Origin of the sequence: Bacillus nitratireducens (assembly GCF_001884135.1) — a bacterium.
Taxonomy (GTDB): domain Bacteria; phylum Bacillota; class Bacilli; order Bacillales; family Bacillaceae_G; genus Bacillus_A; species Bacillus_A nitratireducens.
Window position 1 is genome coordinate 287,953 of sequence record NZ_MAOC01000020.1, and the last position, 57,671, is coordinate 345,623.

Annotated in this window: 57 protein-coding genes, 2 pseudogenes and 2 other annotated features (2 of these 61 only partly in view); of the genes and pseudogenes, 48 read left to right on the top strand and 11 right to left on the bottom strand. The window is 34.2% G+C overall.

The window, feature by feature from the left end; genetic code table 11:
- Window positions 1–179, bottom strand: partial view of a S66 family peptidase gene (locus tag BAU23_RS06960; protein WP_071733887.1) — the beginning only. The gene continues 823 nt to the left of window position 1, outside the view; the window shows 179 of its 1,002 coding nt (coding positions 1–179); its start codon is at window positions 177–179; its stop codon lies off the left edge, out of view.
- A gap of 218 nt (window positions 180–397) precedes the next feature.
- On the opposite strand from BAU23_RS06960, the gene BAU23_RS06965 reads away from it, so the two are divergent.
- Together BAU23_RS06965 and BAU23_RS06970 are read left to right on the top strand one after the other, a co-directional pair.
- Entirely contained in the window at window positions 398–1,351 is a 954-nt protein-coding gene (locus tag BAU23_RS06965; protein ID WP_071733889.1) for a D-alanyl-D-alanine carboxypeptidase family protein, read from the top strand.
- 248 nt (window positions 1,352–1,599) lie between these two features.
- Window positions 1,600–2,199, top strand: coding sequence for a nitroreductase family protein (locus BAU23_RS06970; RefSeq protein ID WP_071733891.1), 600 nt, complete (start codon window positions 1,600–1,602; stop codon window positions 2,197–2,199).
- 38 nt (window positions 2,200–2,237) lie between these two features.
- Here the strand turns inward: BAU23_RS06970 and BAU23_RS30120 are convergent, their stop codons facing one another.
- Window positions 2,238–2,408 carry a hypothetical protein gene (locus BAU23_RS30120; protein WP_000411102.1) on the bottom strand — a complete coding sequence of 57 codons (171 nt, stop codon included), beginning with the start codon at window positions 2,406–2,408 and terminating at the stop codon, window positions 2,238–2,240.
- Window positions 2,409–3,015: 607 nt separating this feature from the next.
- Between BAU23_RS30120 and entFM the strand changes: the two genes are divergently transcribed.
- Complete coding sequence (entFM, locus tag BAU23_RS06975) at window positions 3,016–4,317, top strand: enterotoxin EntFM (protein ID WP_016129176.1); 1,302 nt, start codon at window positions 3,016–3,018, stop codon at window positions 4,315–4,317.
- 167 nt (window positions 4,318–4,484) lie between these two features.
- Here the strand turns inward: entFM and BAU23_RS06980 are convergent, their stop codons facing one another.
- On the bottom strand, window positions 4,485–5,249 hold the full coding sequence (locus BAU23_RS06980) for an alpha/beta fold hydrolase (RefSeq protein ID WP_071733893.1): 765 nt from the start codon (window positions 5,247–5,249) through the stop codon (window positions 4,485–4,487).
- Window positions 5,250–5,524: 275 nt separating this feature from the next.
- Between BAU23_RS06980 and BAU23_RS06985 the strand changes: the two genes are divergently transcribed.
- The 8 genes from BAU23_RS06985 to BAU23_RS07020 all read left to right on the top strand — a co-directional run bounded on the left by BAU23_RS06985 (window position 5,525) and on the right by BAU23_RS07020 (window position 13,193).
- Entirely contained in the window at window positions 5,525–7,285 is a 1,761-nt protein-coding gene (locus BAU23_RS06985) for an ABC transporter ATP-binding protein (protein ID WP_000451781.1), read from the top strand.
- Window positions 7,286–7,371: 86 nt separating this feature from the next.
- Window positions 7,372–8,049 (top strand): envelope stress response regulator transcription factor HitR, encoded by a 678-nt coding sequence (gene hitR / locus BAU23_RS06990; RefSeq protein WP_000612403.1) that lies wholly within the window; start codon window positions 7,372–7,374, stop codon window positions 8,047–8,049.
- Entirely contained in the window at window positions 8,046–9,119 is a 1,074-nt protein-coding gene (gene hitS / locus BAU23_RS06995) for an envelope stress sensor histidine kinase HitS (RefSeq protein WP_071733895.1), read from the top strand. Before hitR ends, hitS begins: the two co-directional genes overlap by 4 nt.
- 168 nt (window positions 9,120–9,287) lie before the next feature.
- Window positions 9,288–10,007, top strand: a complete 720-nt coding sequence (locus tag BAU23_RS07000) for a 3-ketoacyl-ACP reductase (protein WP_000818981.1) — start codon at window positions 9,288–9,290, stop codon at window positions 10,005–10,007.
- A gap of 149 nt (window positions 10,008–10,156) precedes the next feature.
- Window positions 10,157–10,828, top strand: coding sequence for an O-methyltransferase (locus tag BAU23_RS07005; RefSeq protein WP_000103831.1), 672 nt, complete (start codon window positions 10,157–10,159; stop codon window positions 10,826–10,828).
- Between the two features lie 134 nt (window positions 10,829–10,962).
- A complete protein-coding gene (locus BAU23_RS07010; protein ID WP_001258530.1) occupies window positions 10,963–11,835 on the top strand; it encodes an aminoglycoside 6-adenylyltransferase in 873 nt (290 codons plus the stop codon).
- A 117-nt stretch (window positions 11,836–11,952) separates the two neighbouring features.
- The gene (locus tag BAU23_RS07015) at window positions 11,953–12,783 is read left to right on the top strand and encodes a peptidoglycan-N-acetylglucosamine deacetylase (RefSeq protein ID WP_000291213.1); all 831 of its coding nucleotides are present in this window, start codon (window positions 11,953–11,955) and stop codon (window positions 12,781–12,783) included.
- Window positions 12,784–12,854: 71 nt separating this feature from the next.
- The gene (locus tag BAU23_RS07020) at window positions 12,855–13,193 is read left to right on the top strand and encodes an SdpI family protein (protein WP_000271201.1); all 339 of its coding nucleotides are present in this window, start codon (window positions 12,855–12,857) and stop codon (window positions 13,191–13,193) included.
- 52 nt (window positions 13,194–13,245) lie between these two features.
- Here the strand turns inward: BAU23_RS07020 and BAU23_RS07025 are convergent, their stop codons facing one another.
- On the bottom strand, window positions 13,246–13,854 hold the full coding sequence (locus tag BAU23_RS07025; RefSeq protein WP_071733897.1) for an NUDIX hydrolase: 609 nt from the start codon (window positions 13,852–13,854) through the stop codon (window positions 13,246–13,248).
- Between the two features lie 81 nt (window positions 13,855–13,935).
- On the opposite strand from BAU23_RS07025, the gene BAU23_RS07030 reads away from it, so the two are divergent.
- The 22 genes from BAU23_RS07030 (at window position 13,936) to BAU23_RS07135 (ending at window position 38,710) form a co-directional block, all read left to right on the top strand.
- On the top strand, window positions 13,936–14,574 hold the full coding sequence (locus BAU23_RS07030) for a pyridoxamine 5'-phosphate oxidase family protein (RefSeq protein WP_000687791.1): 639 nt from the start codon (window positions 13,936–13,938) through the stop codon (window positions 14,572–14,574).
- 236 nt (window positions 14,575–14,810) lie between these two features.
- Window positions 14,811–15,042: a binding site (T-box leader), on the top strand.
- Window positions 15,043–15,157: 115 nt separating this feature from the next.
- Window positions 15,158–15,389, top strand: a binding site (T-box leader).
- A gap of 156 nt (window positions 15,390–15,545) precedes the next feature.
- Window positions 15,546–16,841 carry a homoserine dehydrogenase gene (locus BAU23_RS07035; RefSeq protein ID WP_001066916.1) on the top strand — a complete coding sequence of 432 codons (1,296 nt, stop codon included), beginning with the start codon at window positions 15,546–15,548 and terminating at the stop codon, window positions 16,839–16,841.
- Window positions 16,834–17,892: a threonine synthase gene (gene thrC, locus BAU23_RS07040; RefSeq protein WP_071733899.1), complete on the top strand. Its 1,059-nt coding sequence runs from the start codon at window positions 16,834–16,836 to the stop codon at window positions 17,890–17,892. Before BAU23_RS07035 ends, thrC begins: the two co-directional genes overlap by 8 nt.
- Window positions 17,889–18,782 carry a homoserine kinase gene (gene thrB, locus BAU23_RS07045; RefSeq protein WP_000612652.1) on the top strand — a complete coding sequence of 298 codons (894 nt, stop codon included), beginning with the start codon at window positions 17,889–17,891 and terminating at the stop codon, window positions 18,780–18,782. The genes thrC and thrB overlap by 4 nt, the downstream gene beginning before the upstream one ends.
- Window positions 18,783–18,898: 116 nt before the next feature.
- Window positions 18,899–19,111, top strand: a complete 213-nt coding sequence (locus tag BAU23_RS07050; RefSeq protein WP_000095426.1) for a DUF6366 family protein — start codon at window positions 18,899–18,901, stop codon at window positions 19,109–19,111.
- Window positions 19,112–19,316: 205 nt separating this feature from the next.
- Window positions 19,317–21,620 (top strand): glycoside hydrolase, encoded by a 2,304-nt coding sequence (locus BAU23_RS07055; RefSeq protein WP_000738140.1) that lies wholly within the window; start codon window positions 19,317–19,319, stop codon window positions 21,618–21,620.
- 357 nt (window positions 21,621–21,977) lie between these two features.
- Window positions 21,978–22,979 carry an LCP family protein gene (locus tag BAU23_RS07060; protein ID WP_000093637.1) on the top strand — a complete coding sequence of 334 codons (1,002 nt, stop codon included), beginning with the start codon at window positions 21,978–21,980 and terminating at the stop codon, window positions 22,977–22,979.
- A gap of 163 nt (window positions 22,980–23,142) precedes the next feature.
- A complete protein-coding gene (locus BAU23_RS07065) occupies window positions 23,143–24,390 on the top strand; it encodes a hypothetical protein (protein ID WP_071733901.1) in 1,248 nt (415 codons plus the stop codon).
- A gap of 13 nt (window positions 24,391–24,403) precedes the next feature.
- Window positions 24,404–25,093, top strand: coding sequence for a response regulator transcription factor (locus tag BAU23_RS07070; RefSeq protein WP_001274205.1), 690 nt, complete (start codon window positions 24,404–24,406; stop codon window positions 25,091–25,093).
- On the top strand, window positions 25,090–26,451 hold the full coding sequence (locus tag BAU23_RS07075; protein WP_001253240.1) for a sensor histidine kinase: 1,362 nt from the start codon (window positions 25,090–25,092) through the stop codon (window positions 26,449–26,451). The genes BAU23_RS07070 and BAU23_RS07075 overlap by 4 nt, the downstream gene beginning before the upstream one ends.
- Before the next feature lie 102 nt (window positions 26,452–26,553).
- Window positions 26,554–27,375 carry a peptidoglycan-N-acetylglucosamine deacetylase gene (locus tag BAU23_RS07080; RefSeq protein WP_000409396.1) on the top strand — a complete coding sequence of 274 codons (822 nt, stop codon included), beginning with the start codon at window positions 26,554–26,556 and terminating at the stop codon, window positions 27,373–27,375.
- Between the two features lie 14 nt (window positions 27,376–27,389).
- The gene (locus BAU23_RS07085; RefSeq protein WP_071733903.1) at window positions 27,390–28,046 is read left to right on the top strand and encodes a YkyA family protein; all 657 of its coding nucleotides are present in this window, start codon (window positions 27,390–27,392) and stop codon (window positions 28,044–28,046) included.
- A gap of 174 nt (window positions 28,047–28,220) precedes the next feature.
- The gene (locus BAU23_RS07090) at window positions 28,221–28,901 is read left to right on the top strand and encodes an MgtC/SapB family protein (RefSeq protein WP_000119498.1); all 681 of its coding nucleotides are present in this window, start codon (window positions 28,221–28,223) and stop codon (window positions 28,899–28,901) included.
- Between the two features lie 97 nt (window positions 28,902–28,998).
- Entirely contained in the window at window positions 28,999–29,520 is a 522-nt protein-coding gene (locus BAU23_RS07095; protein WP_116733280.1) for a GNAT family N-acetyltransferase, read from the top strand.
- Window positions 29,521–29,817: 297 nt separating this feature from the next.
- A complete protein-coding gene (gene asbA, locus BAU23_RS07100) occupies window positions 29,818–31,626 on the top strand; it encodes a petrobactin biosynthesis protein AsbA (RefSeq protein ID WP_071733907.1) in 1,809 nt (602 codons plus the stop codon).
- 60 nt (window positions 31,627–31,686) lie between these two features.
- Complete coding sequence (locus BAU23_RS07105; RefSeq protein WP_071733909.1) at window positions 31,687–33,525, top strand: IucA/IucC family protein; 1,839 nt, start codon at window positions 31,687–31,689, stop codon at window positions 33,523–33,525.
- A complete protein-coding gene (gene asbC, locus BAU23_RS07110) occupies window positions 33,512–34,750 on the top strand; it encodes a 3,4-dihydroxybenzoic acid-AMP ligase AsbC (RefSeq protein ID WP_000909558.1) in 1,239 nt (412 codons plus the stop codon). The genes BAU23_RS07105 and asbC overlap by 14 nt, the downstream gene beginning before the upstream one ends.
- Window positions 34,747–35,001: a petrobactin biosynthesis protein AsbD gene (gene asbD, locus BAU23_RS07115; RefSeq protein WP_001250758.1), complete on the top strand. Its 255-nt coding sequence runs from the start codon at window positions 34,747–34,749 to the stop codon at window positions 34,999–35,001. Before asbC ends, asbD begins: the two co-directional genes overlap by 4 nt.
- A gap of 44 nt (window positions 35,002–35,045) precedes the next feature.
- The gene (gene asbE, locus BAU23_RS07120; protein ID WP_000200732.1) at window positions 35,046–36,029 is read left to right on the top strand and encodes a petrobactin biosynthesis protein AsbE; all 984 of its coding nucleotides are present in this window, start codon (window positions 35,046–35,048) and stop codon (window positions 36,027–36,029) included.
- A gap of 39 nt (window positions 36,030–36,068) precedes the next feature.
- The gene (gene asbF, locus BAU23_RS07125) at window positions 36,069–36,911 is read left to right on the top strand and encodes a petrobactin biosynthesis 3-dehydroshikimate dehydratase AsbF (protein WP_000877701.1); all 843 of its coding nucleotides are present in this window, start codon (window positions 36,069–36,071) and stop codon (window positions 36,909–36,911) included.
- Window positions 36,912–37,037: 126 nt separating this feature from the next.
- Window positions 37,038–37,244 (top strand): alpha/beta-type small acid-soluble spore protein, encoded by a 207-nt coding sequence (locus tag BAU23_RS07130; RefSeq protein WP_000113539.1) that lies wholly within the window; start codon window positions 37,038–37,040, stop codon window positions 37,242–37,244.
- Between the two features lie 236 nt (window positions 37,245–37,480).
- On the top strand, window positions 37,481–38,710 hold the full coding sequence (locus BAU23_RS07135) for a bacillibactin exporter BcbE (protein WP_071734033.1): 1,230 nt from the start codon (window positions 37,481–37,483) through the stop codon (window positions 38,708–38,710).
- Between the two features lie 53 nt (window positions 38,711–38,763).
- Here BAU23_RS07135 and BAU23_RS07140 read toward each other — a convergent pair whose 3' ends face one another.
- Window positions 38,764–39,378 carry a LysE/ArgO family amino acid transporter gene (locus BAU23_RS07140; RefSeq protein WP_001287321.1) on the bottom strand — a complete coding sequence of 205 codons (615 nt, stop codon included), beginning with the start codon at window positions 39,376–39,378 and terminating at the stop codon, window positions 38,764–38,766.
- Between the two features lie 118 nt (window positions 39,379–39,496).
- Here BAU23_RS07140 and BAU23_RS07145 point away from each other — a divergent pair, with 118 nt between their 5' ends.
- Together BAU23_RS07145 and BAU23_RS07150 are read left to right on the top strand one after the other, a co-directional pair.
- Window positions 39,497–40,942, top strand: a complete 1,446-nt coding sequence (locus tag BAU23_RS07145) for an aminotransferase-like domain-containing protein (RefSeq protein ID WP_002075546.1) — start codon at window positions 39,497–39,499, stop codon at window positions 40,940–40,942.
- Window positions 40,943–40,954: 12 nt separating this feature from the next.
- Complete coding sequence (locus BAU23_RS07150) at window positions 40,955–41,122, top strand: DUF3933 family protein (RefSeq protein ID WP_000816373.1); 168 nt, start codon at window positions 40,955–40,957, stop codon at window positions 41,120–41,122.
- A 108-nt stretch (window positions 41,123–41,230) separates the two neighbouring features.
- On the opposite strand, the gene BAU23_RS07155 is transcribed toward BAU23_RS07150, so the two are convergent.
- Together BAU23_RS07155 and BAU23_RS07160 are read right to left on the bottom strand one after the other, a co-directional pair.
- The gene (locus BAU23_RS07155; protein ID WP_000686813.1) at window positions 41,231–42,196 is read right to left on the bottom strand and encodes a patatin-like phospholipase family protein; all 966 of its coding nucleotides are present in this window, start codon (window positions 42,194–42,196) and stop codon (window positions 41,231–41,233) included.
- A gap of 87 nt (window positions 42,197–42,283) precedes the next feature.
- Window positions 42,284–42,442 carry a YjcZ family sporulation protein gene (locus BAU23_RS07160; RefSeq protein ID WP_000540422.1) on the bottom strand — a complete coding sequence of 53 codons (159 nt, stop codon included), beginning with the start codon at window positions 42,440–42,442 and terminating at the stop codon, window positions 42,284–42,286.
- A 224-nt stretch (window positions 42,443–42,666) separates the two neighbouring features.
- Here BAU23_RS07160 and BAU23_RS07165 point away from each other — a divergent pair, with 224 nt between their 5' ends.
- The 4 genes from BAU23_RS07165 to BAU23_RS07180 all read left to right on the top strand — a co-directional run bounded on the left by BAU23_RS07165 (window position 42,667) and on the right by BAU23_RS07180 (window position 45,518).
- Complete coding sequence (locus BAU23_RS07165; RefSeq protein ID WP_071733911.1) at window positions 42,667–43,419, top strand: YwqG family protein; 753 nt, start codon at window positions 42,667–42,669, stop codon at window positions 43,417–43,419.
- 145 nt (window positions 43,420–43,564) lie between these two features.
- On the top strand, window positions 43,565–44,725 hold the full coding sequence (locus BAU23_RS07170; RefSeq protein ID WP_071733913.1) for a transglutaminase domain-containing protein: 1,161 nt from the start codon (window positions 43,565–43,567) through the stop codon (window positions 44,723–44,725).
- Between the two features lie 103 nt (window positions 44,726–44,828).
- Window positions 44,829–45,026, top strand: coding sequence for a DUF4083 domain-containing protein (locus tag BAU23_RS07175; RefSeq protein ID WP_001048107.1), 198 nt, complete (start codon window positions 44,829–44,831; stop codon window positions 45,024–45,026).
- A 30-nt stretch (window positions 45,027–45,056) separates the two neighbouring features.
- Window positions 45,057–45,518 carry an NUDIX hydrolase gene (locus tag BAU23_RS07180; protein WP_000035007.1) on the top strand — a complete coding sequence of 154 codons (462 nt, stop codon included), beginning with the start codon at window positions 45,057–45,059 and terminating at the stop codon, window positions 45,516–45,518.
- 41 nt (window positions 45,519–45,559) lie between these two features.
- On the opposite strand, the gene nadE is transcribed toward BAU23_RS07180, so the two are convergent.
- A complete protein-coding gene (gene nadE / locus BAU23_RS07185) occupies window positions 45,560–46,378 on the bottom strand; it encodes an ammonia-dependent NAD(+) synthetase (RefSeq protein WP_000174884.1) in 819 nt (272 codons plus the stop codon).
- A 271-nt stretch (window positions 46,379–46,649) separates the two neighbouring features.
- On the opposite strand from nadE, the gene BAU23_RS07190 reads away from it, so the two are divergent.
- The 3 genes from BAU23_RS07190 to BAU23_RS07205 all read left to right on the top strand — a co-directional run bounded on the left by BAU23_RS07190 (window position 46,650) and on the right by BAU23_RS07205 (window position 50,174).
- On the top strand, window positions 46,650–48,530 hold the full coding sequence (locus BAU23_RS07190) for an ABC transporter permease (RefSeq protein ID WP_071733915.1): 1,881 nt from the start codon (window positions 46,650–46,652) through the stop codon (window positions 48,528–48,530).
- A 119-nt stretch (window positions 48,531–48,649) separates the two neighbouring features.
- On the top strand, window positions 48,650–48,937 hold the full coding sequence (locus tag BAU23_RS07195) for an AbrB/MazE/SpoVT family DNA-binding domain-containing protein (RefSeq protein WP_000648281.1): 288 nt from the start codon (window positions 48,650–48,652) through the stop codon (window positions 48,935–48,937).
- 286 nt (window positions 48,938–49,223) lie between these two features.
- Window positions 49,224–50,174, top strand: a complete 951-nt coding sequence (locus tag BAU23_RS07205; protein WP_071733917.1) for a serine protease — start codon at window positions 49,224–49,226, stop codon at window positions 50,172–50,174.
- A 40-nt stretch (window positions 50,175–50,214) separates the two neighbouring features.
- Here BAU23_RS07205 and BAU23_RS07210 read toward each other — a convergent pair whose 3' ends face one another.
- Window positions 50,215–50,523: an ArsR/SmtB family transcription factor gene (locus BAU23_RS07210; protein ID WP_001259917.1), complete on the bottom strand. Its 309-nt coding sequence runs from the start codon at window positions 50,521–50,523 to the stop codon at window positions 50,215–50,217.
- 108 nt (window positions 50,524–50,631) lie between these two features.
- Here BAU23_RS07210 and BAU23_RS07215 point away from each other — a divergent pair, with 108 nt between their 5' ends.
- A complete protein-coding gene (locus tag BAU23_RS07215; protein ID WP_071733919.1) occupies window positions 50,632–51,567 on the top strand; it encodes an aldo/keto reductase in 936 nt (311 codons plus the stop codon).
- A 50-nt stretch (window positions 51,568–51,617) separates the two neighbouring features.
- Window positions 51,618–52,794 (top strand): annotated as a pseudogene (locus BAU23_RS07220) (MFS transporter).
- A gap of 184 nt (window positions 52,795–52,978) precedes the next feature.
- On the opposite strand, the gene BAU23_RS07230 reads toward BAU23_RS07220, so the two are convergent.
- Both BAU23_RS07230 and BAU23_RS07235 read right to left on the bottom strand, forming a co-directional pair.
- Window positions 52,979–53,203 carry a hypothetical protein gene (locus BAU23_RS07230; RefSeq protein WP_071733921.1) on the bottom strand — a complete coding sequence of 75 codons (225 nt, stop codon included), beginning with the start codon at window positions 53,201–53,203 and terminating at the stop codon, window positions 52,979–52,981.
- An 84-nt stretch (window positions 53,204–53,287) separates the two neighbouring features.
- The gene (locus tag BAU23_RS07235) at window positions 53,288–53,635 is read right to left on the bottom strand and encodes a DUF4257 domain-containing protein (RefSeq protein WP_000426320.1); all 348 of its coding nucleotides are present in this window, start codon (window positions 53,633–53,635) and stop codon (window positions 53,288–53,290) included.
- Window positions 53,636–53,830: 195 nt separating this feature from the next.
- On the opposite strand from BAU23_RS07235, the gene BAU23_RS07240 reads away from it, so the two are divergent.
- The 4 genes and pseudogenes from BAU23_RS07240 to BAU23_RS31090 form a co-directional block, all read left to right on the top strand.
- Window positions 53,831–54,358, top strand: coding sequence for a DinB family protein (locus tag BAU23_RS07240; protein ID WP_001018106.1), 528 nt, complete (start codon window positions 53,831–53,833; stop codon window positions 54,356–54,358).
- Window positions 54,359–54,540: 182 nt separating this feature from the next.
- Window positions 54,541–55,590, top strand: a complete 1,050-nt coding sequence (gene rsgA, locus BAU23_RS07245; protein ID WP_071733922.1) for a ribosome small subunit-dependent GTPase A — start codon at window positions 54,541–54,543, stop codon at window positions 55,588–55,590.
- A gap of 355 nt (window positions 55,591–55,945) precedes the next feature.
- Window positions 55,946–56,842 (top strand): annotated as a pseudogene (locus BAU23_RS31085) (HAMP domain-containing protein); the annotation flags it as partial.
- Between the two features lie 123 nt (window positions 56,843–56,965).
- Window positions 56,966–57,671, top strand: the 5' portion of a protein-coding gene (locus BAU23_RS31090) for a methyl-accepting chemotaxis protein (RefSeq protein ID WP_479370984.1). The gene runs 113 nt beyond the window's last position; the window shows 706 of its 819 coding nt (coding positions 1–706); the start codon lies at window positions 56,966–56,968; its stop codon lies beyond the right edge, outside the window.

Consider the following 57,671-nt stretch of genomic DNA (forward strand, 5'->3'; position numbering starts at 1 on the left):
CTTCCTGAACGATAATAATCATATTGACCTGTTAGTGAACCTTCTAATATATGAAAACCTTTCTGTTCTAAGTATAATTTTGCTCGCTCAAATCTCTTTGGAGAAGTATAGGTTACTGGTGAAGAGGGAGAGTAGATGCCAATTGTATCGCCATATTTTAATGCTTTTGGAAGTATCATTTGTATAAATCCTTTCTATTATATGGTGTTTTTGAACTTTTTATTATTGAATATTCTTATATTTCGTTATTTTTAGTGTAACACATATAAAAAAGAGAAAGGGATTGAAATAATAATTGTTGTAGATGAATAAATATGCTTTTTACCTTGACGATATAAAGTAATTGTTGTTATGGTTAAACATGAGTGTATAAAAGGTTTGTTAAAGGAGTTTTAGAATGAAGCGGTTAAAATGGGGAAGATTAACAATCCTATTAGTAGTAATTCTGGGTATATGTTGGTTCTTTTTCCAAGGGGTTCAAAAGAGTGAAACAAATGTAGATACTCAGCCTATACAAGTGGCAGAGCTACTTAAAACAGGGCTATCTGAAAAAGTAGTTCCACCAAAATATATACCACCAGAAATTGATGCAAAAGCAGCTATTATTATCGATGCGAGTAATGGAGAAGTTATTTATCAAAATAATGAAAATGAAGCTGTTGCCCCTGCTAGTATGTCAAAAATGATGACAGCATATCTCGTTTTAGAGAATATACATAATGGGAAAGTCCACTGGGAAGATCCAGTGAAAATAAGTGCAAAGTCGGCACAAACAGAGGGTGCAAAAATCCCGATGCAAGCAAATGATACATTAACTGTTAAGGACTTATATCATGCGTTAATGATTGAATCGGCTAATAATTCGGCTGTCGCTTTAGCGGTACATGTAGCTAAGACAGAAAAAAGCTTTGTTCAACTTATGAATGAAAAAGCAAAGCAGTTAGAAATGTCAGATAAAGCTAAATTCGCGAATGCTTCCGGATTGCAGGAGCCCGACGGAAGTGAAACAAAAATGACAGCAGCTGACGTAGCGAAATTAGCGTATCATCTTATAAAAGACTACCCAGAGATATTAGAAGTGACTCACTTACGTCAAAGTCAGTTAGCATTTAATAATATTAATGTTACAAACACAAATGAGATGTTAAACAAAAATAATAAAGCTTTATATATAGAAGGAATAGACGGTTTAAAAACAGGGTTTACAGATAGCGCAGGGTATTGTTTTACAGGTACTGCAAAACAAGGCGATAATCGCATTATTACAGTTGTTATGGGGACAAAAAGTAAAACAAAACGTTTTACAGAAACAAATAAATTAATGTCCTATGCATTTCAATTGCTTAATTAGGTGAAGAAAGAAGTAAATTAGATTTTTATAAAATAAAGCAGACAGTTTATTGAACCTTGATGTTGGTGACAATAGACTGTCTGCTTTATTCTTTGACGTATTGGGAGTAAAAACTTAAGTGATATCATTTGAGTTTGTTTTTGTTTGTTGATATTATTAAGTTAAGAACTTATTAATAATAAGTTTAAGGGGCATTATATGCTTCGTACATATGATACTGCCTCAAATGAAAATTGGAGGGAATTGTGATGGCAAAAGATTTTTACTCAGCAATTGAAGACAGAAGATCTATTTACGCGATTAGTAAAGAACAAGTAGTTTCTGATGAAAGAATTCAAGAAGTGATTTATCATGCTGTGAAACATACACCTTCGGCTTTTAATTCTCAAGGTGCAAGAGTTGTTGTATTACTAGGTGAACAACACGACAAATTATGGGATGTTATGAAAGAAACGTTACGAAAAATTGTACCTGAAAATAATTTTGCACCTACGGAAGAGAAAATGAATGCATTTAGAAGTGGCTATGGGACAGTTTTGTATTTTGAAGATAGTAAAGTAGTAGAAAGTTTGCAAGAGAACTTTGCACTATACAAAGATAATTTTCCTACATGGTCTCAGCAATCTTCTGGAATGTTACAATTTGCGATTTGGACAGCGTTAGAGATTGAAGGTTTTGGTGCTACATTGCAGCATTATAATCCGTTGATTGATGAAAAAGTAAGAAAAGAATGGGATGTACCTGAAAACTGGAAGCTAACTGCGCAAATGCCATTTGGTAAACCGGTAGTTTCGGCAGGAGATAAAGAATATCAGCCATTAGAAACTCGTGTGAAAATTTACAAATAAAATAAAAAGGTGAACAGAGGTATAATCTGTTCACCTTTTTATACATGGTAGGAGTTTGTATGCTGAATTGTTTTCATCTGTTCTTTTAATTCATTTTTCTTTGTTTCAATAGTGTGTACCTTTTTAAATGTTGCAAATGATAATAAGTGAGTAAGTGTATAGTAAATTTCGATATTTTTAGTTATGTGATCGTCTATTATTTTTTCCACAAATGCAACTCCTCTTTGTATTTGATTATACATATTCTATCAATAAAACCCTAATAATTCCATATTTAGAAAAGAAAAAATAATCAATTGTATTTTTAGAATGGGAGTGCTCTCAAGTCAGATGAAATTTTCGTGTGTGAAATCTTACAAATCATCACTTTGTTTAAAATCATACATAGTATTGAGAATTCATTTTCTTAAAATATTATACTATTGATAAATAAGGGGTTTTTTGTCATGATAAGAGTGTGCCTCATGAAAAAGAACTTTCTAGAAAAATATATTGTGTTTATGTATTAGATTAATGGAATTTCCATATTAGATAGAAAGTGTAAAATCTATATTGAAATAACATAAAAAATTTTAAAACTTGATGTAATACATAAGAAATTTGAAAAAATCGTTGCAAAAACACACTGTTTAATGATAAAGTTCACATGAAGTTCACACTAAATTCACTTCAATCGTTTAAAATAAATGATGTGTGAAAAATAAAACTCTTGCTAAAAAATGGAACTGGATGAATATTTTACTTTGATAATATTGTAAAGTACTAAGTTTATAGTTTTCTCAAGAGGATAGTAGGGAAAGGAAGTAAAGACAACTTATGAAAAAAGTAATCGCAGGTTTAGCAGCAGCATCTGTAGTAGGTGTAGCAGTTCCTGGAATGGATTCTGCTCATGCACAAGTTTCAAATGATGCGCTAAAAGAAATTAATGGACAAACTCAAACTCAAACGACTGTAACTGAAACAAAAACGGTAGAAACAACTTCTGAATTAAAATACACAGTAACAGCTGATGTATTAAATGTACGTTCAGGTGCTGGTACAGGACATAACGTTATTTCTAAAGTGAAATCAGGTCAAGTACTTCAAGTAATTGGACAAGAAAACGGTTGGTTCAAAGTTAGTGTAAATGGTCAAACAGGTTATGTAAGTGGGGACTTCGTAACAACTGGTGGCAATAAAGGAACTACTACTACTGTTCAGCAAGGAACAGGTACTTACACAGTAAACGTTTCTTCACTAAACGTACGTACAGGCCCAAGTGCATCTCATACTGTATTAGGTTCTGTAAATAAAGGAAAAACAGTTCAAGTTGTAGGTGAAGTTCAAGATTGGTTTAAAATTAACTTCAATGGTGGAACTGGATACGTAAGTAAAGACTTCGTAACAAAAGGTGGTTCAGCTGTATCTAACCAAACTCAGCAACCAACTACAAATAACAACAATACTACTACAGTTCAAACTGGTGGATCATATGTTGTTAACACAGGTGCTTTAAAAGTACGTACAGGTCCAGCTACATATAACCCTGTAATTGGTGGGGTAACAAATGGTACAGTATTAAACGTTACTGGCGCTGAAAATGGTTGGTATAAAATTAACCATAATGGCCGCACTGGTTACGTAAGTGCAGACTTTGTTAAGTTTGTAAAAGGCGGAGTGAACAATGTAGTTACTGGTGGTAACCAAGGTACGAATCAAGGTACGAACCAAGGTACGAACCAAGTACAAAAACCAACAGCACCAACAGGTGGAGATACATCTTCAATCGCTGGATTCGCTAGATCTTTAAATGGTTCACCATACAGAACTGCTGGTACAACACCTGCTGGTTTTGACTGCAGTGGATTCATTCACTACGTATTAAATCAAACTGGTCATAAAGGCGCTCGTCAAACAGTTGCTGGATACTGGAGCTCTAAAACAAAGACTAACAGTCCACAACCAGGTGATTTAGTATACTTCCAAAATACTTATAAATCAGGTCCTTCTCACATGGGCGTTTACTTAGGTAATGGACAGTTCATCAGTGCAGAAACTGACGCAACTGGCGTACGCATTAGCTCTGTAAGTAACTCTTACTGGAGTAAGCACCTATTAGGTTACACAAAAGCATACTAAGAAGAAGTATTTTATATACTATTCGTATAGAGAAAAGGCTTTCCAGGGAAACTTGGGAAGCCTTTTTCATAGTTGGATAAACTAACAGTATAGTAGTATTTATCCTGCTATTTGCGGGATAATAATCAGCGGGGGATGGACAAATCCTCGCTGATTAAAGTTTCACTTTATGTCAATTTTCCATGCAAAAACTTAGCATATAAATCATGAAAATAGTTTGGGCGGAATAAGTTTGCTGCATGACCTGCTAATGGAATTTCTTTATATAAAACGTTCGGAAGAATGGACTTTAAATCAAAGAGACAAGATTTATAGAGATGATCATGTTCTCCCATCACCCATAATATAGGATGGGGAAGTGCTTTTAATTTAGATTTCAAGTCGAATTCTAAGCGATGTCGTAATGACTCAGCGATAATGGAAGAGTGTAATTGTAATCCGAAACGGTAATAAATATTTCTTGAAATTACAGCGAATGGGTTAGCCTTTAATATCCCACTTGGGAAAATAGTATTTGCATACTGAGAAAGCCAAGCTGAATATTCATCCCCGCGCTTTTCCCAAAATTTCTGAAAAACATTATATAAACGGGAAGGATTATTATAATGTCCACCAATATGACAAATGCTTAATACTTTTTCAGGATGCATTTGCGCAAATGTCGTAGAGATATAACAGCCGTAGCTTAGAGCGCAAATATGAGCTTTTTTAATACCCTCTTTTTCATACAAGTTCAACAATTGATCTACGAGGCGCTGTATTGAAAAGTCGATAGCCTCTCCTTTATCATCTCCGTGGCCTAATAAGTCATAAGTTATAATGTTGTAGGATGCAGAAAATCGTTTATGCTCTTTTTTGAAGGCACGGCGATTTCCAACTAATCCATGAATAAAAATGATTGTTTCCTTTTCAGAGTGTTTATTTGTTTGCAAAAAGGATACTCCTTTCAGTAACTGGAGATTTATTTAGTATTTTAAATTGGCTAATTAAGAAAATCGGTTATAAATATTCTATGCGTAGTCTAGCATTTGCATAGAATAATATTAAGTACCAGGTAATAATATCAGATATTTATATCTGTTGTAAAGATGAGTTTATATGTATATTTTGTAAAAATAGAAAAAGTGTGTTTACATTCAGTTTACATTTATATCGTATTCTATTTTTAGAAATCATAGTTTTGTTGAAAACGAGGAGATGAACAACAATGGAAGTTGGGAATACAGAAAAGAAAAAAGGAAATTGGAGGCAGTTTTTACGTCTTATTCAAGATACAAATCCACCGAAAGGCATTCTTATTTTTGCATTATTAATGAGTTTACTTTCTACTGGAGCGAGTTTGTTTATTCCGATGTTAACAAAAGGATTAGTTGATAATTTCTCGATTTCTTCAATTAGTACAGGACAAATTGTTGCGTTAGTCGCATTCTTTATAATGCAAACAATTGCTGCAGGATTGTCAATTTATTTACTGAATTATATTGGACAAAAAATTGTAGCTGGACTTAGAGAACGATTGTGGAAAAAGGTACTTATTTTACCAGTGTCTTATTATGATCAAAATAGAACTGGAGATACAATTAGTCGTATGACAAATGATACAGGTGTTGTTAAAACATTAATTTCTGAGCATTTGTCAAACTTATTAACAGGCGGTATCTCAATTATTGGATCGTTAATTGTATTATTTGTTTTAGATTGGAAAATGACAGCATTACTTTTAACGGTTATTCCATTATCTGTACTAATTTTAGTGCCACTTGGACGAAAAATGTATAAGATTTCAAAAGCACTTCAGGATGAAACAGCTTCTTTTACAAGTGTGTTAACACAGGTGTTATCAGAAATTCGTTTAGTGAAATCTTCAAATACGGAAAAAAGAGAATATGAAACAGGTAATACAGGTATCCAAAAGTTATTGCAATTTGGTTTGAAAGAAGGAAAAGTGCAAGCGTTAATTTCACCAGTTATGTCGTTTGTTTTAATGGCGTTGCTTGTTATTATCGTAGGGTATGGTGGAATGCGAGTTTCTAGTGGCGCATTAACAACAGGGGAACTTGTAGCGTTTATTTTATATTTAGTTCAAATTATAATGCCAATGAGTCAATTATCTATGTTTTTTACACAATTCCAAAAGGCAATTGGTGCAACTGAAAGAATTAATACGATTCTAGAATATGAAGTAGAAGACCATGAAACTGGTGTGAAAGTTACAAATGCAAAGCAGTCGATCGTTATTGAAAATGTGAATTTTGAGTATAACGAAGATGAGAAAGTATTGAAAAATGTCGATTTCACGATTGAATCTGGAAAAGTAACAGCGATTGTAGGACCAAGTGGTAGTGGGAAAACAACTTTATTCTCGCTATTAGAACGTTTTTATGAGCCGACTAATGGTGTAATAAAATTAGGAGAAGAACCAATTACGGCCTATTCATTACAGTCATGGCGACGTCAAATTGGTTATGTTTCACAAGATAGTCCGTTAATTGATGGAACGATTCGTGATAATATTTGCTACGGTGTTGAGAATGATGTGACGGATGAAGAAATTGAAAAAGTGGCAGCGATGGCGTATGTTGATGCGTTTATTCATGATTTACCAAGCGGATACGCAACAGAAGTTGGAGAGCGGGGTGTGAAGCTTTCTGGAGGGCAAAGACAACGAATTGCGATTGCTCGAGCGTTACTACGAAATCCGCAAATCCTTATGTTAGATGAAGCGACTTCAAGTCTTGATAGTAAATCGGAATCAGTTGTTCAGAAGGCGTTAAATAACTTAATGAAAGGTAGAACGACTTTAGTTATCGCACATAGACTTTCTACTGTTGTAGATGCAGATAAAATTATCTTTATTGAAAAAGGGAATCTTACAGGAAGTGGCTCACATGATGAGTTATTACGGACACATGACATGTACCGTGAATTTGCAATGCAACAATTGAAAATTAAAGAAGGAGCATTATAGAATGAAAACAATCAGTGAGGGGGCACTTCACTGATTGTTAATTTTAGAGTGCTAAAAAGTATGCTAAGCAGAAAGGAGATGATTCCTTGATACCCAAAATTTTAATTGTAGATGATGATCCGCATATTAGAGAACTTGTTTCTGTATTTTTGGAAAAAGAAGGTTTTCAAACATATGAAGCCGTTGATGGATTAGATGCTCTTCGAAGAATAGAAGAAGTGAAAGTTGATATGGCGATTCTTGATATTATGATGCCAAATATGGATGGATTTGATTTATGTTATGAATTAAGAAAATACTATGATATGCCGATTCTTATGTTAACTGCTAAAGGTGAAACATCTCAAAAGATAAAAGGGTTTCACCTCGGAACAGATGATTATCTTGTAAAACCATTTGATCCTTTAGAATTAGTTGTAAGAGTGAAGGCATTGTTGAAACGTTATCAAATTACAGTATCGCAATCTATTCAAGTTGGGAATGTACTGTTAAATCGTAATACATTTGAAGTTAACGCCGGAGAACAAACGGTGACGTTGCCATTAAAAGAATTTGAATTGCTCTTTACATTAGGATCTAAGGCGGGAAGAACTTGTTCAAGAGAGCAATTAATAGAAGACGTATGGGGATATGATTTTGAAGGGAATGAACGCACGCTAGACGTTCATATTAATCGGTTGCGTGAAAAGTTTCAAGAAGAGTTATCGAAGTTTAGTATAAGGACGATAAGGGGCTTAGGGTATCGCTTAGAGGTAAGTAAATGAGAAAAAGAGAAAGAATGAGTAAGATGAAGATGTTAAAAGTAATGGGGGCGATAGTAGCGCTCTTTACTTTTCTTACTATAATTTGGTCTATAGCCTTTTTTGTATCGTCAAGTGTCATGAAAGCTCTGGAAATAAACGTATCGCCTTTTATTACTTTTCTAATTAGTGATATGGTTGGCTTTGTTTTTATTGTTCTTATTTGGACAATAATTGGAATTTTAATGAGACCGAAGCGAGAGGCGATGATTTGGACTATTATTGAACCGATACAAAAAATTGCAAAAGGGGATTTCTCTGTAAAAATACGAAATGAAGAAAAGTATGATGGAGAAATTGGTGTACTCGTAAAGAGTATAAATGATATGACAGATGAACTGAACGCGATGGAGAAACTGCGCCAGGAATTTGTATCGAATGTTTCTCATGAAATACAGTCACCATTAACTTCTATAAAAGGGTTTGCTAGAGCGCTGCAAGATAGTAATCTTTCTGAGGAAAAAAGAAAGCATTATCTTACCATTATTGAAACGGAAACAACGAGATTATCTAAACTAAGTCAAAATCTATTAAAGCTAACACTTTTAGAATCAGAAGAGTATGTACCAGAAAGAGTGACTTATCGATTAGATCAACAGTTAAAGCAAGTTGTATTAAATAGTGAACCGCTGTGGGCTGAAAAAGAAATTGAGTTAGACCTTGATTTAGAGAAAGTGCAAATTACTGCGGACCAAGAAAGTATGAGTCAAGTGTGGATTAATTTAATTCATAACAGTATTAAATTTACTCCAAGTGGTGGTATGATTACAATTCAGTTAAAAGAACATAAGGAATTCCTAGAAATAAGTATTCGGGACACGGGAATTGGTATATCAGAAGAACAGAAGCAACATGTTTTTGAGCGTTTTTATAAAGTGGATTCTTCACGAAACCGTGCTTATGGAGGAAGTGGCTTAGGTTTAGCGATTGTAAAAAAAGTACTCGACCTTCATCAAGGAGAAATAAAAGTCGAGAGTGAGGAAGGGAATGGTACAAAATTTATTGTGCGTATTCCAAATCATGAAGAAAAATAGTGTTAGGAGGAGACCTTCTAACACTATTTTTCTTTAAAAATGCATTTACCATTACTATAGTTACCTATAAGTAACCTACGCACATGAAAGTGCATCATTGCCTTTTTTCATAAACATAGATACACTTTTAATATAATAAACAACTGAGATGATTAAGGAGTGTTACACTTGGCAGAATTATTACAAGGAAAAAATGCTTTAATTACAGGAGCAGGTAGAGGAATTGGTCGCGCTGTAGCGATCGCATTAGCGAAAGAAGGCGTAAATGTAGGTCTTTTAGCTCGTTCAGAAGAAAACTTAAAAGCAGTTGCGAAAGAAGTGGAAGCAGAAGGTGTAAAAGCTGTTATTGCGACTGCGGATGTATCTTCATATGAAGAAGTAACGAATGCAATTGAAACGTTAAAAGCTGGATTAGGATCTATCGATATTTTAATTAATAACGCTGGTATTTCTAAGTTCGGTAAGTTTTTAGAACTAGATGTTGCTGATTGGGAAAAAATCATTCAAGTAAACTTAATGGGTGTATACTATGCAACTCGTGCAGCTTTACCAAGCATGATTGAACAACAATCTGGTGATATTATTAACATTTCATCTACAGCAGGACAAAAAGGTGCACCAGTAACGAGTGCATACAGTGCTTCTAAATTTGGTGTTCTTGGCTTAACAGAATCGTTAGCGATGGAAGTTCGCAAACATAACATTCGTGTAACAGCTTTAACTCCAAGTACAGTAGCAACTGACATGGCTGTAGACTTAGGATTAACTGATGGAAACCCTGATAAAGTAATGCAAGCGGAAGATATTGCAGAGTTTATCGTAGCGCAGCTGAAATTAAATAAACGTACATTTATTAAATCAGCAGGACTTTGGTCTACTAATCCGTAAGGGATAAATATAAAATACAAAGAAGGGACATCTATTCTGTAATGGAGTGGGTATCCCTTCTTTATTTTTTGTGTATGAAACGGAATTTTCTGTATAATCAAACGTGAATGGTAGAAAAGCATGAAAAAATTGAAGGGGATGGTATTTCCATGAGTACGATTGAGAAATGGACGGCTGTTGATCAATTTATGAGTGATGTATTAATACCGAAAGATTCTACATTAGAAGAAGTTCTTCAAGCAAATGCTTCAGCTAATTTGCCGGCGCATGATGTATCGCCAATTCAAGGGAAGTTTTTACAACTATTAGTACAAATCCAAGGAGCTCGTAACATTTTAGAAATTGGCACTCTAGGCGGATATAGCACTATATGGCTTGCAAGAGGATTGCCATCTGGAGGGCAAATTGTTACATTAGAAGCAAGTGAAAAGCATGCTGAAATTGCACGTAGCAATATTGAGCGTGCCAATTTGAATGATAGAGTTGAAATACGATTAGGATTAGCGTTAGATTCTTTAAAACAAATAGAAAATGAGAAGTATGAACCATTTGATTTTATTTTCATAGATGCTGATAAACAAAATAATCCTGCTTATTTTGAATGGGCACTGAAACTATCACGCCCTGGTACTGTAATTATTGGGGATAACGTAGTACGTGAAGGAGAAGTTATTGACAATACGAGTAACGACCCTCGTGTACAAGGGATACGCCGTTTCTATGAGCTCATAGCTGCTGAGCCGCGTGTAAGTGCTACAGCGCTTCAAACTGTCGGAAGTAAAGGGTATGATGGATTTGTAATGGCAGTTGTAAAAGAGTGATGTAAGGAGGCAAAAAGGATGAAAAGGAAGTTTCAAAAATTATAACGTGTATTGTGTGCAATACAGTTAGCTCGTGGACCTCCAACATACTTAACAATATAAGTTTATATAAAAAAATTGGGGGTTAGAAATAGATGAGAACTGAAAAAGAAATGCTAGACTTAATTATAAATACAGCAAAAGAGGATAAAAGAATTCGAGCAGTCATCATGAATGGATCACGTGTAAATCCAAATGTGAAAAAAGACTGTTTCCAAGATTATGATATTATGTATGTTGTAAAAGATATCCAATCTTTTACGTCTAATCATAATTGGATACGTAGATTTGGAGAAATAATGATTGTCCAGATGCCAGAAGAAATGACGTTACTTCCAGCAGATGAAGACGGGAAATTTCCGTACTTAATGCAGTTCATGGATGGGAACCGGATTGATTTAACGTTAGTTCCAGTTGATTTGATAGATATATTCGTTGGGCAAGATAGTTTAAGTAAACTGCTTCTTGATAAAGATGATTGTATGGATGAATTTCCACCAGCAAGCGATAGGGATTATTTAATAAAAAAGCCCACAGAAAAAGAGTTTTTAGATTGCTGTAATGAATTTTGGTGGTGCAGTACAAATGTAGGAAAAGGATTGTGGCGCGAGGAACTTTCTTATGCGAAAGGAATGCTTGAAGGCCCAATGCGAGATATGTTCATCGTAATGCTAGAATGGCATATTGGTATGAAAACAGACTTTACAGTTAATGTAGGGAAGTTTGGAAAGCATTTCGAGCAATATATTGAAAAAGATATGTGGGAGCAATTTAAAAGGACCTTTTCAAATGCAGAATATGAAAATTTATGGCAGTCATTCTTTGTAATGGGTGATTTATTTAGGGAAGTTGCGAACGAAATTGCTAACACATATGGATATCAATATCCGCAAGATGATGATGACAAAGTGACGAGTTATTTAAAACATGTGAAAGCTTTGCCGAAAGATATTACATCGATTTATTAATAATATAAAGCAGCAGGACTGTCCTAATTACGGACAGTCTTATTTTTGTTCATGAATAACAATTTCTCTAACAAAGTACAGATGAATCACATATGAAACTTTAGGGAGGTTTTTATCATGTATTATTTTTATTCGCCAGAAATGTTCGTTCCATATCAATGGGGGTTAGAGCGAAATGTTTCGTATGCTTATATGCCATATAACTCATTTTATTATGGAGACTATATAAGCTCATTGCCATACGCATTACATGTTCCTCAAAATTATGAAATACAAATGAAAGAAGAGGAGAGGGGATCATGGACACCATTTTCATGGGTCGAAAAATATGCATATGCATTTTCAGGTCCTTACAATAAAGCGGAAGTTGCTCTTACATTTGATGATGGACCAGATTTATTATTTACACCAAAAATATTAGATAAGTTAAAAAAACATAATGTAAAAGCTACTTTTTTCCTACTTGGTGAAAATGCAGAAAAGTTTCCGAATGTAGTAAAGCGTATCGCGAATGAAGGGCATGTAATTGGTAATCATACGTACAATCATCCGAATTTAGCGAAAGTAAATGAGGCTGAGTACCGTAATCAAATTATAAAAACGGAAGAAATATTAAATCGTTTAGCTGGTTATGCACCGAAATTTATACGTCCACCATATGGTGAAATACTTGAAAATCAATTGAAGTGGGCGACAGAGCAAAATTTTATGATTGTACAGTGGAGTGTTGATACGGTTGATTGGAAAGGTGTAAGTGCTGACACGATTACAAATAATGTGTTAGGGAATTCATTTCCAGGTAGTGTCATACTTCAGCATTCAACTCCAGGTGGACACTTGCAAGGATCTGTAGATGCGCTAGACAAAATCATTCCACAGTTAAAAACGAAAGGGGCACGTTTTGTAACACTTCCAAGTATGTTCCAGACATCTAAAGAGAGAAAATGAAATGTTAATAATTGGAATTATGAGGGTTGTATAGTATAATGAAGGTGTAAGTTAGGGGGTGGATATAATTGATGTATGCACTAGTAAACATAGGAATAAGCATGTTAATCGGTATTATATTTATACTTGCCGCACGTATTCTTCAAAAGAATCCACCGACGGATATTAACGCAGCATATGGTTACCGGACGAAACGATCTATGAAAAATAAAGAATTATGGGATGCGGGTAACAAGTATAGTGCAGAAGTGATGAAAAAGAATGGATACATTATGATGTTAATTGGAAGTGCTATTAGTATATTGTTTAGATATCCTCATACAACAGCGGTGATTATGGCTGTCATGCTATTGTTAATCATTCACTTATTTATGGGAGTAGAGAAAAGATTGAAGACACTTGAACAATAATGATAAATAAAATAGGACTCCCAGGCAATATAAGTTGGGAGTCCTATTTTATTTACAAACTGTTATTTTTTAGCGATTCTTTTCCTTGTTCGACAACAAATTCATAGTATTCAAGGTCATATGGATAAATATCTTCAAATGTTATCGTTATCGGTTTACTGTTTAAAAGAGAAATAGTCGTTATAGATGAAATATCTCTTTTTAATAGTTGTAGAAAAGAAGTTGCATGTACTTTCATCACATCGTCTACTTCTTCACCTGGTGCAAACGGAAGTGGCTTTATTACATTGTGAAAATACATATGACAAAACTCACGATCAGTAAGATTTGAAAGTTCATAATCTATTTTAAAGATACCTTTGTATGCTAAATCAGTAGTTTGAAAGGAAAGCCCTAATTCTTCTTCAATTTCACGAAGACCGCCAATTTCTACTTCTTCATCATGCATAATATGTCCAGCTGAAGTAATATCCCATATACTCGGAGCGTCTTTTTTATTTTTAGAGCGTAATTGGAAATATAAGAACATATCCTCAGCATCTTTTTCTACAAACCAGCAATGAAATGTTTCGTGCCAATCACCGTCACGATGCACGTCATCACGTAATTTCTTTCCAAGTGTATTTCTTTCAGGATCAAATATTGTTAACCACTCTGTCATTTTAATTCCCCTTTCTGCAAATTTTATTATACAATATTTGTATTGAATTTTGGGAAAATAAAGAAAAAGGAGTGATTATTAGTGAAGATAGAGAATAAGGAAATAAAATCAATAATTTCAACTGAGGAAGAATTACGACAAATATTGGGGCAACCAAGTGAACGGGCTTTGAAAAAAGTTATTTCATCACTTGATCATCATTGTGTAGATTTTCTGTCTAAATCGCCTTTTCTAGTATTATCTACTGCAAATAAATTCGGAGAGTGTGATGCTTCGCCGAGGGGAGACGCACCTGGATTTGTATATGTATTAAATGAAAATAAAATTATCATCCCAGAAAGACCAGGTAATCGTCGTATAGACTCTATTTTAAATATTATTTCGAATCCGCACGTAGGATTAATCTTTTTCATTCCTGGTCTCGGGGAGTCCTTGAGAATAAACGGCCGAGCACAAATTACAAACGATGAAGAAATTTTGAAAGAAATGCAGGCAAATGGAAAAAAACCTTTACTTGGAATTGTTGTTGAAATAGAAGAATGCTATATTCACTGTGCAAAAGCTTTTCTTCGTTCAAAAATGTGGGATCCAGAGTCATGGTTAAATAAAATAGAGCTACCCTCAGCGGCGAAAATGTTAATGGAGCATGCGAAAGTTAATGCTTCAGAAGAGGAAGTTGCACGTTCTTTAGAAGAAAGTTATAAGGAAAGATTGTATTAAAAATTATTTTTTAAATATAGTGTTGAAGTATGAAACTCTAAACGTTTTAGAGTGAGACTTTAACTATGAATATTGTTAATTTGTATGTGATGAATATATGTGCAAGAGAATAAATCTGTATTAGATGATTTGTTATTTTAAAATATAATTATTCATATTCTTAAAAATTGTGAAGAAAAATAGGCTTGCTTTTTAAAAAGTTGATAACTATAATAAGTTAACAAATAGACATGAACGAAAAAGTAACGATAAGGACATGAAATCATTTTTACGGTTTACAGAGAGGGAAGCCAAGGGTGTGAGCTTCCTAACACGAGAAATGATTTTACCACCTTTGAACTTCAATAGTGAACGAGTAATCTAGTAATTATTGACGGTATCAGCCGTTATCTGAACTTGAGCAATCTAGAAGGAAATAAGTCTAGATTGGAACAAGGGTGGAACCACGAAAACACATTCGTCCCTTTCCTAGGGATGAGTGTGTTTTTTTATAGTTTTTAAGATTGAAAATTTAAAATAATTAAAAAATAGTATTGATTTTGTATTTTATGCGAGTATAATGAGTTAACAAATAAACATGAGCGAAAAAGTAACGATAAGGACATGAGAACATTTTTACGGTTTACAGAGAGGGAAGCCAAGGGTGTGAGCTTCCTAACACGAAAAATGATCTTACCACCTTTGAACTTCAATAGTGAACGAGTAATCTAGTAATTATTGACGGTATCAGCCGTTATCTGAACTTGAGCAATCTAGAAGAAAGTAAGTCTAGGTTGGAACAAGGGTGGAACCACGAAAACACATTCGTCCCTTTCCTAGGGATGAGTGTGTTTTTTTTATCACTTTGAAAGGAGGTGCGGTAACATGAAGCGTTTAGTACGTACGGAAATAACCACCACCTGCATGATTAAAAAGCAGGGTAAGGTGATTCATAGGTGTAACAATTAAACTATTTAGGAGGAGATTAGAAGATGAATAACGTTATTAATGTTGGGGTATTAGGATTAGGTACTGTCGGAAGTGGTGTTGTCCATATTTTGAAAGAACATTATAAAAAAATCACTCTTGATACAGGATATGAAGTAAAGGTAAAGACAGTCGTTGTACGTGATTTGGAAAAAGAACGTGATGTTTGTATCGATGGAATCGTAGTAACAAGTAATGTCGATGAAGTTCTAAATGATTCAAATATTGATATTGTAGTAGAGGTAATGGGCGGAATTGAAGAAGCGAAAGAGCATATTGTGAAGGCTTTGCAAAGTAAGAAACATGTCGTAACAGCAAATAAAGATTTAATGGCTGTATATGGTGCGGAGCTTCTGCAACTGGCAAATAAAAATGAATGTGACCTATGTTACGAAGCGAGTGTAGCCGGTGGGATTCCAATATTAAGAGGATTATCAGACGGGCTAGCTTCAGATCAAATTGAAAAAATAATGGGAATCGTAAATGGAACAACAAATTATATGTTAACAAAGATGAGTCAAAATGGATGGTCGTATGAAGAGGCTTTACAGGAAGCGCAAAAATTAGGGTTTGCAGAATCAGATCCGACAGCGGATGTAGATGGACTAGACGCTGCGAGAAAGGTAGCAATTCTTGCAAACTTAGGTTTTTCGATGAATGTTTCTTTAGATGATGTTCAAGTTAGAGGTATTCGAAAGGTTGAAAAAGAAGATTTAGAGATGGCCGAAAAATTAGGATTTACAATGAAATTAATTGGTAAAGCTGAAAAACAAGGATCATCCATTCACTTAAGTGTAGAACCGACTTTATTACCACGTCATCATCCGCTATCGAATGTGAATAATGAATTTAATGCGGTGTATGTTCACGGTCAAGCGGTAGGAGAAGTGATGTTTTACGGACCTGGAGCTGGGAAGTTACCAACTGGTTCTGCTGTAGTAAGTGACATCATTTCAATCGTTAAAAATATGAATCAAGTTCCGAAAAATAAAAGTGCGTTAAAAGAACCAGAACCGTATGAATTACAAGGAGATGAAGAAGTGGTTTCGAAATATTTCTTACGTATTTCATTACGAGATGAACCTGGAATGTTGCGTGAAATAACGGAATGTTTCGTTAATTACTCTGTTAGTTTAAAAGAGGTAATCCAATTACCATTAAATCGTGAGCATGCAGAAGTAGTAGTTGTGACGCATCAAACTTCAAAATATCAATTCGAACAAGTTTTAGGAGCGATAGAAGATGTCGCAAGTGAAATAAACAGTTACTACATTATTGAGGAGGAAAAACAATATGTATAAAGGACTATTAAAACAGTACGCTTCTTATTTACCGGTGAATGAAAACACACCTGATGTCAGCTTAATGGAAGGGAATACACCCCTAATTCCATTATTAAATATATCAAAACAATTAGGGATTCAGTTATACGGAAAATATGAAGGAGCGAATCCAACAGGTTCTTTTAAAGACCGTGGTATGGTAATGGCAGTTGCAAAGGCGAAAGAAGAAGGTTCAGAGGCTATCATTTGTGCATCTACAGGCAATACATCAGCATCAGCTGCCGCATACGCGGCACGCCTCGGAATGAAATGTATTATCGTAATACCAGAAGGAAAGATTGCGCATGGGAAATTAGCGCAAGCAGTTGCTTATGGAGCGGAGATCATTTCAATAGAAGGGAATTTCGATGATGCACTTAAGGCTGTAAGAAATATTGCTGCAGCAGAGCCGATTACATTAGTAAACTCAGTAAATCCTTACCGAATTGAAGGGCAAAAAACAGCAGCATTTGAAATTTGTGACCAGTTGGAAAATGCACCAGATGTTCTAGCTATTCCTGTTGGGAACGCAGGGAACATAACAGCATACTGGAAAGGATTCTGTGAATATGAAAAAGAAAAGGGTTATAAAAAACCAAGAATTCACGGCTTTGAAGCCGAAGGAGCAGCTGCAATTGTAAAAGGGCATGTAATTGAAGAACCTGAAACGATTGCAACAGCGATTCGTATTGGTAACCCAGCGAGTTGGTCGTATGCAGTAGAGGCTGCCGAGCGGTCTCATGGTGAAATAGATATGGTGTCAGATGAAGAAATATTACATGCGTATAGATTGTTAGCAAAAACTGAAGGAGTTTTTGCAGAGCCAGGATCAAATGCTTCATTAGCGGGCGTCATTAAACATGTGCAATCTGGAAAAATCAAAAAGGGAGAAACAGTTGTTGCAGTTTTAACTGGAAACGGTTTGAAAGATCCTGATATCGCAATTTCTTCTAATAAATTTGATATTGCAAGTGTGTCAAATGATATAGAGCAAATTAAAGATCATATTAAAGGGGTGATTATGTCGTGATACCATTGAGAGTACGTGTCCCTGCTAGTACAGCGAATGTCGGACCTGGATTTGATTCAGTAGGAATAGCATTGTCATTATATTTAGATGTGGTGGTAAAGGCGGAAGCAGATAAATGGCAAGTAATCCATTCCTTTGAAGATTCAATTCCAACAGACGATAAAAATTTAATTGTTAGCACGGCATGTAAAGTATGTCCCTCTTTATCACCCTATATAATAGAAGTTACTAGTAATATTCCGCTGACAAGAGGTCTAGGAAGTAGTGCATCAGCAATTGTAGCGGGAATAGAGCTTGCGAATCAGCTTGGAAATTTGAACTTAACAACTGATCAGAAAGTTCAAATTGCAACAAATTTTGAAGGACATCCAGATAATGTTGCTGCTTCTATATTAGGTGGAACTGTGATCGGAGCACTGGATGGAAAGAATGTTTCTGTCGTAAGGATTGAAAGTAAGGAATTAGGCGTAATTTCTCTTATTCCGAATGAAGAGCTAAATACGGACGAGAGTCGATCTGTATTACCAGAGATGTTTCCATTTCATGAAGCAGTTAAGGCTAGTGCGATAAGTAACGTATTAGTAGCTGCGTTTTGTCAAAAGAAGTGGGAAGTTGTAGGTGAAATGATGGAGAGAGATCATTTTCACGAGCCGTATCGTTTAGAACTTGTACCGTTATTACCATCAATTCGTAAATGTGCAAAAGAATTTGGAGCATATGGCACAGCGCTTAGCGGTGCGGGACCATCCATTTTTATATTAACTCCATATGAGAAGCGACAAGAAATTGCGGAGCAATTAGCGAGAGTATTTACCGCTATGAAAGTATGTGAGCTTGAAATCGATCATAAAGGGATTACTGTAAATAAGGAAGAACATATTGGATTATAAAGAAAGCTAGCATCGCTAGCTTTTGTATGTTGTAAATATATTTTACATCAGCATATAAAATGAAAATGAGTATTGTATAATTCAGTAAAGCGCGCATTAATTTTGGAGGTGATTATATGAGTTCAAAAGAGTCACCAGAAGAAAAAAGAGAACACATAAGACAAAGTGAGTTGAAAAATAACCCTACCGGTTCTTTGAATGATGGGCTCAATAGAGCGGAATCAGGTAGCCCTGTTGATATGACAGGGGGCATGAATTGGAAAGGTACAGGGATATTAATTTTAGTGCTAGTTTTAGGATATATAATATACACTTACTTTTTCAGTTAAGGGAAGCTTGGTGAAATTCTAATTATTAGTGCGAATAAAAAACTAGGATTAAAGTCCCATTGTATTACATATTTTCTTTAAATCAGATAATAGTTATTCGTGAATTTTTTTATACTCATAATAGAGCTAGCGCCGCTAGCTCTATTATTTTTTGCCACATTCCTGTAACAAAGCCCCTGTATATTCAGTGGTGGAGGTGCAGAAGATGAAAAAAATGATAGCAATATGTCTTCTTACAACTATGTCATTTTCGACTTTAGTTGGGTGTGATGTAAAAGGTAATAATGCTGTACAAGAGTCTAAAATAAAGAAAGCGACGTATAAAGATTTTACTTACGATGTAAATCCAGAGACTTTCGCGTTAACTGTAGAACATGATGGCGTAAAGGAACAGGCATCACAACCGTTACCGAAAATGAAAGTATCAAATGTAAAAAAAGATAAGGATCGCACATCGTGGGAATATCCAGATCAAAAAGTAAAAATAAACTTAGAAAAGAAAAAAGACCACTTAAATATTGAAGTGGAATCGACTGGTGCAGAAAGCTTTACATGGCCGAAAGTACAAGCTGAAAATTATATACTTCCGTTATGGGAAGGTAAGCAAATCCCAAGTAATGATGAGAATTGGAAGAAGTTTTTAAAGGATGATTCATATTCATTTGCTGAATCATTTTCTATGAAGTTTTTCGCATTAAATGGTTCGAAATATTCGATCGTATATATTGCGAACAATATGTTTAATAATGAATTGAAATTTCATTCGGATCCGAAAATAGGATTTGATTTTACACATGAATTCCCGAGTATAAATAAAAATAAAACGTACGGATTTCAGTTATATGTGACAAATAATGATGCAGTAAGTATTGCTAAACTGTATAAGGAAAATATTGCTCGAAAAGGTGAATTTAAAACATTACAAGAAAAGGCAAGAAAAAATAAAGAAATCGAAAAACTTTACGGGGCAGCTCATTTTTACTTTTGGAATCAAAATGGATTATCAGAAAGTAACGTAAATTGGCCGAAGCTAAGAGAGCAAATAAATAGCCCTGTGTTTAGCCATATAAAAGAGCTTATTCAAAAGAATAGTTCAGAGCCTGGAGAATTGAATGTATTTGAGCAAGTAAGTAAACAAGATTTTATCGATAAGTATCAAAAAAATGTTATTTTGCGTTATGTAAACGAAGTATTATCAATGAAGGGATTTTATAAAGAGGATATTTTTCCTAAAGTTGATCAGGAAGCTAGTGCACTATTAAAGAAAGGCATAGATCACTTATCGAATATGGAGTTATATAACTTAAATAAGCACTTATTAAAGTCGATACTTGGTGATGCGGTTGAAGAAGTAAGTAAATGGGGTAACGCAGATGGGACAGATATTATAAAGGAAATGAAAGAAGCAGGAATAGACAAAGCGTGGATTGGTCTACCGAACTGGGAACAAGGATATATGCAGCCTAATTTCGTTACAGAAGCTAAGAAAATGGGATATTTAGTTGGTCCGTATGATTCTTATCACTCAATTCATGAGAAAGGTGATAAGAATTGGAATACAGCATCTTTTAATGATCCATCGTTATATGAAGAGGCTACTGTAACGAAGAAAAATGGAGAAAAGGTGCAAGGATTTTTAGGTAGAGGAAGAAAACTAAATCCGACATTATCACTTCCTAGCGTAAAAGAAAGAATGAACGATATATTACAAAATGGTCCTAAATATAATTCATGGTTTATTGATTGTGATGCAACAGGTGAAATTTATGATGACTATTCAGCAAAACATATAACGACACAAGAACAAGACTTAAAAGCAAGATTACAACGAATGGATTATATTGCCCAAGAAAAAGGTATGGTAGTTGGCTCTGAGGGCGGAAATGACTTTGCAAGTAGTACGATTGCATTTGCTCATGGAATTGAAACTCCAGTTATTAAATGGGACGATGAAGATATGAGGAAAAATAAAACAAGCCCGTATTATGTCGGTGGATATTATTCACCAAATCAAAATGTTCCCGAAAAATATGCAAAACAAGTACCGTTGAAAGAAGAATATAAACAAGTATATTTAAATCCAGTATATTCGGTTCCGTTATATAAATTAGTATACAACGATTCTGTTATTACAACGCATCACTGGGAATGGGGAAGTTTGAAAGTAAAAGATGAGGTAGGAAGCCGTATGCTATATGAGTTATTGTATAATGTTCCGCCGTTGTACCATTTAGATGCAGTAGAGTGGAGTAAGCATAAAAAAGAAATTACAGAGCATCTGAAAGTTTGGAATGAAGTTCATAAAAAGGCAGTAAAAGAAGAAATGACGGACTTTGCATATCTGTCAGAAGATAAGTTAGTACAATCTGCTTCTTATGGAAAAGATATTAAAATCATTGTGAATTTCTCAAATGAAGATGTGGAAATAGAAAAAATGAAAATAAAAGCAAAATCAGCTTTAATTAATAATAATGGGAAACAAGTAATGTACACACCAAATGAAAAATAATAAAGTGAAACTTTAGTCAGTGGGGGATTTATCCCTCACTGATTAATAGTCCGCACCAATCAAGATTTTACGGCACAAACTGGACTCTTTATTCCTGCTAAATTGTGAGGTGAAAATATTACTATCTGCAATAAAAGAATGATAAATCTGTAATTTCAAATGTTTTGAAGTGTTAAATTTTTGAAGTTGATAAACAGTGACTTGCCAAAAATAAGCACGAGAGTATAATGTGAAATGGAATACATATTGGATTCATGATGTAACCTTACAAAAATGTAAGGTGATTGAAAGGAAATTCAATATGAAGATTACTAGACATACATTATACTAGGAAAAGAGAAAGAGAGGAGAATGAACATGAGCTCTGAATTAGAACAAAATACGAGAAGCAATAAAAAACGTTCTAAACGAAAGTCAATAAAATGGTTCATTTTAATTCCATTTTTCCTACTTATTTTTGGAGGAGTAGGATATGGATCGTTTATATATAACAAAGCAAAAGCTGTTGTAAGTGATGCGTATGCAAAAATTGATAAGTCATCAAAGCGTGATAAAGAAGTTGAACCTTTAAAGGACAACATTTCAATTTTAATCATGGGTGTAGATGGAAGTGAAATGAGAAAAGACCAATATGGTGAAGCTGTTCGAACAGATGCACTTTTATTAGCGACAATTAATAAAGATGATAAATCAGTTAAATTAGTAAGTATTCCGCGTGATTCACGTGTTTATATTCCAACTAGAAAGAAATTAGATAAAATTACACACGCCCACGTATTTGGCGGTGTTGAAAGCACAAGAGATACAGTGGAAAGATTTTTAAATGTTCCTGTTGATTATTATGTGAAGTTTAACTTTGAATCATTCGTACAAATTGTCGATTCAATTGGTGGTATTGATATTGATGTACCGGTTACTTTCACTGAACAAGATAGTAAAGACCAAGCAGGTATGATTCATTTAGAAAAAGGTTACCAACATTTAAATGGTGAACAAGCCCTTGCGCTTGCTAGAACGCGTAAAATTGATAGTGACGCAATGCGTGGTCAAAGACAACAACTTGTAATTGAAGCAATTGCGAAAAAAGCTATGTCTGTTCAATCAATTAGTAAAATGGGCTCGTTACTTGATGCAGTTGATAAAAATATGAAAACAAATTTAACATTTGATGATATGCTTGCTATTACGAAAAATATGGCAGGATCAGATTTGCAAATGGAAAAGATGCAAATTGAAGGTACTGATAAACGTATTGGTGGTATTTATTATTACATTCCAAACGAAAAAAATGTGAAAGATATTTCGACTAAGTTAAATGAGCATTTAGGTGTTACACCAAAACCAACTCGAAATGAATAGTAAAAAAGATTGGCCTTCGCCAATCTTTTTTTATGGGAATATAATTGTAACTTTTCTGTAACGATTTTTTATTTTAGAAAAATTATACTCATATATATGAGAATATTGGAGAAGCAAATAGTATAGAGAAATACTTAAAATCTGTAGTAAGGAAAGATATCATATGCAGAAATGGATAAGCATTTTGGGAATCATTTTTATATTGACTGGATGTAAAATGTCTGAAGCTCCAACAAGTTTAATGGCAGCTCCTGCAAATGAAAAGTGGATGAATGAATTAAAAGAGCAAATAGATAAAGATTTGCCTATTAATTATCGATTGCTTACTCCAATGTCTAATAAAGATAAACAGATGATTTGGTCAATGGATTTTAAACAAGATAATAAAAAAGAAGCGATTGTATTTTATAAATTACCGAATGAAGATTGGAGTATATACTTAGCTATTTATGCGGAAAGCAACAATGGCTGGAAACTAAAGTCCACTCATACATTTGATGGTGAGGATATAGATATCGTTAAAGTCGGTGATTTTACAGGGAACGGGAAGCGAGAGTTATTAATTGGGATCACTGTAAGTCGTGAATCTTTAGAACATGTAATGTATGCTTTTTCGGAAGAAAATGATGATATGAAGGAGATTTATAATCGGCAATATACGAAGTTATTTATAGAGGATTTAAATCAAAATGACCTTAATGATATAAGTCTTGTTACGTATAAAAAAGACGAACAATTGAAAGTTGAGTTCATTGAACAGTTTAAGACAGTATCAGAAGTTACATTTGATCCTTTTATAAATAGTATTCAAAGAATACAAATGGGCCATATTTCTAAAACATTAAAGGCAATTGTAATTGATGCAGGAATTGGGGCTCATTCAGGTATAACATATGTAGCGAAATTTGATAAGAATCATTATGAAGTACTACCTATGGATGGGAAAGAAGACTTATTCAATGAGTATGTTGTGGAAAGTAAAGACGTTAATGAGGACGGTATTATTGAATTTGTTCGTACTGTGCGTCCAAAAGGTTGGGAAGAGGTATCGTACGGAGAGAGCACGATGTTTGAACGTTATATACAGTGGAGTGAAGAGGGAATTAAACCGATAGAAGAAAGATATGTCAATATAGAGAAAGGTTATTTTGTCAAAATCCCTCAAGCGCTAATTGGAAAAATAACTGTCCCAGTTCAGCAAGACGCATCGGATGTTCAAAAATTTATAGATGTAACTACAAATGAAATATGGCTTGAAGTACATATTTTTAAGCGGAAAGAATGGTTCAAAATAAAAGGATACGAGGCAGCTGTTAAAACGGCTTCTCACGTATATGCAGTACCGAAGCAATCTAAATTTGAAAAAGTAAAAGCATATATAAAACCGCTAGCGGATTATCAACAAGAGTAGGGAGGTGGGAATTATGTCAGCAATTTTAGTTTTAGAAGATGAAATACCAATCCGTAGCTTTATTGTCTTAAATTTGAAACGTGCTGGATTTTATGTATTAGAAGCTAGTACTGGAGAAGAAGCGTTACAGATTTTAAGTGAACAAACTGTTAATGTAGCGTTACTTGATGTTATGTTGCCGGGGATTGATGGTTTTCAAGTTTGTAAAGCTATCCGGGAAGAAAATAAAAAAATGGGTATTATTATGCTAACCGCACGTGTACAAAATGAAGATAAAGTACAAGGGCTAGGAATTGGTGCAGATGATTATATCGCAAAGCCGTTTAGTCCAGTAGAATTAATTGCACGTATACAATCTTTATTAAGAAGAATAGAAGTACATGAAGAAAAAACGAATACAATCACGTCTGGTCCGTTTTCGTTAAATATCATAGAAGAAAGATTATATAAAGGTGGACAATTAGTTGATTTAACCCCTACGGAGTACATGATACTACAGTATTTAATGAATCAGGCTTCGAAACCGGTTTCGCGTGATGAAATTTTAAATATGATTTGGGGAACTAATTACGTAGGCGAGACGAAGGTAGTGGATGTAAATATGAGACGGTTACGTCAAAAGATAGAATGTAATCCGTCAGAACCAGAGTTTATCCATACTGTGTGGGGAAAAGGATATGTGTGGAAGGAAACTATAAGATGAGACGGAAAGTGACTTTATATTTTATGACGGTCATTATACTTATGCTTGTATTATTTGAAGTAGTATTTTCAGTTTCCATTTATCGATATTATTATAATGGTATTGTGCAATATGTTGAATCTCATGCAAAGACAAGTACACGTTTTTTCTCGGAATACAATTCACTATATTTTATTCGCTTGCAAGAATATAGCGGAGAAATAATTGAGAGTTTCCAATTAGAAGGAACGGAATTACAATTGATTGATCGTCATGGTACGATTATACAGTCGTCAAGTGGACAAAAGGTGGAAGGTAAAGTGATTATTCCATATTCTTTACTAGAAGGAGAAATGTATAATCAAGTTACTATTACGAAAGATGGTGTGAAACAATTAGAAGTATATAGTCCACTGATTCATCAAGGACAAACTATTGGCGTTTTAAAATATACGACTGTGTTAACAGATGTCAATGCAAAGATAATCGAAATTATTTTGTTTACTATTTCAGTTGGAATTGTCATCTCAGGTATCGTATTTTTAATAAGTAGACGATTGGCGAATTCGTTTGTGAAACCTATCGAATCTATTATTCATGCTTCTTCGCAAATTGCAGAAGGTACATTAAAGGAGCAAATTAAAGAAGATTATCCTGGTGAATTAGGTGAGTTAGCACATAGTTTAAATTATATGGCCGATAAAATAGAAAAAGCTGAGCAAATGAAAAATGAATTTATTGCCTCTATTTCGCATGAAATACGAACACCTTTAACAGGGATTAAAGGGTGGAGTGAGACTTTAAAAACAGTAGATCATTTAACAGATGAAGAAATAAAGCAAGGTATGGGAATTATTTCAGGTGAAACAGACCGATTGATACATTTAGTAGAAGAGTTACTAGATTTTTCAAGATTGCAGTCAAATCATTTTAATTTATATAAACAAAAGGTGCAATTGTACGATATACTAGAAGAGACGATTTGGCAATTAACTCCTAAATCAGAAGAGAAACAGATTCAACTAGTCGCTAATTTAGAACGAGTAGAACTAGTAGGAGATCGAAATAGACTAAAACAAGTTTTTCTAAATATTATTCATAATGCTATTAAATATTCAAATGAAAAAGGTACAATTTACATTGAAGCGGCCAAAAGTGAAGGAAAAGCCGTGATTAAGGTGACAGATCAAGGTATTGGAATTGCTAAAGAGCATCTACCATTTATAGAGCAGTCATTTTATCAGATTAATAGCCATATTGAGGGCGCAGGTATTGGATTAGCTATCGTAAAAAAAATGGTGGAGCTTCATGGTGGTACGCTTAGTATTACAAGTAGAGAAAGAGTAGGAACAACAATTTTGATAAAACTCCCACTATAATTTTATATAAAGTATGTTTATATAGTGTAATAAAAATAAATAGATGTATAATTATATTGGGTGATTTATATATGAGATTAATAGAGAGAGGAATTCGATAGAATGGAAAAGGCTTTTAACTTTAAACGTGTAGTAGTCGTTTTAATAGCGATTGCAATAGTAGCTATTGGGTATTTCATGTTTCAATCTATTACTTCACCAGCAAAAGCTGTAGCGAAACAAGAAAATGTAGTGCAGCTTGCAAGTGAACAATCGAAAGTTGAAATGAATAAAACGGCACCAAGTCGTTTTAACGGAGTGGAAAGAAAAGTTGCTTATCTTACATTTGATGATGGGCCAGGAAAATATACGGCTGAATTATTAAATATGTTAAAACAGCATGATGCGAAGGCGACATTCTTTTTAATCGGAGCGAATGTAAAAGCGTTTCCTGATTTAGTAAAACGTGAAAATGCAGAGGGTCATTATGTTGGAATGCATAGTATGACACACAACTTTGCGAAGTTATATAAAAATGGCGAATATGTTAATGAAATGAAAGAAGATCAAAGCTTAATCGCAAATATTATTGGGAAATCACCTAAATTAACACGTCCACCATACGGGTCGAAGCCGGGTTTAAATGAAGACCTTCGAAACAAAGTAGTAGAGGGTGGTCTTAAAGTATGGGACTGGACAATTGATTCTTTAGACTGGAAATACAATAAAGTACCAGTTGATGCAGCGGCAGCACAAATCGCTCAAAATGTATTAGCTGGTGCAACAAATCCTCAAGAAGTCATTTTAATGCATGATATTCATCCGCAATCAGTCGCAGCTGTGCCAGCAATATTAAAGGGTCTAAAAGAAAAGGGTTATGAGTTTGAAGCATATCATGAAGAGAATCACTTCCCTGTGAACCTCTGGCATGATAACCGTATGTAATGGAGGAATTGACGTTGAAATATGGAAAAGTAGCAGTAGTTGGAGCATTATCAGTAGGATTATTATCAGGTTGTTTTGGTGAAAAGCCAGAAGAAAATTTATTTACGGCTTTTGAAGCAGCAGCTACACAAGAAAAATCTTTAGCAGATGACACAAAAAAATTAGAGAAGTTAGAACAGCAAGGACAAGAACTTTATTCTCAAATTTTACAAGAAGGTAAAGAGCATAATGAAGCAGTTTCAAAGAAAATAGAGCAAGCTACTGCAAATGTAGACGAGCGTGAAAAAGTATTGAAAAACGAGAAGGAACAGTTAGAAAAAGCGCAGAAAGAAACGACATCTGTTCAAAGTAATATTGAAAAACTCGAAGATAAGAAATTACAAAAACAAGCAAAAACAGTAGAAGAATCGTATAAAAGTCGTTATGATGCCTTCCAAAAGATGAATGAGAATTACACGAAGGCGTTAGCGACTGAAAAAGAGCTGTATGAAAAATTAAAAGTAAAAGAAACGAAGTTAAAAGAAATTGGTGAAAAAGTTAAAACTGTTAATGGGTTAAATGTGGAAGCGCAAAAGGCGAAAGAACAATTTAATAAACATACAAAAGAGTATAATGATAATAAATTAGCATTTTATAAAGATGCCCAAATTAAGATTAAAGAACAAAAATAAAGAAGTATCTTAATTACGATAAAAAATCTATAGAAAAAGCCGAAAAAACATTATAATAAAAAATGTTTTTTCGGCTTTTGTCGTTAAATGAATAGAAAAGACTGGAATTGATATCATAAAAGAGTTATAGTGAATTATTCCAAGGGAAACATTGTAAAGTAAGGAGATTGAATTATGTCATATGAATTTTTATTCAAATTAGGTTTAGCACTCTTTTTAGGATTATTCATCGGAATAGATAGGCAGCTAAAGAATAAACCGCTTGGTGTGAAAACAAGTATGGTTATTTCCGTAGCGAGTTGTTTAATTACAATGGTTTCAATTGAATCAGTGAATGTTTATTCTGTACCGGGTCATACAAATATGGATCCAATGCGTCTTGCTGCCCAAATTGTAAGTGGTATCGGTTTTCTTGGAGCAGGGGTAATTTTACGAAGAAGTAATGACGTTATTTCGGGATTAACGACAGCTTCTATGGTGTGGGCTGCTTCAGCTTTAGGTATTGCGATTGGAGCAGGATTTTATATACAAGCGACGGTTGCTATGATTTTAATTATTTTAGCGATTAACGTACTTCCGCAAATTGTGAAAATTGCAGGCCCTTATTCATTAAGACAAAAGGACTTATCTATAAAAATTACTGTAAAAGAGCATCAAGAATTAGATGGTATATTTAAGCAAATTAAAAATTTAGGTATGCATGTGAAACGAGTGAAAATTAAAGATATTGATAATGGAGCATTCCAGCAATTGGAGATGGTTATTTTAGCTCCAGAAGATTTATATACAACTGAGTTATACAGTTCTCTAAAAGAGATTGATCGTGTTGTCTCAGTTGAAGTTGAAAGTAGATAATTATGATAAAAAAGAGTGAAGTGAATTCACTCTTTTTTTATTTGGATTTTCAAGGAAATAAATTGATATAATGATGAGTAAACAAGGGGGAGAAATGATGGAAATACATATTAGAAGAGCGATAAAAGATGATATACCAGGTATAGCAAAGGTGCATGTTGATAGCTGGAAAACAACGTATAAAGGGATATTTGCTGAAAAAATTTTAGAAAATATAACATATGAGCAACGAGAAAAACTATGGGAAAACATTTTTCAACAAGAAGATAAACACCAATATAGATTTGTAGCAGAGACGTTGGATGGAACAATTATCGGATTTATTGACGGGGGAGTTGAAAGAAGCGGTGCATATAATTGTGATGGGGAATTATATGCGATTTATGTGTTACAACATTATCAAGGATTGAAAATAGGAAAAAGGCTAGTTCAAGTATTTTTATCTGAGTGCAAAAAAAATAATATGCAATCGCTGTTAGTTTGGGTAGTTACGAATAATCCTTCTAAAAAGTTTTATGAAAAATATAGTCCAGAAAAAATTGATACGAAATTTTTAGAAAGACTGAATGTAGAAGAAACAGCGTATTGTTGGAGGAATATAAATAATATTATTATGTAAACTTGTTGTTTGAAAGAGGTATACCAATTAAGGTATACCTCTTTTGTTTAACTATTTTGGATGGATTACTAATGAAAAAAAGTAAGTATGTAGTTTGAAATTGAGAATTTTTCTTATGTATTTTTAATCAGATTAAAGAAAGTCTGAAAAAAAGAAAAGTTTATTCAGATTTAAAAATTCTGAAATAAACTATTGAATTGATAATGATAATCAATTAGAATCTTAATTGATAACAAGATTCAATTATCAATTGTAATATGAAATTCCGATAGCGTTCATATAAAGAGGAGGACAAGTATGAGGCGTGCGAAACAAATCGCGGAACATGCAACAATACAAAGTTTTTTAAATTGTTATTTAAGAGAAACAGGAAGTGGAGAATGGATTACAGAGGATAAAAGGATAGAGGATATTTTCTACCATTCATTACAAAGAGATACTTGCTCTACTTATTTATGCTGTCGGTTATCGGCACAAAACATTACTTTGTATGGAGAGGTTATATATAAATCACCAACAGATCGTCATTTGTTTGGAGAACAATTTTATTATCAAATGGGAGAAAATAAGAATGTTATAAAAGCAGATTACGTTACAGTTATTACATTTTTAATAAAAGAGATGTCTATCAACTACGGAGAAGGGACGAATCCTGCTGAACTTATGCTTCGAGTTATTCGTAGTTGTCAAAATATTGAGGAATTTATAAAAGAGAGAATAGAAGATACATCCGAATTATATGGTTTCCATACATCTTTTATAGAGGCGGAGCAATCTTTATTATTTGGACATTTAACTCATCCAACCCCAAAGAGTAGACAAGGCATTTTGGAGTGGAAAAGTGCAATGTATTCTCCAGAATTAAAAGGAGAATGTCAGCTTCATTATTTTAGGGCACATAAAAGTATAGTAAATGAAAAATCATTATTAGCAGATTCTACAACAACGATTATAAAAGCAGAATTAAGTAATGATGAGATGGTTAGTAAGGAATTTATATCGAAGTATTGTAATGAAGATGAATATTCATTAATTCCAATTCATCCGCTTCAGGCAGAATGGCTATTACACCAACCTTACGTACAGGATTGGATAGATCAAGGAGTACTTGAATATATCGGTCCTGCCGGTAAGTATTATATGGCAACATCATCATTAAGGACACTATATCACCCGGATTCGAAGTATATGCTTAAGTTTTCATTTCCGGTGAAAGTAACGAATTCAATGCGTATTAATAAACTGAAAGAACTTGAGAGTGGTCTTGAAGGGAAGGAAATGTTAAATACGGCTATTGGTGAGGTACGAGAAAGATTTCCAGGCTTTGATTTTATTTGTGATCCAGCCTTTATTACATTAAATTATGGAACACAAGAATCTGGATTTGAAGTGATTATTCGCGAGAATCCTTTTTATAGTGAACATGCAAATGAAGCTACATTAATTGCTGGGCTAGTTCAAGACGCTATACCCGGGGAACGTACTCGGTTATCGAATATTATTCATCGCCTAGCAGATTTAGAAAGTAGAAGCTGTGAAGAAGTAAGCTTAGAGTGGTTTAGACGATATATGAACATTTCTTTAAAGCCGATGGTATGGATGTATTTACAGTATGGTGTTGCATTAGAAGCTCATCAGCAAAATAGCGTTGTTCAGCTAAAGGATGGTTATCCGGTCAAATATTATTTCCGTGATAATCAAGGGTTTTATTTCTGTAATTCAATGAAAGAGATGCTTAATAATGAATTAGCTGGTATTGGAGAACGTACTGGAAATTTATATGACGATTATATTGTAGATGAGAGATTTCGTTACTACTTAATTTTCAATCATATGTTTGGCCTCATTAATGGTTTTGGCACAGCAGGATTAATTAAGGAGGAAATTCTTCTCTCGGAATTAAGGTCTGTACTTGAATCATTCCTTCCGTATAATCGGGAACCTTCTACATTTTTAAGAGAATTGCTGGACGAAGATAAGTTGGCATGTAAAGCGAATTTACTAACGAGATTTTTCGATGTCGATGAGTTAAGTAATCCATTAGAGCAAGCAATTTATGTGCAAGTACATAATCCACTCGTTAGGGAAGTGGCTGTTCGTTCGTAAATAGCGTTAAAATTTCATGTAATACAAATAATGGTATTTTGTCATAAAGTGGAGGGGTTTATGAGAGTGGACATGTATCACACGAAAATATTGAAGGCGCTCGAATCAGAAGATTACATTTCAGTGCGAAGAAGAGTGCTACGTCAATTAGTAGAATCGTTAATTTATGAGGGGATTATTACACCGGTTCGCATAGAAAAGGAAGAACAAATTCTTTTTATAATACAAGGACTTGATGAAGAAAACAAAAGTGTCACATACAAATGCTATGGAAGAGAACGAATGACATTTGGACGTATTTCTTTAGACTCATTAATCGTAAGAGTCCAAGATGAACAACAAGAAATACAATCTGTGTCGCAATTTCTAGAAGAAGTTTTTCGGGGTGTTAGCGTAGAACGAACTAAATTAGATTCTTTTATTCACGAATTAGAACAAACAATATTTAAAGACACGATTGCACAATATGAAAGAAATAATAAGGAAGAATACACTCAAAAATCTTACGATGAGTTTGAAAGCCATTTAATAGACGGCCATCCATATCATCCTAGTTATAAAGCACGTGTTGGATTTCAATATCGTGACAATTTTCATTATGGATATGAATTTATACAGCCAATAAAACTCATATGGATTGCAGCGCATAAGAATTATGCGACTGTAGGTTATGAAAATGAAGTGATTTATAGCGATACTTTAAAAGAAGAAATTGGTGAGCAGAAAATAGAAGAATATATGAATCGTATTCGAAGTTTAGGTTCTAATCCAGAACAGTATTGGTTAATTCCGGTTCATCCTTGGCAGTGGGAAAACTTTATTATTCCGAATTATGCTGATCATATACAGGATAAATGCATCATTTATTTAGAGGAGTCAGAGGATGATTATTGCGCGCAACAGTCAATGAGAACGCTAAGAAATATTACGAATCCAAAGAAGCCGTACGTTAAATTATCGATGAATTTACTCAACACTTCAACACTCCGTACGCTGAAACCATATTCTGTTGTGAGTGCACCAGCAATATCAAATTGGTTAAATGATGTTGTAAGTGATGATCTGTATTTAAGAGATGAATCGCGCATCATTTTTTTAAATGAGTTTTCGGGTGTAACGTATGATACGAATAAGGAATCTGTATATGGTTCATTAGGATGCATTTGGCGTGAAAGCGTTCATAAATATTTGGATAGACAAGAGGATGCCGTGCCCTTTAACGGCTTATATGCAAAAGAGAAAGATGGGACGCCAGTTATTGATGCATGGTTAAACAAACATGGAATAGAAAATTGGCTACGATTACTTATTCAAAAAGCGATTATACCAGTTATACATCTTGTTGTAGAGCATGGGATCGCATTAGAATCACACGGACAAAATATGATTTTAGTTCATAAAGAAGGGCTACCTGTCCGAATTGCATTAAAGGATTTCCATGAAGGACTTGAGTTTTATCGTCCATTCTTAAAAGAAATTGACAAATGTCCTGACTTTACTAAAATGCATAAAACGTATGCGAATGGAAAAATGAATGATTTCTTTGAAATGGATCGTATCGAATGTTTACAAGAGATGGTACTAGATGCACTGTTCTTATTTAATGTAGGAGAATTAGCCTTCGTACTTGCGGATGAATATGAATGGAAAGAAGAAAGTTTTTGGATGATAGTGGTCGAAGAAATAGAAAATCATATTAGAAAATATCCACATTTAAAAGAGAGATTTGAAAGGATTCAATTATATACACCTACATTTTACGCCGAGCAATTGACGAAGCGTCGTTTATATTTAGATGTGGAATCACTTGTTCATGAAGTTCCAAATCCATTGTATAGAGCAAGACAACTTAACAAACAAAAATCAGTAGTTATAGGGGGAAATCATGCTAATCGTTAATAAACAAGAGTATAGCAAAAGTGATTTTGATTTGAGATTACAAGCTTATGAGGAAATGGAACAATTTCAAGAAGCAGCAGGAAATAGATTTGCGCTTTGTCTGAAAGATCCATTCGATATTATTACGTTTGTGTTTTTCTTAAAAGAAAAGAAATCATCAGTATTGCTTATACATGAAGATACGCCAAAAGAAACGGCTATTGAAATGGCAAAGCGTGCAAATTGTATAGGGATTTTATATGGAGAATATAGCGATTTTACAAAACTAGAAGTAGGGAACTCTTTACTAGAAGAGCCTTCTTTATTGCAATATAGTTCTGGAACAACAGGAGAACCGAAACTAATTCGTAGAGCATGGACGGAAGTTGATACAGAAATTACTGCTTATAATGAAGCTTTAAACTGTGAAGTAGATGAAGTGCCGATTGTTATGGCTCCTGTTTCACATTCATACGGACTAATATGTGGTACGTTATCTGCGATTACGCGGGGAAGCAAACCTATCATCATTACGAATAAAAACCCTAAATTCGCATTAAATATAGTTCGCAATACAGAAAAACATATCATATATGCAGTACCACTTATGTTACATATTATGGGGAGTTTTCCGTTAGGAACGTTTCAGTTTCATAAAATTATGACATCCGGATCACCTTTACCAGAAGCATTATTTTATAGACTAAAAGAAATGACAACATATATGATGCAGCAATACGGTTGTTCTGAAGCGGGGTGTATTAGTATATGTCATGATATGAAAAGCCATTTAGATTTAGGAAATCCACTACCTCATGCGAGTATAAGCATAGGTTCAGATGAAAATATGCCTGAAGAAATCGTAGTGAAAATGAACGATAAAGAAATCTTCACGAAAGATTTGGGGTATAAATCTGAGCGTGGCCTTCATTTTATGGGACGCATGGATGATGTGATTAACGTTTCAGGATTAAAAGTCTTTCCTATAGAGGTAGAAGAAACGATGCTTCGACTAGAAGGCGTTCAAGAGGCAATTGTATATCGAGGGAAACATCCTGTGATGGGCGAAATTGTTAAAGCAAAAGTAATCTCTCATATTGATCCAGTGCGAATAAGAGAATGGTGTATTCAGTATTTACCATCTTATAAAGTTCCACATGAGATTGAAAGTGTAACTGAAATTCCGAAAAATAAAACTGGAAAAGTAAGTAGAAAGTTACTAGAGATGGGAGAGGTTACAACATGAGACGTGAAACATTAAAAAATGAAGTGCTGAAAATTATGACAGGAAAAATGGAACTAAAAAACGTGACACATTTAGAAGAAACGATGCGTTTAAATCAAGACTTATATATAGATTCGGTAATGATGCTACAACTCATAGTTTACATAGAAATGGATGTAAAGCTATGCGTTCCAGAGGATGAGGTAGATCCAAAAGCATTTCTTACTGTAGGATCTTTGCTTGATTTTATGGAGGAATTACAGCCGTTATAAGAAGTAAATGTGAATAATTAACCTTTAGGAAAGCGGATGAGAATATGACTTCAATTAAAGTTCACTGTTTAGTGAGTTGTTTTTGTGAAATTATAAAAAGGCGTAGCGATATAGATTACCGTCCATTTTATTTCGGATTATGGGATGGAGATTTTGATATAACAGAAGGTGGCATTATTTCGTATCACTCCGAAAATATTAACCATGATAATTATTTACTATGGTATGAAAAATTGTATGGTATGAAAGTGAACGAATGGTATGATCACGCAAAAGATAAAAGTAGCAATGTAGAAACTTTTTTAGAATTAGTAGAAAACAAGCCAGAGAATCGCTATGTCATTGTAATGGTTGATATGTCTCTATTACCAGAGAGGGAAAATAAATTCCATCAAAAACCGTTTCCGCATTATTTAATGATATCGAAGACAGAGAAAGAAGAAGAATGGTTCATGCTAGATCCTGATTTTCGCTGGGAAGGGAATATGGAAAGAGAAAAAGTACTTCACTCTGTTCAAGACAACCCATTTGGTGGAGGGTATATCATTGATGTAGAAGAAATTCAGGAGCCAACAGAAGAAATGGTAGCGAATTATTTCATAGAAACTTTCAAAAGAAACGACAATGAACTGACTATGGAGCTGAAAAATTTAATTATAAAAATGGCAAATGAAGAAGAAGGTTACTCGCTTTCTAGTCTTGTAGTGGCAGTAAAACAAATACCAGTACTTGCAATTCGTAAATATAGTTATGAACATGCTTTTGCATACTTCCGTGAAACGTTGCAATATTCGGAGCAAGAATTTGATTATTGGTGTGATCGGGTAGAAGATATTGTACAAGGATTTACAAATGTACAGTATCGTGCAATTAAAATGGCAATGACGAATAATAAAGGTATGTTATTATCAATTGTTGAAAAGCTGGATGAAATGAATGCAATTGAACTGCAAATTAAGGCTGAATTAGAGAGACAGTTTTTATCATGGAAAGAAATGAAAACAAACCAGTCTGTCTTAGCATTTTAAAAAAGCTAACTGAATTTTAAGATAAGGGAGTTCAAACCTATGAAATATTCGTTATGTACTATTTCCTTTCGTCATCAATTAATTTCATTTACTGATATTGTTCAATTTGCATATGAAAACGGTTTTGAAGGAATTGAATTGTGGGGGACTCATGCACAAAATTTGTATATGCAAGAGTATGAAACGACGGAAAGAGAATTGAGTTGTTTAAAGGATAAAAACTTGGAAATTACGATGATAAGTGATTACTTAGACATATCATTATCGGCAGATTTTGAAAAAACGATAGAGAAATGTGAACAACTTGCAATACTAGCTAATTGGTTTAAAACGAACAAAATTCGTACGTTTGCTGGACAAAAAGGAAGCGAAGATTTCTCGGAACAGGAAAGAAAAGAGTATGTGAATCGAATTCGCATGATTTGTGAAGTATTTGCTCAGCACAATATGTATGTACTTTTAGAAACACATCCAAATACGTTAACGGACACGTTACCCTCTACTTTGGAATTATTAGAAGAAGTAGACCATCCGAACTTGAAAATAAACCTTGATTTTCTTCATATATGGGAGTCTGGTGCAGATCCAATTGACAGTTTCCATCGACTAAGGCCGTGGATACAACATTACCATTTTAAGAATATATCGTCAGCAGATTATTTGCATGTGTTTGAACCAAATAATGTATATGCAGCAGCGGGAAGTCGAATTGGTATGGTTCCATTATTTGAAGGTATCGTAAATTATGATGAGATTATTCAGGAAGTGAGAGACACTGACCATTTCGCATCACTCGAATGGTTTGGACATAATGCGAAAGATATATTAAAAGAAGAAATGAAAGTATTAATAAATAGAAATTTAGAAGTAGTAACTTCTTAATATAAAATGATGTAAGAGTCTCTCATTGTAGAGACTCTTTTTTTAAAAATAAAAATAACCAAAAATTACCATGTATTTAAATTGAAATTTAACACAATTTATATATAAATAAGGAGGTGATCGGTAATGGCTAGAAATCGTAACGCTAATCAATTAGCATCACATGGAGCACAAGCAGCTCTAGATCAAATGAAATATGAAATTGCACAAGAGTTTGGTGTACAACTTGGAGCTGATACTTCTTCACGTGCAAACGGTTCTGTAGGCGGTGAAATTACAAAACGCCTTGTAGCGATGGCAGAACAACAGCTTGGTGGCGGATATACTCGCTAATTGTAGAAGGTTATAGGAGAAAGGAAGGATTCTTCCTTTCTTTTTTTTTTCAATTAATTGGTATGGATATATTGCGAACTGGATTCAAAGAATAGGAATAATACTATAATTTCCCCAATTTCTTTTGTTGTAAATGGGAAGTAGTAAAATGTAATAGCCCTGGTGGAATGAAAAATTACGTTCCAGCAGGGCTATTATATGGTAAGAAATATATGATGAAAGGTTCCGAAGCCAACATGTTAAAAAAAGAAAACTGTTGTTTAATTGCGCTTGCATCAGTTCCACTTGTTATGACATTAGGGAATTCAATGCTCATTCCAATCCTACCGACTATCGAAAAAAAATTACATATTTCATCGTTTCAAGCATCCATGATTATTACAATTTACTCTATTGTAGCCATTTTACTTATACCGATTGCTGGTTATTTATCAGATAGATGGGGACGAAAGATGGTAATGGTTCCGAGTTTGCTGATTGCGGCTATAGGAGGAGCGATAACTGGTTGGGTATCTTGGAAAGTTGATAATCCCTACACTTGGATATTGATCGGTAGAGCGATTCAAGGTATTGGTGCTGCTGGTGCAATGCCAGTTGTTATACCGTGTGTTGGTGATTTATACAAGGATGAAAAACAAGTTAGTACAGGTTTAGGAATCATTGAAACATCCAATACATTTGGAAAAGTGTTGAGCCCTATTTTAGGATCTGCTCTTGCTGCCATTGTATGGTTCTTACCATTTTGGGCGATTCCAATTTTATGCGTAGTATCAATCGTTTTATTACTTGTTCTAGTAAAGGCAAAGAAACAAGAAGGAGAAGTACCACCACTTAAAGAGTTTATAAAATCTATTCTTTCTACGTTTCGAGAAAAGGGAAGATGGTTGATTGCCATTTTTGTATTAGGTGCAATTATTATGCTTATTTTATTCGGAATTCTCTTTTATTTGTCGACTATACTGGAATCAAAGTATGACATTCATGGTATATGGAAGGGGTGTGTACTTGCTATCCCGTTGCTTGTACTGTCACTTAGTTCATATATGGCTGGTAAAAAAATTGGAGATAATCAAAATATGATGAAGAAGTGTATTTATATTGGTTTTTTAATGGCAGCTGCATCAGTCATCATTCCTTTATTTATAAAAGGGATCTATTTGCTACTTCTTTGTCTCGTTATTATGGGAATAGGAATTGGTATGGCACTCCCATGTTTAGACGCCCTAATTACACAAGGAATTGAAAAGGAACAAAGGGGGACGGTTACGTCATTTTATAGTTCAATGCGATTTATCGGTGTAGCAGCTGGACCACCTCTATATTCTTTTTTCATGAAAGGTGCTGACCATGAAGTGTTTTATTTAACAAGTATTTTCGCTGGTATTGGTGCTGTTATAGCAATGATTTGGATTAAACCAGCAAAAGATGCAAAGACGGTAAAACAGAAATCGGAACCTGCTTCATAATTTGTAAGAGAATTGCATGATGTTTTAAGTAACATGCAATTCTCTTTCGTTCATTAAGAATAAATAACTTGTTTTAACATATAAAGTGCGACACCCCATATGATAAGACCAGAAAATTTATTTAATAATAAGATTGTCTTTCCAGTTGAGTCTATTCTTTTTAGAAATTTCCCCGCTAAAGCTAAGCTTATAAACCAAATCCAAGAAACGATAATAGTTGCAAAAGTGAAAGCCCATTTTTCACTTCCTATGTATTGGATAGAGTTTGTTCCAATTACACCAATTGTGTCTAAAATTGCGTGTGGATTGAGTAATGAAACCGATGCTGCGAAAATAATTTGATTTTTTAAAGGCATACTTTTTTCTTGTTTTACATCATTTGCAGGATCGCTTCTCCAAATAACCCAGCCCATATACATAAGAAAGAAAAATCCAATCAAATACAAGGTGGTTGTTAACCAAGAAAAAGTTAGAAGCACAAGGGAGACACCCTGTACAGCAATTAAAATTAGCAACGTATCACATATAGATGCAGTTAATACTACAGGGGCTACTCTCCAAATATTTGGTTGGCTCGCACCTTGGTTAAAGACAAAAACATTTTGGACACCTAATGGAATAATAAGACCAAATGCAAGGATGATACCGTGAATAATTGCTTCACTCATCATATTACCTCCTACTTAATGTGATTAATTATGATAGTGTATATTGTATAGAAGAAATGAAAGTTTGTATCCATCCATATGGTTGGATAGGTTACCAACCAAAAAAATGTGAGGTGATATGATGGAAAGGTTAGTTTGGAAACCTAATATGTCTTCACCTATTCCATTATATAAACAAATAGAATCTTATATAAAAGAAAGAATTGTTAATGGGGAATGGACAGTTGGAACTAAATTACCTTCACAAAGAGATTTGGCGCAAACGTTTGAAGTAAATCGAAGTACAATTGTAATGGCTTTCGATGAATTAGTAGCAAAAGGGTATATTGAGGGGAATGGCCGGAAGGGAACAATTGTAATAAATAATAGTGAGAGTACTGCCACATATGCACCCCCTCCTAACTGGCGGTCCTATGTGGAAACAGGGCTTCATTATCCAAATCTTCCTGCTGTACAAGAGATTAATCAAGCTGAATTTACGCCCAATGTAATTCGATTAGGAACAGGTGAGCTCGCGCCGAGCCTCTTACCTGAGAAAAAGATGAAGGAAGTTATTAATAAAATTTTACAATCAAATGTTACACTTGGGTATGAGGAACCGAAAGGAAATCTTTATTTAAGAGAAAAAATTGCGGAATATTTAAAAGGGCATGGGGTATATGTATCTCCTGACTCTATTTTAATTGTTTCAGGGGCAATTCAAGCACTGCAACTTATTTCTATGGGGCTTCTTCCGAAAGGAGCGTCAATTTTATTAGAAAAACCATCATATTTATATTCGCTTAATGTATTTCAATCAGCAGGAATGCGTTTAATTGGAATACCAATGGATGAGAATGGTTTAAATGCATCATATATTACGAAATATAAGAAGCAATTTAATGCATCTATTTTATATACAATCCCGTCTTTTCATAATCCGACGAACTTTAGTATGAATGCGAAGAAACGAATAGAAGTGATGGAAATCTGTAATGAAATTGGATTGCCTATTATAGAGGACGCGGTGTACCAAGACTTATGGTTTGATGAGCCTGTTTCAAAGCCTTTAAAAGCATATGATAAAAACGGAATTGTACTACATATAGGGAGTATGTCTAAAGTAATTAGTCCGGGATTAAGAATTGGATGGATTGTTGGATCTGAGCCAGTCATTCAAAGATTGGCAGACATAAAAATGCAAACAGATTATGGTTCAAGTTCTATATCCCAGCAAATTGCAGCGGAATGGTTTACAAATGGATTGTATGATGAACATTTACAGTTTGTAAGAATTAAGTTGAAAAAGCGCAGAGATTTTATGTTACAAATGTTAGAGAAATATTGTCATGATATAGCAACATGGTATGAACCGGCAGGTGGTTTTTATATTTGGTTACATATGAATGTACCCGTTTCGAACCGTAGCTTATTTGACAAAGCTTTGCAAGAAAAGATTTTATTAAATCCAGGTACTTTGTATGATAGAAGTGCAAACCAATTTTTGCGCCTATCATATTCATACGCAACGCTAGAAGAAATTGAAATAGGTATAAAAAAGCTTGCACAACTAATGAAAATGTAAGAGGAGAAAATAATGAAACAATATGTAATTTGCCAAATTATCGATGGGGATAAATATTTAGCTGCTTATGCGGAGACGAAGCGGGATGCAATTGAAAAAGCAGAATTGTTAGGATTACGAACGGGAAATCGATACACAGTTATTACTGCGGAGGAAGCTGAAGGGTTAACTTATCCTTAAGCAACGTATAATAATTATGCAAGAAGTAAATAAGCCTAGTAATATATGATATTACTAGGCTTATTTTTTTTGAAAGTGTTACGTGTTCTCGTATGAAAAATAATAGTATTATGAGTCAAGTTGACGGAAATACCGATTTGTTTTTCGATCCTGATTTCCGTCTCTATATTCATCAACATATTGCCTGAAGTTCCAAGATTGTAAAAATTTATTTGCAGCGTTATAACCAGAATTGTAAAGCCACTCTTTTTCTTCCTTTGTTAACTCAAAGTTTGTACTTGTAATGGATCCCGTTGGAATTGTAATCGTTCTTGCTTTAGATTCTTTATCTAAATGGCGTAAATCATGGGCTTGCATCATGGTTTTAAATAGTCCTTTGAACATGGAGATAGGCTCGTTATAGTGGGCAGGATCAGCTTGAATCTCATCTTTTACAAAATGAAATCCAAAAGTCGGCCAGCGAGGAGAGGTAGGTGAGTCGAAAATCCAAATGGGGTAATTGCTTAAAATCCCTCCATCAACCATATAACAAGGTTGCTTCCATTTCGGGGTTCTCCATTTTACGGGTTCAAAGAAGAAGGGGATTGTACTACTCATTCTTACAGCTTTAGCAATAGAGAAGCGATAATTTAAAAATCCATAGTTCGGCAAATCATCGGGGAAGATAACCATTTTACCATTACTTATATCAGAAGCGATGATTTTAAGCTTATTTAAATCAGGTAAATCTGTAAATAAGTGAACTCCTTTTTTGCGAAGTAATTCTTCAATCCATTCTTCTATAAAAATATTAGAGTAAATACCAAGAGTAGTCCATGCGCTTAATCCTTTGCCGATAAACGGGATTCTGTCAATAAAGGTTCTCTTCGTAAATGTATTATAATCAATATCAGTTATAATCGTTTTTAACTCTGAACAAGAATATCCTGCTGCTAGGAGCGCTGCGATAATGGAACCAGCTGATGTTCCAGCTACACGCTCCCATTCATAGCCTTTTTCAGCTAACGCGCAAATTGCCCCTACATGCGCAATTCCGCGTACACCGCCTCCTTCAAAAACACCATCAATCTTCATCAAGCATACTTCCTTTCGAATAAAATATTTAAAAATGGCAAAAAAGCACGTATTGTACGTGCTTTTTTACAATAGTTTTTAAGTTTACTAGCAGCCTACAAAGCCGCCCCAACAGCTAGCGCCGATGATGATTAGAAGGATAAATAAAACGATTAATAAAGCGAAACCTCCATAACCACATCCACCACAACTACCGCCGTAACCGTAACCACCGCCGTAACCGCCGCAACTATATCCGTAACCCATGTGGAATTCCTCCTTAAATTAAAAATAAAAATGAACGAGGGGAAAATGTACTGGAAGAAATAAAGAACTATCGTGTTTGTAGGAACAATGTATACTATGCTTTTTTAAACTTGTTCGCGTACGAGGGATAAGCCCGTTTTTTGGAGGGCTTGTTGATTTTACGATAAATGGAGTATAATCTTTGTGCTATGATACAAATAAGTATGTAAATGTAAGGAGAATTTATGGATAAAAAAATTGAAGTATTAATTGATAAATATGGACTGTCACATTTAAAAGAGGAACTTATTCATACTGTATTTCCTTGTGTAAAAGTTGTGCCAAAGCAACAAGAAATGATTGCGATAGGTAGTTCGAAAATAGGGGGAGTTCCTGATTTACCGGATTCATTTGAATACCCAATGTATAAAGGAAATCCGTTACAGTTTATCGCTCAATTAAATTTAAATGATTTACAAAATGTTGGTATGGATCACAATCTTCCTAAGACAGGGATGTTATATTTCTTTAGCATTGAAAATTACTTTGAAGAAGATGTGAATCCAACTGAAGCGGGGCGTGTACTTTATTATGATATTCCTGTAGAGCAATTACGAAGAGCAGATGAAACGCAAGCGAAGTATACTCAATGCGCAATTACTTTTGAACTGACTTATAAATTACCAGAACTTTTCATTGAAGATGAGGCAGATTCAGATCGTTTCTTGCAATTACTGGAGGAGCTAATTCCAGACAACTATGATAATCATCAAATGTTTGGGGAGCCATTCTCTGTACAAGATGAGGTATTGTACGAGATTGGAAAATATATGGGGATAGATCCACAGCATATGACGCTTTTATTCCAAATTGATTCAGATACTAAAAATTGTAATATGATGTGGGGAGATTTAGGGATGCTTTATTTCTGTATTGGAAATGAAGATTTAAAAAATCGACGTTTTGAAAATGCATGCTGTGTGTTACAAACTTGTTAATGAAGAAGGTTGTTCTTGTAAAAAGAGCAACCTTTTTACAATGTTAAATATGCATAATCTCATATGACCTATTTTGAAAAATATTGTATACTCTGAAACTATACGATACTTTTTCGTATAGTTATAGAATGTAAGGAGTGACAAGATGGGAAAGACAAGTAAGTATGTAACAGCTGCCGCACTTTGTTCAACTATAGTAATGGGAGGCTTACAGGCGTCAGCTGTATCTTATGCGGCTACGGATCAGACTACAGTGACAACACAATCAGATGCGAAGTTGTTAAATGATTTCAGAAAAGAATTAAAAAAACAGATTGATAATCGAGATGAAAATATTACAATCGCATATAAAACAAAAGATAGAAATGCTAGAGATGTTATGGACCAATTGTATAGTGAGTTTAATAAAATTGTAGATGTAGATGAGTATGTAAAATATAATGTAGCCTCTACTAAATACTCTATTAAAGGGCTGCCGGGGAACTATACGTTTACACTGCAAGTGAAATACCGTGAATCAAAAGAGCAAACACAATATGTAAAATCTCAGACAAAAACAATTATCGGTTCAATTGTAAAACCAGGAATGGATGAACATGAAAAAGTGAAAGCTATTCATGATTATGTTGTGAAACATGTATCCTATGATACTTCTTATCAAGCATATACAGCATATGAAGCGTTAGCGAACCGTTCTGCAGTTTGCCAAGGATATACATTATTAACATATGAGTTACTAAAAGAAGCGGGTATTCAAAATCATATTGTAACAGGTACAGGAAATGGACAAGCTCACGCATGGAATTTAGTGAACATTGACAACAAGTGGTACCACCTTGATACTACATTCGATGATCCAGTGCCAGATAAAGCTGGGCGTGTGACATATTCATATTTTAATATGTCTGACGAGCAATTAAGTAAAGACCATGAATGGGATCGTAGTAAATATCCAGCAGCAACTACAAGTTACTTTGGTGAATTAACGAACAAAATAAAAGCTGATAGTTCAAAAACTGCTGTATATGAACAGATGTTAAAAGAAACGAATTTAAAATATTTGTCTGCACAATACGGGGCAGAAAATTACAGTGAATTTAAGAAAAAATTACAGCAACAATTCGCTTCTAAGCCAGAAAAAGTAGAAGTACGATATAAGCAGTCCATGGATGGAACAATGCAAGATATAAAGAAAGTACTAGATGAAATAACTTGGCCAAAAGGTGCAAAGCGTGTATCTTATCAAGTTGCGCCATATAGTGCAATGGCAGGTTATTCATTAGCGACAATTACATTTACGTATTAAGAAATGAAAAAGAGCATCTGTAAAAGGTGCTCTTTTTCTTATGTATTACTTTGAAAAATCAGAATTATGGGATAAACTAAAAGAGGAAGGATGTGGAATCTGAATGAATTTGTTCGAAAGTAATATATTTACATTGATATATACTTGTTTAGTAATCGGACTTATCGTTTTGTTTTTCCTATCATTTACTTTGTTTGTTAGAAGGTTATTGCAAAACAGCGCTGCAAAAAAACAACATGTGATCAATATGAACCAGAAGCTAGATCGAATTATTGAATTGCTTGAAAAAGATAAGAAATAGCGATAGAAGATGTATGAAAAGGGGAAGAAGATGGCTAATTATATAAAAGAATTACGTGAAAAAGTAGGGCATGATTATGTTATTTTGAATTTTGCAGGTGGTTGTGTATTTAATGAACTTGGTGAAGTGCTTCTGCAAAAAAGAGGAGACTTTAATGCTTGGGGATTTCCGGGCGGTGCAATGGAAATCGGGGAATCTGCTGCAGAAACTGCGATTCGAGAAATTAAAGAAGAAACAGGATATGATGTGGAAATTGATGAGCTCATTGGTGTGTATACGAAATATTTTCAAAAATATCCGAATGGAGATCAGGCACAGGCAATTGTAATATTCTTTAAGTTTTCAATCGTTGGAGGGAACAAAAAAATAGACGGCGATGAAACATTAGATCTGAAGTTTTTCCCGTTAGACAAAATGCCGCCATTGTTTAATAAACAACATGAAGATTGCTTGCAGGATTTATTAGAGAAAAGAGTAGGGGTATTTCGTTAACATAAAAAAGAAGCTAATTTTATTAGCTTCTTTTTTATGTTCTATTTCCACCAATCATCAAACATGGATGCTGGGACTTGTCTTTTATGTTCACTCACTTTGTAACGCTTCTCGATCTTTTCAGCAACGTCAGCTGGAACTGCTTTACCTTCTAAATAGTCATCTAATTGATCGTAAGTAATACCTAATTCTGTTTCATCAGCTTGACCTGGTTTTTCATCTAATAAATCAGCTGTTGGCATTTTTAAGTAAAGTCGCTCGTCTGCACCTAATTCTTGTAATAAAGCACGTCCTTGGCGCTTCGTTAAACCTGTTAATGGTAATAAATCTGCACCACCATCTCCGAATTTTGTGAAGAAACCTGTTACAGCTTCCGCAGCATGATCGGTTCCGATAACAAGTAGTCCTTGTTGTCCGCCGATTGCGTATTGTGTAACCATGCGAATGCGTGCTTTTACGTTTCCTTTATTGAAATCTGTTAATGATTCACCTAATAAGTTTTCATATTGATTTGAGAAGGAATCAACAGTTGAAGCGATATCAAAAGCAACAGATTGATCGGCTTGAATAAATTGTAATGCTAATTGTGCATCATCTTCATCTTTTTGTACTTTGTACGGAAGACGTACGGAGATAAACGTTGCGTTACCACCTTCATTACGAATTTCCTCAACTGCAAGCTGAGCTAAGCGTCCAGCTAATGTAGAGTCTTGTCCACCACTAATTCCAAGTACAAATCCTTTCGCACCTGTTTTTTTTACATAATCTTTTAAGAAATCAACACGTTTACGGATTTCTGCTTTCGGATCAATTACAGGCTGAACATGTAATGCTTTCATAATTTGTTCTTGTAATGTCATTATGTTTTCCTCCTATTCGTTTTAAAGCAGTAAATAAGTTTATATGTATATTGGTACATACTTCTACCCTTTATTATTTCGCAAAACTAACGAATATACAATAGGATGCGTGTATGAATATGAATGAAGTTATTATAAATAAACTGTTTTGTATAAGCAATTTTTTAAACCTTTCAATAATGTAAGGTTTTTGTCATTTGAATCGATGGAAGGTATTTCCGAATTTTACTAATATAAAAAAGCATAGTTAGTAGAAGGGCGGAGAAGTAGTATGAACATTAGAGAACTTGCATTTCGAAATGTAACGCGAAATAGACGAACATATTCAGCATATTTTTTGAGTAGTGCATTTGCTATTATGGCCTTTTTTGTGTATTCATTTTTTGCGTTCCATCCGGCATTAAGTGCGGGAGAATTAGGACAGTACGTATTCGTAAGTATGTCTTTTGCGCAGTCAATTATTTACTTATTTACATTCTTCTTTATTTTATATTCAATGGGAATGTTTTTAAAAACGAGAAAGCGTGAACTAGGAATTTTAATGATGCTTGGTATGACGAAATACCAATTAAAGCGTCTTATCTTTTTTGAAAATATCATGATTGGAATAGGGGCGATAATTTTCGGAATTCTGTCAGGTATGTTCTTTTCAGGAATATTAATATTTGTAGCCCCGATGATATTGAAACTAGATATCTCTTTATCCTATTACATACCGATGAAAGCGATTGTTGTAACGAGTATTATGTTTTTTGTATTATTTATGATTATTTCATTATTTAGTGCAGGAATGATTCGAAAAAATAAAATTATGAAATTGTTTAGAGGATCAGCAGAAGCGAAGCCGGAACCGAAAGCATCTATAATTTCTTCTATATTAGCAGTAGTATTGCTTAGTGCGGGTTATGCGGGAGCGCTTATGTCACATGGTGCAATGGTATTTGTGATGATGATTCCTGTTACAACGGTAGTCATTATTGGTACGTATTTGCTGTACAAGCAGTTGAGTGTCTTTATTATTAGACTATGTAAAAAAAGTAAACGTTTCTATTGGACACAGACAAATATTATTACTTTGTCAGATTTAGCATACCGTATGAGAGATAATGCAAGGATGTTCTTTATTGTAACGATTATTTCAACTGTAGCATTTTCAGCAATAGGTACATTAGTTGGTTTCGCATCAATGACGAAAGGAATTATGGAGAGACCAATTGCGTTTCATTACCACTCTAAGCAAGGAAATAGTAATGAATCACAGCATTTGAAGATCATTGACGAGGGATTAAAGAAACATAATATAGCAGCTTCAAAAATACATATTTCATCGAAGAAAACGGAGGAGCAGTCGTTAAGAAGCTCCATTTTTATAAAAGAATCAGATTATAAGGAGTATGCAAAGTTAACAGGGGAACCGTTTAATACTTTATCAGACAAAGAAGCCCTATTTCTGTCAGTAGAAATACCAGGGCCACCGATAAAGGAAAGAAAAGAAATTTCTTTCCCAAATGCCAATGAGCCCTTAAAGGTGAAAAAAGTTAATACTTCTTCATTAAGTAAAATACTAAGAGGTAATGTTTATGTAATCTCTAAAATTCAATATGATGCATTACAAGATGGATTTAAAGAAGAAAAAGATTATATGTATAAAACAAAAGGAATGAAAGATGAAATTGAGGTTGGTAAAGAGCTTACGCATCAGATTAAGCCCTATCAAGAACATGCAACGTTTAGTGCAGAAGAGTACGATCAAAATCAAAGTTTACAAATTGCAGGACCCATTTTATTTGTAGGTTTCTTTATTGGTATTGTATTTTTTGTTTGTGCAGGAAGCTTCCTTTACTTCCGCTTATTTTCTGATTTGGAGGATGATGCTCGTTTATTTGAAATGATTCGAAAAGTTGGATTGACGAGAGGCGAATTATCGAAAGTAGTCACAATCCGCCTAGCGCTTTTATTCTTCGTTCCAGTTGGAGTTGCAACATTGCACGGGGCAGTAGCATTAACTGCGTTAGGACAAATGTTTGAGTACTCACTGTTTAAAGAGAATACGATTGTATTAAGTATTTTTGTAAGTATTCAGGTTTTGTATTTCATCATTATACGAGCTCGTTATTTAAAACAATTGAAAGAAAGATTGAATATTCTTTAAATGTGTTTTTTTAACTTTTGTACTATATTTTCTAAAAAGAGTAAGCCATTACCAAATATATAGTGATAAAATGAAAATAGCGAGGTGAAAAAAATAATAGAGAGTAAGGGGGGAGTAACATGAAAGCAACAGGAATTATTCGAAAAGTAGATGAATTGGGACGGATAGTTATTCCTAAAGAATTACGAGATGTATTAGGAATACAAATCAAATCACCACTTGAAATTTTTGTAGAAGAAGACAAAGTCATTTTACAAAAATATCAACCTTACAATGCTTGTCAAATAACAGGTGATGTTTCAGATCAAAATATTTCATTAGCAAATGGAAACATTACTGTTAGTATAGAAGGCGCAAAACATGTAATAAAAGAAATTGAGCAGTTTTTGAAAAAGAGTGAGATTTAGTCTTAATTTATTCCGCTATTTGTGGGAGTCGGGCTGCCCGTAAAAGCCCCGATTGGTGAGGGCTAATAATCAGTGGAGATGAACAATCCCCTTGTTGATTATGGTTTCACTTTATATTATTTTATTAAAAAACTGAAAAAGAAAAGGACCATAATAGGTCCTTTTCTTTTGTTTATTGAGAAACATTTGAGAGGAAGGGAAATGCAACGAATAAAACGAATGTTAAATATAAACGTATTCCATAGTGGTCTAAAATGAAAATAATACATTTTCAGGAGGGATTACGATGAATAGTAGTACAGCGAATAAACAAAAAGGTATACAATTAATTCCGTTTACTGTAAATAAGGTGGTTGAACAAGTAAATGAAATTCCACCAGGTGTACAGCTGATTCATGCTCCGCAAGTATGGGAAAAGAGCGCGAAAGGGAAAGACATTGTCGTTGCTGTTTTAGATACAGGTTGTGATGTAAATCATGTAGATTTAAAAGATCGTATTATTGGTGGGAGAAATTTCACGAAAGATTATGAAGGAGATCCCAATGTGTACCTTGATAATAATGGGCATGGTACTCATGTAGCGGGGACGATTGCAGCGACTGAAAACGGTGTCGGTGTTTTAGGAGTCGCACCACTTTCTAAAATGTTAGTTTTAAAAGTATTAGCTGGAGATGGTTCTGGAAGTTATGAGCAAATTATTGAGGCCATTCATTATGCTGTAAATTGGAGAGGACCGAATAAAGAGAAAGTGAGAATTATTTCAATGTCACTTGGTGGTCCGCAAGATGTACCAGAATTACATGAAGCTATTCAAAATGCGGTAAAACAAGACGTACTTGTCGTGTGCGCTGCAGGAAATGATGGAGATTGTAACGATGATACGGAAGAATTAGATTTTCCAGGTGCTTATTCTGAAGTAATTGAAGTAGGTGCTGTTAATTTAGAGCGGAAAATTTCATGCTTTAGTAATTCAAATCAAGAAATTGATTTAGTAGCGCCAGGTGATGAAATACTGTCTACGTATCCAGAGGGGAAATATGCAGTATTAAGTGGTACTTCAATGGCGACGCCGCATGTCGCTGGGGCGCTAGCGCTTCTCATAAAGCAGTGTGAAAGAGAGTATGGTAGAAAATTATCAGAGCCAGAAATATACGCGCAACTTATAAAAAGGACTGTACCTTTAGGGTATGAACGTACATCTGAAGGGAATGGATTAATAGATTTATTAAAAGAATAGTAATGACTAAAAAACATCTCATATTTATATGAGATGTTTTTTAGTATGGTAATGTCGCATGTATTACAACATCTAATAAACCAGGAAATCTAGCATTTAAATCATCTTCACGAATTGAAATGAAACGTTGTGTGCCTTCAAGGCGTGTATACATAACACCAGATTCACGTAACACTTTGAAATGGTGAGATAAAGTTGATTTCGCAATTGGAATGTTTAACGCGCCACAAGATTGTTCATTTTTCTCTAGTAGCATAGTTACAATTTGTAAACGAATTTGATCGCTAAGTGCGTATAAGACAGAAGAGAATTGAATTTCTTCTCGATTAGGATGATAGAGAGTACGCATTTTTTCACCTACTTGTATAAGTTAATATATTTGCACTATAACATATGAAGTGGTATATTTCTATTGTTCGAATATATTCGAACAATAGAAATATAGGGGGGAGAAAAAATGAAGTATACAAAATTACAAAAGGCAGGACTAAATATTTCGAAGTTGGGGTTAGAAACAAACGCTGTAGGGGGGCATAATTTATATGCTGATGTGAATGAGGAAGAAGGAAAACGATTAATAGAAGAAGCTATCCAGCAAGGGATTACATTTTTTGATACAGCGGATTCATACGGATTCGGTAGATCAGAGGAATTGGTAGGAGAAGTATTGAAAGGAAAACGCCAAGAAGTTGTACTTGCTACAAAAGGTGGAATACAACCGTTATTAAATGGAGAGGTTTATATTAATAATGAACGAAGCTATTTAAGAAATGCTGTGGAAAATAGCTTAAGAAGATTACAAACTAATTATATTGATTTATATTATTTACATTTTACAAATCCTGAAACAAGTTACATAGATTCAATTGGAGAGCTTACTCGCCTAAAAGAAGAAGGGAAAATTCGTTCAATTGGAATATCTAACGTTAATGTAGAGCAATTAAAAGAAGCGAATCAGCACGGACATATAGATGTTGTACAATCACCGTATAATATGTTGGATCGTGCTGCTGGGGAAGAAGTTTTGCCATATTGTATAGAATCAGGTATTTCATTTATTCCGTACGGGCCTCTTGCCTTTGGCATACTAGGTGGAAAATATACAGAAGATTTCAAATTGAATGAAGGGGATTGGCGTCAAAGTGTAAATCTATTTGAAGAAAATACATATAAGAGTAACTTTAAGAAAGTTGAGAAGTTAAAGGGCTTAGCTAAAGAAAAGAATCTCGAAGTATCGCATTTAGCTTTAGCGTGGTTATTAAACAAAAAAGGAATTGATACTGTTATTCCTGGCGGGAAGTGGGCAGAGCAAATAAGAGAAAGTGTAAGAGCGGTGGAAGTTTCATTGAATGAGAAGGTTATGAAAGAGATTGAATCTATTTTAGAAGCTTAGTTGAAAAGAGGGATAGTTCCCTCTTTTTTATATAAAAGGAGAAGATTTAAATGAAAAGAGTACTAGCTGTATTCTTTACGATAATGTTTATGATTGGTACAGATACGTTCTTAATTTCACCACTCTTGCCGATATTACAACAGGTGTATCATGTATCAACTGAATTATCAGGATGGATGGTGAGTTCATATGCTCTAGGATACGCTGGATTTGCGCTTATCGCTGGTCCTATATCAGATGGCTTAAACAGAAAAAAAGTGATGGTATTAGGAATGAGTTTTTTTGCATTAAGTACATTTTTGTGTGGAATGGCCCCGAGTTTTTTATGGATGCTAACATTTAGATTTTTAGCAGGTGTAAGTGCAGCTTTTGTATCTCCACAAGTATGGGCATCTATTCCGCTCCTTATAAAGAAGAAGCAAATTGTAAAAGCAATTGGAATTGCAACAGCAGGGTTATCAATCTCCCAAATTTTAGGACTGCCAATTGGAGCATATTTAGCAACGATACATTATACAACACCATTCTTCGTCATTGGTATATTATCAGCACTACTTGTCGTTCTTATTTATGTTACATTACCAGAAATACAACCAGTTCAAATAGGTGGAAATGAAAAAAATATATTAAAGCGCTATAAGCAATTACTTAGAGATTCAAAGGTTTCACTTTCTTATTTTGCATATTTTGTTTTTCAAACTGGTAATTTTGCAGCATTTTCATTCTTTGGTGTGTGGCTTTCCAGTCAATTTGGCTTACAAGTTCATGAAGTAGGTACAGCTATGCTCGTATTAGGATTGGGAAATTTAACCGGTAACATTTTTGGGCCGAGAATCGTAAATAAAATTGGTTATAGCATTTCTTTCTATGGTGGAATTGTATTTACAGCAGTGCTATATGTCATACTTCCTCATTTAAAGAACATTATATTTGTAGAGTTATTTTTTCTTTGTTTTATTTTTTGTGACAGGAATTTTGTTTGTATTGATGATGGGGCGCTTACAAAATATGTCTAGTATAGCAAGAGGAACAGGAGCAGCTCTTGCTAATGCTTCTATGTATATTGGCCAAATGATTGGAGCGGCAATAGCAGGAATGTTATTTGCAGCATCTCACAATTTTATACTTGTAGGTAGTTTTACTGCGCTACTATATATAGGAGCTTTATTTTTGTTTAGAAAAAGCGAAAGGCTTAATGAAGATAGTGAAACAGGAATTGCATCATAAAGCATTTAAAAATAAATCGGGGAAATCCAAAAAATAAAAAATCCCTAAAGAGATAGGGATTTATATATCGGCATATAGTTCCTTGGAAAAGGATAAACTTAGCTTACCATACTGGAGTACGTATATTTGTGAAATAGATGTGAAAGTAATGTGAAAAATGCCGTAATAAAAAGCACTGTTTTAGCTAAAACAGTGCTTTTCTCTTTGATTGAACAGTTGCTGCATTTTCATCATGTATCCCTGCATCATCAATAATTCGTTTTTTAGCTTTATTTAATAGATGGTTTACTGCTTCACCAAAATGGTTAGCTTCGCTTTTTGTGCGGGCTTCTCGTAAACATTTATAGTTTTCTAGCAGTTCCTCTTTTTCGGTGTTTGTTAAGAAATCTTCTATATTCTTTTTTGTCATACGAAACACCCTTTCTTCTGACAAACGACGCAATAGAAAATATTTATTTTTTATTATAACAATAATTTTTAAAGAAAGTATAGACTAACGTCGTAATAGTTTGTCAATTTCTTGGATTTTCTCATCAGCTTTCCCAATTTGCGTATTTTTAGCCTGTTCACCACCAAGAGCTTGGTGAAGTAAAAACGTTTGACCGGAAATAGCGGTCACAATGGAGACTTTTATAATTTCTTTTATTAAGGTGACATCGAATAAAACGAGTCCAAGAAGTGCGGCGAGGCTACCTGTAAAAATATCAGTTAAAAATCCAAAATGAAAAAAAGTTTTTAAACGGCGTGGAAGCAATAACTTGCCTTGGTTATTGATCAGATGGGAAACGAAGCCAGTAATGCCACCAACGAGAACAGCGGTTAGCCATTGATACATTTCCATCGAATCCACTCCTTTTAGTGAATAAGATTCGATTTTTTCATATTGATTCCTTTTAATATTTCATATAAGCGTATTGAGAAAGTTTGTTTGGGTATATTCCTTATTCAATTTAATAATAACAGAAAAATCTGATATATTTTAGTTATTATATGAAGAGGTTATTCATTAATATGAATACAGAAAGGGGTGCGTGATATGAATATAGATTATCGAATAAGAAGTGTAGATGGTTATACAAAAAATATAGGAGAATTAGTAAGCATGCTGGAGCATACGAGGGCTGTAACATTACAGGAAATAAAAGATCTATCAGTTGAGCAATTAGATTTAATTATGCCGAGTGGAGGGAATTCCATCGGAGCGTTACTAAAGCATATAGCGGCTATAGAAAAAGCACATCAACTTATTTCATTTCAAGAGCGCGGCTTTACAAAAGAAGAATTAGAAATATGGGAAGACGCACTGTATTTAGGGAAAGCGGGGAGAACAATCCGTGGTCATGAAATACAGTATTATGTACAACTTCTACAAAGTGTTCGAGAAGAATCTCTGAAGTATTTGAGTGAACAAAATGATCAATGGCTTATGTCAGAAAGAAAGTGGCCTAATGGCGTAGCGTATAATCAGCACTACCTTTGGTTTCATGTGCTAGAAGATGAAATTAGTCATCGCGGACAAATTAAAATGCTAAAAAATAAGTTGTTTGAAAATTACGTTAAATAAGGTAGCTTTTTAATGGGATATTCCATATAATGAGAGTAATTAAAATTAGAACGGGGTGATGTATTATGGCGAAATTAACTTATATGAATAATAAACCAAATACAAAGGTGGACGGAAAGGGCGATACTCTATAAGTGAGCGCACAATCCTTCCACTAAGTTCAAACTAGGGAGGATATCAATTTGGATCAAAATATTTTAGAATCTTTCGGATGGGATTCTTTTTTTGAAGAACAAGCTGTAGAGAACTATGAAGTAGGCCGTATTTTACTTGAGCATAAGCATATATATCGGATTATTTGTAATGATGGTGAATATGTAGCGGAACTGTCTGGAAAGTTTCGTCATGAAGCGTTAACGAAAGGGGATTATCCGGCAGTTGGCGATTGGGTGTATATAAAGAAAATAGAAGGAGAGCGAAAGGCAATTATTCATCGTATTTTTCCAAGGAGAAGCTCTTTTTCTAGACAAGAGGCTGGCTACCGAACAGAAGAACAAATTATAGCTACGAATGTGGATTATCTTTTTTTAGTAAATGCTCTTAACCATGATTTCAACGTAAGAAGGATGGAACGTTATTTGCTATTGGCTTATGAGAGTGGTGCAATGCCTATTATTGTTTTAACGAAGAGTAGTTTATGTGAAGATGTGGAACAAAAAATTGCAGAAACTGAAGCAGTAGCAATCGGTGTTCCTATATTTGTTGTTGATAGCTTAGCGTACGTCGGAATAGAATCATTGCAACAATTTGTTTCACCAGGAAAAACAATCGCCTTAGTTGGATCTTCAGGCGCAGGGAAATCTACTTTGTTAAATGCATTAATAGGAACAGTTGTAGCAAAAACCGGTGATATACGTGAAGAAGATAGTAAAGGGAGACATACGACAACTCACCGTGAATTGTTCCAATTACCAAGTGGTGGTTTAATAATTGATACTCCTGGTATGAGAGAACTTCAGCTTTGGGAAGGAAACGCGGCAATCCAAACTGCATTTTCTGATATTGAAGATCTTGCAAATACTTGCCGCTTTCGAGATTGTAAACATGATGGTGAACCAGGATGTGCAGTGCGAGGTGCTATAGATAACGGGATTATACCCGTAGAGCGCTTGCTAAGCTATAAAAAGCTGCAAAGAGAATTGGCATATGTTATGAGAAAACAAAACATTACTCTGGCAAGAGCTGAACGAGATAGATGGAAAAAGATTTCTAAACAACATAAAAAAATGTAAAAAACCAAAGGGCTTGTTCCTTTGGTTTTTTATATTTGTAAATTTTATAATAATATTATTCATATATATAGACAAAAGGAATTAATTTATTTAAACTTTACAAAGTGTTCATCAAAACAAAGTATAAAAATAGAAACTAAGGAATGGGATATATTCAAAATTAACCCAACTAAATCTTTAAAACTTAATATTAAAATACGGGAGGTTTATAATGCGTAAACTAGTAAGTTGGTTTAGAGATATGAAGGTAGCAAAAAAACTATTAATTTCGTTTTTTGTTATATTAATTGCGGCAGTCTCTATTATTGGGGGCATGTCGTATCAAACAGCTAAAAAGAATTTTGAAACACAAATTATGAATAGCGCTCAGGATAATATACGAATATTAGATAATTTAATCAATCAAATGATTGATGCGAAATTCAACGATGTAAATAATTTTGCACGAGTGATTCATAGTGATATGTATCAAGGGGATAATCAGGACGAACTAAGAAAAATATTATCTCAATATATTAGTTTGAACAAAGATGTAGAACAAGTGTATGTTGCCGGAAACGATAAAAAATTTGTACAAGAACCAAAAATACAAATGGAAACAGATTATGATCCAACAGAGAGTTCTTGGTATAAAGATGCAGTGAATAAGCAAGGTGGAATTGTTGTCACTGAACCATATAAGGCACAAGGAAATGGGCATATTGTCGTAACAATCGCAAAACAAACTGAAGATAAAAATGGTGTTGTTGCAGTAAATTTAAATTTAGATAATTTATTAAAAACAACAAAGTTAATCAATATTGGTAAAAAAGGCTATGCTTTCATTTTAGATGGGAAACAAAAAATAATTGCTCACCCTAAAGAAAAATTGGGTGACAAGGCCGATGATTCTTGGGCAAAGAAAATTTACGAAGATAACCATGGCACTTTTTCATACACTTATAGCGGTAGTGAAAAGAAAATGGTATTTGCCACAAACTTAAAAACAGGTTGGAAAATTGCTGGGACGATGTACTCAAATGAAATAGTTGAGGCTGCTCAACCTGTATTTTATAATATGTTAATTGTAATGTTTATTTCATTAGTTGTAGGTGGAGTGCTTATTTATTTCGTGACAATTTCTATTACCAAACCTTTAAAACAATTAGTTGTCACTTCTAAAGAAATAAGCGAAGGGGACTTAACTCAAACGATTCAAATACATTCAAATGATGAAATTGGACAACTTGCGAAAGGTTTTAATGAGATGACTCATTCACTACGCACATTAATTGGAAGAATCAATACTTCAGCAGGGCATGTTGCAGCTGCATCTGAAGAGTTAACAGCAAGTGTGAGACAAGCGAGTGAAGCGACTGAACAAATTACATCAGCAATGGATGAAATATCAAGTGGTGCAACGACGCAAACAGCAAGCGTAGAAAATGGTGCTATGTTACTGTTTGATGTAACAGAAGGGATTCAGCATGTAGCAACTAGTTCATCATCTATTAATACTGCTTCCGCTCATACTCGTGAAAAAGCAGAAGATGGTGAAAAGTTAGTAGGAAAAACAGTGAATCAAATGCAGTCTATTGCAGAATCTGTTTCGCAATCAGATGCTGTTATTCAGTTATTGAATAACAAATCAAAGCAAATTGGTGATATTTTAGAAGTCATTCAAAATATTGCAGATCAGACAAATCTTCTAGCTTTAAATGCAGCAATTGAGGCTGCAAGAGCTGGTGAGCATGGAAGAGGCTTTGCAATTGTTGCTGATGAAGTACGAAAATTAGCAGAACAATCTAGTGTATCATCAAGTGAAATTAGTAAATTAATTTGTGAAATACAAGATGATATGAGTAAGACAGTAAAATCTATGAATGATGTAAATGAAGAAGTTCAATCTGGACTTGTTATTGCAAATGAAACAAAACAAAATTTCACTGAGATTTTACAATCTACAAATGAAATTGCTGATCAAATTAAAACGATGGTTGAAACGGCTAATGGAATGTCAAAAGGTGCAAATGAAGTATCTATTTCAGTTGGCCAAATTGCAATGACAGCACAAAATAACGCGACGAGTACACAAAGTGTTG

Coding starts and splice junctions, on each gene's coding strand:
- asbA (WP_071733907.1), top strand. CDS start 29,818: ATGAGGCGTGCGAAACAAATCGCGGAACATGCAACAATACAAAGTTTT.
- BAU23_RS06970 (WP_071733891.1), top strand. CDS start 1,600: ATGGCAAAAGATTTTTACTCAGCAATTGAAGACAGAAGATCTATTTAC.
- BAU23_RS07165 (WP_071733911.1), top strand. CDS start 42,667: ATGGATAAAAAAATTGAAGTATTAATTGATAAATATGGACTGTCACAT.
- BAU23_RS07150 (WP_000816373.1), top strand. CDS start 40,955: ATGAAACAATATGTAATTTGCCAAATTATCGATGGGGATAAATATTTA.
- nadE (WP_000174884.1), bottom strand. CDS start 46,378: ATGACATTACAAGAACAAATTATGAAAGCATTACATGTTCAGCCTGTA.
- BAU23_RS07010 (WP_001258530.1), top strand. CDS start 10,963: ATGAGAACTGAAAAAGAAATGCTAGACTTAATTATAAATACAGCAAAA.
- BAU23_RS07180 (WP_000035007.1), top strand. CDS start 45,057: ATGGCTAATTATATAAAAGAATTACGTGAAAAAGTAGGGCATGATTAT.
- BAU23_RS07170 (WP_071733913.1), top strand. CDS start 43,565: ATGGGAAAGACAAGTAAGTATGTAACAGCTGCCGCACTTTGTTCAACT.
- BAU23_RS07070 (WP_001274205.1), top strand. CDS start 24,404: ATGTCAGCAATTTTAGTTTTAGAAGATGAAATACCAATCCGTAGCTTT.
- BAU23_RS07005 (WP_000103831.1), top strand. CDS start 10,157: ATGAGTACGATTGAGAAATGGACGGCTGTTGATCAATTTATGAGTGAT.
- BAU23_RS07025 (WP_071733897.1), bottom strand. CDS start 13,854: ATGACAGAGTGGTTAACAATATTTGATCCTGAAAGAAATACACTTGGA.
- BAU23_RS07080 (WP_000409396.1), top strand. CDS start 26,554: ATGGAAAAGGCTTTTAACTTTAAACGTGTAGTAGTCGTTTTAATAGCG.
- BAU23_RS07060 (WP_000093637.1), top strand. CDS start 21,978: ATGAGCTCTGAATTAGAACAAAATACGAGAAGCAATAAAAAACGTTCT.
- BAU23_RS07235 (WP_000426320.1), bottom strand. CDS start 53,635: ATGGAAATGTATCAATGGCTAACCGCTGTTCTCGTTGGTGGCATTACT.
- BAU23_RS07075 (WP_001253240.1), top strand. CDS start 25,090: ATGAGACGGAAAGTGACTTTATATTTTATGACGGTCATTATACTTATG.
- BAU23_RS07190 (WP_071733915.1), top strand. CDS start 46,650: ATGAACATTAGAGAACTTGCATTTCGAAATGTAACGCGAAATAGACGA.
- asbE (WP_000200732.1), top strand. CDS start 35,046: ATGACTTCAATTAAAGTTCACTGTTTAGTGAGTTGTTTTTGTGAAATT.
- BAU23_RS07095 (WP_116733280.1), top strand. CDS start 28,999: ATGGAAATACATATTAGAAGAGCGATAAAAGATGATATACCAGGTATA.
- BAU23_RS07035 (WP_001066916.1), top strand. CDS start 15,546: ATGAATAACGTTATTAATGTTGGGGTATTAGGATTAGGTACTGTCGGA.
- BAU23_RS07160 (WP_000540422.1), bottom strand. CDS start 42,442: ATGGGTTACGGATATAGTTGCGGCGGTTACGGCGGTGGTTACGGTTAC.
- entFM (WP_016129176.1), top strand. CDS start 3,016: ATGAAAAAAGTAATCGCAGGTTTAGCAGCAGCATCTGTAGTAGGTGTA.
- thrC (WP_071733899.1), top strand. CDS start 16,834: ATGTATAAAGGACTATTAAAACAGTACGCTTCTTATTTACCGGTGAAT.
- BAU23_RS07210 (WP_001259917.1), bottom strand. CDS start 50,523: ATGCGTACTCTCTATCATCCTAATCGAGAAGAAATTCAATTCTCTTCT.
- asbD (WP_001250758.1), top strand. CDS start 34,747: ATGAGACGTGAAACATTAAAAAATGAAGTGCTGAAAATTATGACAGGA.
- BAU23_RS07195 (WP_000648281.1), top strand. CDS start 48,650: ATGAAAGCAACAGGAATTATTCGAAAAGTAGATGAATTGGGACGGATA.
- BAU23_RS07205 (WP_071733917.1), top strand. CDS start 49,224: ATGAATAGTAGTACAGCGAATAAACAAAAAGGTATACAATTAATTCCG.
- asbF (WP_000877701.1), top strand. CDS start 36,069: ATGAAATATTCGTTATGTACTATTTCCTTTCGTCATCAATTAATTTCA.
- BAU23_RS07065 (WP_071733901.1), top strand. CDS start 23,143: ATGCAGAAATGGATAAGCATTTTGGGAATCATTTTTATATTGACTGGA.
- BAU23_RS06985 (WP_000451781.1), top strand. CDS start 5,525: ATGGAAGTTGGGAATACAGAAAAGAAAAAAGGAAATTGGAGGCAGTTT.
- BAU23_RS07020 (WP_000271201.1), top strand. CDS start 12,855: ATGTATGCACTAGTAAACATAGGAATAAGCATGTTAATCGGTATTATA.
- BAU23_RS07230 (WP_071733921.1), bottom strand. CDS start 53,203: ATGACAAAAAAGAATATAGAAGATTTCTTAACAAACACCGAAAAAGAG.
- BAU23_RS07130 (WP_000113539.1), top strand. CDS start 37,038: ATGGCTAGAAATCGTAACGCTAATCAATTAGCATCACATGGAGCACAA.
- BAU23_RS07090 (WP_000119498.1), top strand. CDS start 28,221: ATGTCATATGAATTTTTATTCAAATTAGGTTTAGCACTCTTTTTAGGA.
- BAU23_RS07015 (WP_000291213.1), top strand. CDS start 11,953: ATGTATTATTTTTATTCGCCAGAAATGTTCGTTCCATATCAATGGGGG.
- BAU23_RS07050 (WP_000095426.1), top strand. CDS start 18,899: ATGAGTTCAAAAGAGTCACCAGAAGAAAAAAGAGAACACATAAGACAA.
- BAU23_RS07240 (WP_001018106.1), top strand. CDS start 53,831: ATGAATATAGATTATCGAATAAGAAGTGTAGATGGTTATACAAAAAAT.
- BAU23_RS07155 (WP_000686813.1), bottom strand. CDS start 42,196: ATGAAGATTGATGGTGTTTTTGAAGGAGGCGGTGTACGCGGAATTGCG.
- BAU23_RS07145 (WP_002075546.1), top strand. CDS start 39,497: ATGATGGAAAGGTTAGTTTGGAAACCTAATATGTCTTCACCTATTCCA.
- BAU23_RS07175 (WP_001048107.1), top strand. CDS start 44,829: ATGAATTTGTTCGAAAGTAATATATTTACATTGATATATACTTGTTTA.
- hitS (WP_071733895.1), top strand. CDS start 8,046: ATGAGAAAAAGAGAAAGAATGAGTAAGATGAAGATGTTAAAAGTAATG.
- BAU23_RS07055 (WP_000738140.1), top strand. CDS start 19,317: ATGAAAAAAATGATAGCAATATGTCTTCTTACAACTATGTCATTTTCG.
- BAU23_RS07140 (WP_001287321.1), bottom strand. CDS start 39,378: ATGAGTGAAGCAATTATTCACGGTATCATCCTTGCATTTGGTCTTATT.
- BAU23_RS07215 (WP_071733919.1), top strand. CDS start 50,632: ATGAAGTATACAAAATTACAAAAGGCAGGACTAAATATTTCGAAGTTG.
- BAU23_RS07105 (WP_071733909.1), top strand. CDS start 31,687: ATGAGAGTGGACATGTATCACACGAAAATATTGAAGGCGCTCGAATCA.
- BAU23_RS06965 (WP_071733889.1), top strand. CDS start 398: ATGAAGCGGTTAAAATGGGGAAGATTAACAATCCTATTAGTAGTAATT.
- asbC (WP_000909558.1), top strand. CDS start 33,512: ATGCTAATCGTTAATAAACAAGAGTATAGCAAAAGTGATTTTGATTTG.
- BAU23_RS07135 (WP_071734033.1), top strand. CDS start 37,481: ATGTTAAAAAAAGAAAACTGTTGTTTAATTGCGCTTGCATCAGTTCCA.